This window comes from Litchfieldella rifensis, assembly GCF_042646605.1.
Classification (GTDB): domain Bacteria; phylum Pseudomonadota; class Gammaproteobacteria; order Pseudomonadales; family Halomonadaceae; genus Litchfieldella; species Litchfieldella rifensis.
Map to the genome: position 1 here is coordinate 36757 of NZ_JBHRUG010000016.1, position 56591 is coordinate 93347.

Below are 56591 nucleotides of genomic sequence, written 5' to 3' on the forward strand. Positions count from 1 at the left end.
ACACTGACGTTGAGGTCGTCCTTCTTGAAGTCGCCCCAGGACTCCAGCGCCGGGTCCTTCTTCACGCCTTCCACCGCCGGGAATTCGTAGTTGCCGGAGGCGAAGACTTCCTGCGCCTCGTCGGAGGCGAGGAACTCCAGGAAGCGGATGGCGTTCTCGCGGTTGGGGGCGCCCTCGACCACGCCGGCGCCGCCGATATTGACATGAGCGCCACGGCCGTCCTGGTTGGGGAAGATGATGCCGACCTTGCTGGCCGCCTCACGATCCGCCTCGTTATCGGACTTGAGTAGGCGCACATAGTAATAGTGGTTGGCCACGGCGAGGTCGCACTCGCCGCTGGCGACGCCGAGGATCTGGTCGGTGTCACCGCCCTCGGGTTGACGAGCGAAATTGTTGACCACGCCCTGGGCCCACTCCTCGGCACCTTCCGCGCCGTGGTGATGAATGAGGGAAGCAAGCAGCGACTGGTTGTAGATGTTGTTCGAGGAGCGGATGCAGATGGCGCCCTCGAAGCGCGGGTCGGCCAGGTCCTCGTAGCTGGTGATCTCACTCGGGTCGACGTTCTCGCGGTTGTAGAAGATCGCCCGCACGCGCTGGCTGAAGCCGAACCACTTGCCCTCAGGGTGGCGCATTCCCTCGGGGAGACGCTCGGCAAGCACCTCGGACTCGATGCCCTCGAAGATGTCCTCCTGCTCGGCGCGCCACAGACGCCCGGCGTCCACGGTCATCATGATGTCGGCGGGGCTCGCCTCGCCTTCGCGCAGGATGCGCTCGACGAGTTGATCGGCATCGCCTTCGAGGACGTTGACTTCGATGCCGGTGTTCGCGGTGAAGGCATCGTAGAGCGCCTGGTCGGAGTCGTAGTGACGCGCCGAATAGAGGTTGACCGCGTCGGCGGACGCGCCGGTGGCGAAAGCGGCACCCGCCAGAGCGGCGGTGAGCGGAACGGCGAGACGATAGCGGTGGATCATCGAGAACCTCTTTGGGCGTTGTGATTGCTTTTTGCCAGAATGATAATTCTTTGCATTTAAGGGCTCGACAATTGAACAGCTTTGTCTTGCCGTCGTCAACTGCCCGTTGGTGCCCGCGCGACGGGCGGCACAGCAAGGATGGCATCCTGCCGAGAACGAGATGAAAATTAAAAGCGATTTGCTAGTATTTCGCGTTACCATGCGAGAGTCATTTCTTCTTCGGCCGAAGCGTCCTTGAACCCATGATCAGCCAATTGAATCTGCCGGAAGCCACGGACACCGCGTCGCCTCAAGCCAGTGTGCTGGCGATGCAGAATGTACGCCATGCCTATGGTCCTCATGCCGCGGTGAAGGATGTCAGCCTGGAGATGCAGCCGGGCGAGGTCGTCTGTCTGCTGGGGCCCTCCGGCTGTGGCAAGACGACCCTGCTGCGCATTGCGGCGGGCCTGGAGGTCCTGCAGCAGGGAGCGGTGGCCATCAATGGCCGGAAGATCGCGGTGCCGGGAGGGCGTCATGTCCCTCCGGAGAAGCGCAACGTGGGTCTGGCGTTCCAGGACTCGGCATTGTTTCCCCATCTCACCGTGCTCGAGAACGTGACGTTCGGCCTCGAGACACAGCCCCCCCGGCAGCGGCGCCAGCGCGCCATGGAGTTGCTCGAGCAACTGGGCATGGCCGGTTACGCCAAGGCCTACCCGCATATCCTGTCGGGAGGCCAGCAGCAGCGTGTCGCCCTGGCACGGGCCTTGGCCCCGGCACCGCAATTGATGCTGCTGGACGAGCCCTTCTCCAGCCTCGATGCCCGCCTGCGCGACCGGATCCGCGACGACACCCTGCATGTACTCAAGAAGGTCGGCGCGGGCACGCTGCTGGTTACCCACGACCCCGAAGAGGCAATGTTCATGGCCGACCGCATCGCGCTGATGCGCGATGGGCGCATCATACAGATGGGCACGCCACAGGAACTCTACTGCGCTCCCTGCGACCCCTTCGTCGTCACCTTCTTCGGTGACGTGAACGAGCTCTATGGCGAGGTCCGGGGCGGGGTCGTGCAGACGCCGGTGGGACCGGTGCAAGGGGGAGGGCTGGCGGATGGCACCCAGGCGCAGGTGTTGGTGCGCCCGGAGGCGTTGCGCGTCATCGAGCTCGACGAGCCCCCGACCTCCCACCGCTACAGCCATGTGATCATGGCAAAACTGCTGGGGCGTACCAGCCTGCTGCATATCTGTGTGCATGGCGAGGACGGCCGAGAAGTCCATCTCCATGCCCGGGTGCCCGGGGTCTTTCTCCCGGCGGCGAACCAGCCGGTGGAGATTCGGCTGGACCCGTCACAGGTCTTCGTCTTTCCCGCCGACCTTGCCAGTGCCGGGACGTGAGCGACGAATGGCCAGGCTGAGCAGGATGACAGGAATGATGCCCACGGCGACGATGGCCAGAGACGAGGTGGAGGCCTCGGCGAGACGTTCGTCAGAAGCCAGGTTGTGTGCCCGCACGGCCAGGGTGTCGAAATTGAAGGGACGCAGGATGATGGTGGCGGGCAGCTCCTTCATGACGTCCACGAATACCAGGATGCCGGCGGCGAGCAGGCTACCGCGCATGATCGGGGTGTGCACGCGGCGCAGCGTACCCGCGGCCGTCTGCCCCAGGGTGCGGGCGGCGGCATCCATGGTGGGGGTCACCTTGCCGAGGCTGGCCTCCACGGTGTTGAAGGACACGGCGAGAAAGCGCACTACGTAGGCGTAGATGAGAATGAAGGCGGAGCCGCTGAAGATCAGGCCGGCGATGACGCCATAGTGCTCTTTCAGGAAGCCGTTGAGCTGATCGTCCAGCCAGGCGAAGGGAATCAGGATGCCCACGGCCACGACCGAACCGGGGATGGCGTAGCCCATGGCGGAGATGCGGGTGGCGGTACGCGTGAGCGGGCCGGGGTGGAGGCGTACGCCATAGCTCAGGATGACCGCCAGGCTTACGGCGACGACCGAGGCCAGCGTCGCCAGTGTCAGGCTGTTCCAGGCAAAGTCGAGGAAGCGCGTACCGAGCAGGGCGTCTCCCTGCTGGATGGCGAGGTGGGCGAGCAGTGCGCTGGGTAGCAGGAAACCGATCAGCACCGGGGTGGCGCAGGCCGCGAAGGCGCCTAGGCTGCTCCACGTCCCCAGGCGATACTCGGGGAGTTGCTGGTAGCGGCTGGAGGTGTGGAAATACTTGCGCCGCCCTCGCGACCAGCGCTCGAGTACCACGAAGACGATCACAAAGAGCAGCAGGCAGGCGGCGAGCTGTGCCGCGGCCACCTGTTCGCCCATCCCGAACCAGGTGCGATAGATGCCCGTGGTGAAGGTATCGACCCCGAAGAACTGCACTGCTCCGAATTCGTTGAGGGTCTCCATCAGCGCCAGCGAGACTCCACCGACGATGGCCGGTCGTGCCAGTGGTACCGCTACGTTGCCGAATAGCCGCCAAGGGCCACGCCCCAGGGTGCGACCGACATCCAGTACGCACACGGACTGTTCGAGAAAGGCCGCCCGCGCCAGCAGGTAGACATAGGGATAGAGCACCAGGGTGATCAATGTGGCGGCCCCTCCCAGGGAACGGATATCGGGAAAGTAGTAATCCCCCCGGCCCCAGTCGAACAGTTCGCGCAGCCAAGTCTGGAACGGGCCGGCGTACTGCAGGAAGTCGGTATAGGCGTAGGCAATGACATAAGTGGGGACAGCCAGCGGCAGCAGAAGCGCCCACTCGAAGATCCGGCGTCCCGGGAAGCGGCACATGGCCACCAGCCAGGCGGTGCCGGTGCCGATCACGGCGGTGCCGAGCCCGACCGCCACCACCAGAACGAACGTATTGGCGAGATACCGGCCCAGCACGGTGCTGGCGAGATGCGGCCAGACGCCGTCGGTGGGCATGAAGATGTGCGAGAGTACGACCAGCACCGGTAGCGCCACGACCAGGGCGACTACGACGGTCAGCACCGTCCAGGTGTTGAGGCGTAACGACAGCCGGCGAGGGATCGACGTCAGCCAGGTGCTGGCAAAACGGGACAAGCGGAATCTCCTTCCGGTGGCATTACCTGAAACCGGCTGAATGCGACATGATAACGGCCGCAAATGATATCAGTTGGCGCCATGCTCTGCAGCACTTCGGCATGTCCGCAGGCTTGCCGCCCGCCGTCCACGGAACGGCGGGAGGGCGATGGGAAAGCGGCGCTCGCTAGCCGAGCAGCGTGCTGGGGAGTCCGGTGACGAGTGCCGGGAACAGGTACATCAGTACGCAGGTCAGCACGATCAACAGACAGAACGGGATGACTGCCTTGTAGAGGTCCGGGGTCGACACATCGGGGGGGGCCACACCCTTGAGATAGAACAGCGCGTAGCCGAAGGGCGGCGTCAGGAACGAGGTCTGCAGGATAACCGCGGTCATCACCACGAACCACAAAGGGTCGTAGCCCAGCGTATCGGCGATGGGCAGCATGATCGGAAAGCTCAACAGCACGATCCCGGTCCAGTCCAGGAACATCCCCAGCAAGAACACCAGGAACAGCATCAGGGCCAGCACGCCGACCCCACCCCCCGGGACGTTGAGTAACACCTCCTGAATGAACTGCATGCCGCCGCCCCGGGAGAACACACCGGTGAAAGCGGTGGCGCCGACGATCACGAGCATGACCATGGTGGTGGTCTTGCTGGCCTCGATGAAGGTGACGAAACAGGTACGGATCGAACGATCGCCGAAGATCAGGAACAGCACGAAGGCCAGCAGAGCACCGATGGCCGAGGCTTCGGTGGCAGTGGCGATGCCGGTGAACAGAGCCCCCAGCACTCCCAGGATCAGTCCCAGTGGCGGGATGACGAACTTGGCGAGCATGCCGACGAGCTGCAGGCGGCTGGTTTCGGCACGTTCCTCGGCCTCGACCGGAGGGCCATAGTGGGGCTTGAAGAAGCACAGCACCAATACGTAGAGCGCATACATGGCGCCCAGTATCAGCCCCGGGACCAGCGCTCCGGCGAACAGGGCACCCACCGAGACCGGTGAGTAGCTGGCCATCAGGATCAGCATGATGCTGGGGGGGATCAGGATGCCGAGGCTGCCGCTGGCCATGATCACCCCGGCACTGAGCTCCTTGTTGTAGCCGTACTTGAGCATCGGCGCGAGGGCGATCATGCCCATCACCGCGATCGAGGCGCCAACGATGCCGGTGGTGGCGGCCAGCAGCACCGAGACGATGACCACCGTGAGCGCCAGGCCGCCACGTACCCGTGCCAGCATCAGGCGCAGCGCCCCGAACATGCGTTCGGTGACGCCGGAGTCGTTGAGAAAGCGTGCCATCAGGATGAACAGCGGGATGGCCACCAGCACGTAGTTGTCCATGGCGTTGCCATAGATATTGTTGATGATGGTGCCAAGCACCTGGGGCCCCGGCCCCAGGTAGGCGCCCATCACGGCAACACCGCCGAGCACGAATGGCAGAGGGTGGCCCATGAACAGGCCGACCAGCAGTCCGCCGAACATGAACAGGGTAAGCAGTTCGGGACCCATGACTTACTCCTCGCGCAACTGCCGGGTGGCACGGATGACGATGGCGATGGCTTGCAGCAATATGGCCACGCCGGCGATGACCAGTACGGTCTTGATCGGGTAGACGGGGAGCGCCACGATCCCGTAAGTGGTTTCACCACGGCTCCACGAGCGCATGGCGAAACTCCAGCTGTAGGTCAGGAACATCCACATGAAGGGCACGAAGAAGATCACATAACCGAGGATGTCCAGCACGGCCTGCTTCCTGCGAGAGAGCAGGCGCTTGAGGATATCGACCTCGACATGGGCATGGTGGCGCAGGCCATAGGCCGCCAGCAGCATGAAGTGGGCACCGAACAGCATCTTGGTGATATCGAAGGCCCAGTCGCTGGGGCGGCCGATGAAGAAGCGCATGGCGATGTCATAGAGCACCACGAGGGTCATGACGGCAATCAGCGGTGCGAGAATTCTCCCGAACCACTCGTTGAACGTATCGATCGCCTTGGCGATGGCATTCATGGTTGAAGATCTCCCGGGTCAGGGACACTGACACATCTGCCAACACGGGGCCCGCCAGGGCCCCGTTCGGTCAGTCTTGCGGCAGACGTTGGCCGCCTTGACGCGACCGTTCTCCACCCTTACATGCAGGCTTCGATCTCCTCGAGAGAGGGCAGGTTGTCGATGCTGCGGCTCATATTGTAGGGCACCGAGACATCGCGCCAGTTGGCGTACTGCTGCATGTAGCTGATCATGGAGTGATAGACCTTGGCGTGCATCGGATCCTCGCAGGCCCCTTCCACGATCACTTCGTTGGTCACTTTCTGGATGCGTGCCATGTCCTCCGCCCCGTACGTGGAGATTTCCACGCCGGCTTCCTTGAACGCCTGGGTGCCCTCCGTGGACGTGCGCTCGGACCAGGCCAGCGACCAGGCCAGGGTGGCCTCGGCGGCGACCTTCAGCTTTTCCTGGGTGGTTTCGGACAGCGCGTCCCAGGCATCCTTGTTGATCATCACGCCAAAGACACTGGCGGACTGGTGCCAGCCGGGCGTCGCCCAGTAGTCGACGACTTCGGCGAAGCCGGCCTCATAGTCGACACCGGGGGTCGAGAACTCGGCGCCATCCACCACGCCGCGCTCCACCGCCTGATAGATCTCGCCGCCCGACAGCGTGACCTGGGAGCCGCCCAGCCGTTCGAGAACACGACCCTGATCGCGACCCGACAGGCGCAGGCGTTTGCCTTCCAGGTCGGCCAGGCTCTCGATCGGGGTGCGGCCCATGAAGCCAGACTCGTTGTTGGTGATGCCGTATGGCAGGTAGACCATATTGAACTCACCGTAGACCTCCTGGTAGAGCTCGAAGCCGCCCCATTCCAGGATCCAGTTCAGGTAATCGACGCCGTTGAACAGGCTGGGGGTCGCGGCCAACGGCGAGAATGCCGAGGAATTGCCCGCCCAGTAACCGGGCCAGTCGCCGGAAGCCTCGATGCTGCCGGTCTCGGTGGCGTCGAAGACTTCAGTGGCGGGCATCAGGGTACCGCCGGCGCGGAAGTTGATCTCGATCTCGTCGCCGGCGATGCGATTGACGGTCTCGACCCAGTGCCGGTCGATCTCGATCAACGCCAGACTATCCGGCCAAGTGGTGGTCATGGTCCAACTGGCTTTATCCTGGCTGTACGTCGGAGCGGAGAAGATGGCCAGGGCAATGCTGGTGGCCAGACTGCTGAGGGTGAACCTGGTGATATTTTTCATGTCATGCTCCCTGGTCGGGTTCTTGTGCATGTGGCGGCTAGACCAAATATCCTTGGCTCCTTCGGGTAGACGAACGAACCATACGCTTGAGTAAATTAGCACGCGCAGGGTGAAGTCGCTGCGCCGTCGAGCGGATGCCCGAAGGCGACGGGGTACCGCCAATGCCCCTTGGAAAGTAATGATTTCTATATAAATCAGTTTGTTATGAGCGCCTCTTTTTCATTGTTATGGCAAGGAGACAGGGGAGAAGCGTTGAATGCCCCCAGTTTTTAGACTAAAGGTGGACTTTTTGGCGGGAGCCCGCGCATGACCCACGGCCCCATACCCTGTGACCCCCCGAAGGAACCGCTTGGCGAGTTGCTGGCGCGGCGCGCCGCACTCGCCGCCCGCCAGTGGAGAGGTCTGGTGTGGTTGACGGGAGAGCCCGGTGCCTGCCGGCGCTGTGCGTTGGCCCTGTGGCAGGCGGGCCGGTGGCAGGCGCCGCTGTGGCTGACCGGTTCGCGCCCTACCGACATTGCCCCGGCGGATTGGCTGCCAGCCGCCAAGGCACGCACCCGCCTGGGCGGCGAGCAGGATCTGGTGATCTTCGATGCCGTCTCCCGCGACAGCGGTTTCGACCCCGAAGCCTTCGGTGTCCTCTCGGGTACCCTGCGAGCGGGAGGCTTGCTGGTGCTGATGACATCACCCGACTGGGGGCGGCAACCGGACGCCGACTATGAGCGCCTGGCCGAGTACCCTTTCCGGTCGGAACAGCTCAGCACCCGCTACCTGCGACGCCTGGCGAGGTTGTTGGCTCGGTCCAGCGAGGTCATCCACTGGCAGGCGGATGGCACCATCGCCTTGCCGGCCTTGCCTGGCCATGTACCTTCGGCGCCAGCGGTGGGGGACCCGGACTGCGCCACCCGAGATCAGGCCCGCGCCGTGGCCCTGCTGACCCGCCTGCGTCGCCGCCGGCCCCTGGTGCTGACCGCCGATCGGGGCCGCGGCAAGAGCGCGGCCCTGGGGATCGCCTGTGCCCGCTGGCTGGCAGCGGGCGAGCGCGACATCTGGGTCACGGCACCGCAACCGTCGGCCGTCGAGGCCCTGTTTGCCCGGCTGGAGGCGATGTGTCCACAGGGTCACCGCCATGCCAACGCCTTCACATGGGACGTCGGGAGTGGCGTGCGTCGCGTGCAGTTCCTGGCGCCGGATGCGCTGTCGGCCAGGGTCGCTGCACGAGACGTGGGCGGTGCGGGTAGCCTGCTGCTGGTCGACGAGGCCGCGGCCATTCCCTCCCCGGCACTGGGGTTGTGGCTGCGGCATTTCCCACGCCTGGCCTTTGCCACCACGGTGCACGGCTATGAAGGTTCCGGACGGGGGTTCGCGGTGCGTTTTCGCGCCCATCTCGAGCGTGAGACGCCGGACTGGCGGAGTTGCCATCTCGAGACACCGATCCGCTTCGCTTCCGGTGACCCGTTGGAGCGCCTGACCTCACGCCTGTTGCTGCTGGATGCGGAACCGGCACCAGCCGGCGAGGTGCCTTCGCCACAAGCCGACGAGCGAATCCATTGCCGCCGTGAGGAGTTGGCCACCGACGAGCCGCGCTTGCGCGAGCTGTTCGGTCTGCTGGTGCAGGCCCATTATCGCACTCGTCCCAGTGACCTGCGCCGTCTGCTGGATGGTCCGCGTACCCGGATCACCACCCTGGAGGCGGCACATCATGTCCAGGCCGTAGTGGCTTGTGTCGACGAAGGGGGCTTTCCCGGCGAGCTGGCCGAGCGTGTGGCGCGTGGCGAAAGGCGCCCACGCGGCCATCTGCTGGCCCAGTCGCTGGCGGCGCATGCCGGGAGTCGTCGGGCACTCACCTCACGTTTGCGACGGATCATGCGTATCGCCGTGCACGAGGCATGCCGCCGGCAGGGGCTGGGACGGCGTCTGTTCGAGGCGGAGCTTGCCCGAGCCCATGCCGATGGCATCGATCTGCTGGGAGCAAGCTTCGGTGCCGAGCCTGGCCTGATCACCTTCTGGCAACATAATGGCTGCGTGGCGGTACGCCTGGGGCTGACCCGTGAGGCGTCCAGTGGCGAGCATGCCCTCATGGTGGTACGCGGTGTCAGCGACGCCGGCCAGGAGCTGGTGCGGGAGCTGCAGAGGCGTTTCCAGTCCCTGCTTCCGACCTTGCTGGCCTTCGAATTGAAGACGCTCGACCCGGGGGTGGCAGCGTCGCTGCTGACGGAAAGCCCGGTCGAGGAACTCACGCCCGCGGAACTCCGCGACATCGACGACGTGGCGCTGGGACATCGCGAACCGGCGCTGGTGCGCCCGGCCTTGCAGGCGCTGGTGCGCCGGGGACTCGCGGCGGGGGGCTCCCGTGATCCGGATGCCTGGCTGCTGGTGGCGGCGCTCTTCCAAGGGCGCGAACCGGCCTGGCTGGCCACACAACTGGGCCTGCCCGGCCGGCGCCAGGTACAGCAACGGCTGCGCGACGCCCTGGCTCGCTGGCAGCGATGGCAGGCCTGATGGCGGGCAGGCTCTTTTTCCGCGGCGGGGCTGGCGGTAAGGTAAAATACCTTTCCTTCACACAGAATCGCCATGAACGCACATCTCGAACAGCTTGCGCCGCAACCGGTGTGGCGGCATTTCCGTACCCTGTGCAACACGCCACGGCCTTCCGGCCACGAAGCGGCACTGGTGGCGGTGCTGGAACGCTGGGCCGATGAGCACGGCCTGTCCCACGATCGCGATTATTTCGGCAACCTGCGGATCCGCAAGCCGGCCAGTCCCGGCCATGAACGATCGCCGGGAGTCATCCTGCAGGGGCATCTGGACATGGTGGTCCAGGCCAATGCCGATCACCCGCATGATTTCACCCGCGATCCGATCGATACCTATGTCGCCGACGGCTGGCTGCATGCCCGCCACACCACGCTCGGCGCCGATAACGGCCTTGGCGTGGCGGCAGCGCTGGCGGTTCTCGCTGACGAGAGCTTGGCCCATGGCCCGCTGGAAGCCCTATTCACCCTGGAAGAGGAGTCCTCCATGGGCGGGGCGTTGAACCTGGCCGAAGACTGGCTAGAGGGGCAAGTGCTGCTCAACCTGGACTCCGAGGACCGCGGCCAGGTGTATATCGGTTGTGCCGGTGGCGCCGATGTGGTGGTCGAGGCACAGTTCCCGACCCGCCCTCTGGATGATGACGAGCAGGCCTGGCGCCTGTCACTGACGGGACTGGTCGGTGGCCATTCAGGTATCGACATCCACAAGGGACGCGGCAATGCCAATCGTTTGCTGGTGCGGGTGTTGCGGGCTCTGGAAGCTTCCGGGACGAGGCTGGTCGACTATCATGGCGGCACCCTGCGCAATGCCTTGCCACGCGAGGCCTTCGCCACCCTGGCCTTGCCGCGTGCCGAAGTCGAGGCGGTCACGGTGCGACTCGCCGCCTTGCAGGACGAGCTGCGCCGTGAACTGGCCGGGGTCGACGCGGGGCTGACGCTGGCGCTGACGCCCCTCGAAGCGCACCCTGCGGAGGCCCTCACCGAGACCGCCAGCCATCTGCTGGTGAATGCGCTGCATGCTGCCCCTTGTGGCGTGGAACGGATGAGTGTCGAAGTCCCCGGCGTGGTGGAGACCTCCAACAATCTCGGCGTCGTGAGCCTGGAGAGTGGCCGCTTTTACCTATGTGCCCTGGTGCGTTCGCTGCGGGATAGTGCGACAGCGGATATCGCGGACCGTTTTACGGCGCTGTTCGCCCTGATCGGTGCCCGGACCCGGGTCGAGAATGCCTATCCGGGCTGGACGCCCAACCCGGAAAGTGCGCTGCTGGCTCGCTTTTGCCGCCTGCATCGGCAATGCCTGGGTAGCGATCCTGAGGTCAAGGTAATTCACGCCGGCCTGGAATGCGGCATTCTGGGGGGCAAGTATCCCCATCTGGAGATGGTCTCTTTCGGACCGCAGATTCGCGGTGCCCACTCGCCGGACGAGCGGGCCGAAATCGCCTCGGTAGAAGAGTTCTGGCTGCTGCTGCGGGCCTTGATCGAGGACCTGGCCAGTGATCGGGCAGCCTGAGCGGTTCAGTCGACGCGTATGGTGACCACCGGATAGCCACCCACCGTCACCAGCGGCACGCTGGAAGAGCGGTGGTAATAGTGATGATCCCCATGGCGGGGCGGTAGGTAACGTGGCTGCTCGTGGATGATCACATGCTTCTCGATGATCCGCGACGGCCGATGGTGGTGTCGGTAGTGCCTGGCATAGTGCGGCGCCCGGTAATGCCTGCCGCCCTTGTGGTGGTGGCCGTGATAGTGATGGTGGCTAGGCTGGTGGTAGCCACTGCGTCGCTCATGGTCGGCGAGTGCCGGGGTGGCGAAGGCCAGTGCCATGCCCAGCAGCAAGCCTGTCAACAGTGTCGTGTATCGCATGGGGTGTCCTCCGCTCTGCGACTGTTCGAACCACCCCCGCAGCTCCCTAACATACAGTATATTGGCTTTCCACATGCCGGCGAACGGTGTTTTCTAATATTCTGGCGCTTTCCTCGCTCTCTCCCTATTTGGCGGTCCGCACATGCAAGCGCCGTCCCGAGCGGTTCGGGACGGCGCGAGTTTGCCTATCGTGGCAGATGATTCACCCCAGGTAGGCGTTGAGCATCCACACGGTCTTTTCCTGTTCGCGGATATAGTCGCTGACCTGGGCGGCAGTCCCTTCGTCGTCGGCATCCGAGGCCAGCGACAGGATCTCGCGCTGCAGCTCGATCAGGGTCTGGTATCCCTTGAGGATGCCTCGTACGCAGGCTTCGCCGTCGTGTACGTCCTTGTCCTCGCGGATCGAGGCGATCTCTACATAGTCGCTGTAGGCGTGGACGGGCTGGTGACCCAGCGTCAGGATCCGTTCGGCAACCTCGTCGACCTTCGTCAACAGATCGGTGTAGAACTCCTCGAACTTGGTATGCAGTTCGAAGAAGCGTGGCCCCTTGACGTTCCAATGGTAGCCGCGCACGTTCATGTAGAAGATCTGGTAATTGGCCAGCAAGGCGTTGAGCTTCTCGGCGAGCTGGCTGGCGCTGGCCTGGTGTAGGCCGATGGAATTGGTGTCGGACATCTAGCTACCTCCTTGATCCGATTGCCGGAATTGGCTACCAGTCTAAGGCGAAGTGGTGACTGTCGGTTAACGAATTGTTGCCATTGCCTCTATAGCCAATGTCAATGACATGCGGGCGATGCTCGGCAATCTCAAGTTCGTGCCACGAACAGCCTGACGACCTCCTCGGCACGCTCCTCGAGCAGTTCGGCGCAGCGCGACAGCGCCTCATCCAGTGCCATGGGGCCATCGGCCAGTGCGAAGGCGGCGCTGATGCCCTCGGTATGGGCCGCTTGCCAACCCTGTCCCAACCGTCCGACCAGCGCCACGCACGGTACCTGCCTGGCCTGTGCGGCACGGGCGATGCCGATGGGGGTCTTGCCGGCCAGGCTCTGGCCATCGAGCTGCCCTTCGCCAGTGATCACCAGGTCCGCGTTCGCGAGCAGGCGAGGGAAATCCACCTGTTCCATCACCAGTTCGATGCCCGGGCGTAGGCTGGCACCCAGGAAGGCGCGCGCGGCGAAGCCCATGCCGCCCGCAGCGCCGGCGCCGGGAAGATCGCGGTGATCCGTTCCCATCGCCTTGGCGGTGAGGTCGGCAAAGCGGCTCAAGGCCGCATCCAGGGCCTCGACCTCGGCTTGGCTGGCCCCCTTCTGCGGGCCGAATACGGCGCTGGCGCCACGGCTGCCCAGCAAAGGGTTGTCGACGTCCACGGCGGCCTCGATCTCGAGTGTCGCGAGCCGCGAGTCGAGGCCCGACAGGTCGAGCTCGGCCAGGTTCGCCAGCGCCGCACCGCCCGGCGGCAGGAGATGGCCGTCGCTATCCAGCAGGCGGCCGCCGAGAGCGCTCAGCATGCCGGCGCCGGCATCGTTGGTGGCGCTGCCGCCCAGGGTCAACAGCAGGCGTTCGGCACCGGCATCCAACGCCTCGCGAATCAACTCGCCGACCCCGAAGGTGGTGCTGTGCAGAGCCGTGCGTTCTTCGCGTGCGAGTTGCTGCAGGCCGCTGGCCTCGGCCAGTTCGACGAAGGCCGTCCGTGTCCCGGGTTGCCAACCCCAGGCCGCGGTCAAGGGACGCCCCAGGGCATCCTGTACCCGTGCCTCACGGCGTTCGGCGCCGGTGGCGGCGAGCAGAGCGTCGAGGGTGCCTTCCCCGCCGTCGCCCATCGGGCACTCGTGCGCGATGACATCGGGGCGTGCCCGGCGCGCCCCTGCGGCAATCGCCGCTGCGGCGTCACGGGCGGATAGGGCGTCCTTGAAGCTGTCCGGGGCGATCAGGAGGTTCATGTGTCGGGTTCCGTGGCGGTAGGGGGCGAACCTTGACAATGCCGATACCGGTTCGATTCGCCTAAGCTTGACGATATCGGGAAGGCGCTTCAACCCTGCGCATCTCTCCTCACAGGGCGCGATGGCGCATACACTGATGACAAGAACACCAGTGGAGAACGCCCATGCGAGTCTGGGTCTTGTCGATGGCGGTGTGGCTTGCCGGGTGTGCCAGCGGTCCGGCGACATTGCCCGAGGATATGTCGCCGCCAGCCGCCGAGTGTCGCTGGGAACAGCAACTGGCGGGAGCCGAGGCCAACGAGCCTGTGGTCGCGGCGCTCGAGGCCCAAGGCTTTACGATACGCGATACCAATAGCGACCTGGGGCTGGTCAGTGCCGAGCGCACTCGTGTGATCTATGGCTATCACCGGTATTATGACCCCTGGCCATATGGCGGCTGGTATGGTTTCTATGGCCTCGGCTCCCGACACTACATGGGGGGCGGCATCGGGCTCGGCTTCGGCACGAGCGTGGGCGGCAGTGCCCAGCGCCAGGAACGGGTTTCGGTGGTTGCCGACGGTGAGTGGGTGCAAGTGTCCCGCGATGTGAGGGTCGTCGACATCGACGGCGTGACGCGCGAGAGCTACACCGCCAGCGACGCCGATTTCTGTCGCGAGTTGCGTACCACCATCGATGCCGAGAGAGCGAGGGAGTCACCATGATCCTGCGTGGCTTGCTACTGTTCGGTATCGTGCTGACCCTCGCGGCCTGCGCCACCACGCCTGCCCCGGTCGAGCCGCGCGCGATGACGCTGGCCGCCAGCCAGCAACGGGTACTCGAGGAGGGGGTTGCCATGCTGGCCGAGCGTGGCTACGTGATTCGCCATGCTGATACCGACCTGGGGCGCGCCGAGGCCGTTTCGGCCACCTGGCCAGGCTACCAGATTACCCTTCAGGTCGACGCCGTGGGCGAAGACAGCAGCCGAGTGGCGTTCAGTGGGCAGCGTGGCCAGCGGCCGCTGGAACCCTATAGTCTCGACCGCTTGTTGGTCGATCTGCAGGCCCGGCTGGGCCTGGCGCCATGAGCGTCGCGGGGACAGGCGACGAGTGGCGAGCGCGGCTACGATGGTGGGGGCCGACCTGTGCGGCTGTCGTGATTCTGGGCCTGCTGTGGTGGGTGTGGCATTGGCAGTTCGATCAGGCCACTCGCGAGGCTGAACGTTACGCCGACAACCGCCTGGCGCTGTATACCAGCAGCTTGCAGGGAGCCCTCGAACGCTTCACCTACCTGCCGGAACTGCTGGCTCGCCAGCCGCTGGTCCAGGCGGCGTTGGTCGATGAGGTGGGGGTGTTCACTGAACAGGTCAACGCCTACCTGGCCCTGGTGGCCGAGCGTTCCGGGGCCGAGGCGATCTTCCTGATGAATGCCGAGGGCCTGACCCTGGCGGCCAGCAATCATGGCGATGACCAGAGCTTCATCGGCCACAACTATCTCTTCCGCCCCTATTTCATCGAGGCCATGGCGGGTGGGCGCGGCGAGTTCTTCGCCATCGGCAGCACCACCGGACGCGCCGGGTATTTCGTCTCGACCGCGGTGGGGGGTGCCCGGCACGACGGCGATACCCCGGCCGGAGTGCTGGCGCTCAAGGTCTCGCTGGAGTCGCTGCAGGAGGACTGGCGCCGTGCCGGCGAGAAGGTGCTGCTGTCGGACGCCAATGGGGTGGTGCTCCTCTCCAGCCGCCCCGACTGGCGCTACCGTCGGCTGGGGGAGATCGACGCCAAGGCGCTGGCCGGCATCCGCGAGCAGCGCCAGTTCATGGGCGCGGCGTTGGAGCCCCTGGGCCAGCGCCTGCGGGACGGCTCTCTGCTGATCGGCGGCGGTGGCGTCGGCGCGCGCTTCCTGGATGCATCCCGTGGTTTGTCGACCCTGGGGTGGACCATGCACTACCTGGTGCCGGTGCGCCCGCTGTATACCCGCGCGCGCAATACCCTGCTGGCGGCCACGGCGGTGGTGGTGGCGTTGCTGCTGCTGGGGCTGTGGTTGCGCGAACGCCAGAAGCGTCTGCGCCTGCGGGAGCGTGAGACGCGGATCATGCGCGAGGCCAACGAGCGTCTGGAGAGCCGCGTCACTGAGCGCACCCGGGAGTTGCAGTCGGCCCAGGCCGAACTGGTGCAGGCCGGCAAGCTGGCGGCACTGGGCACCATGGCCGCCGGCATCGCCCACGAGCTGAATCAGCCGCTGGCGGGTATCCGCACCTACGCGGCCAGCGGCGAGCGGCTGCTCGAGCGCGGTCGTCACGACGCTGCGGGCGACAACTTCCGGCGCATCCAGGTGCTCTCCGAGCGCCTGGCCACCCTGATCCGCCAGCTCAAGCTGTTCGCCCGCAAGGGCGGGGCGCGCGAACCGGTGGATCTGTCGGCGCGGATCGACTTCGTCGTCGAGCTGCTCGAGGAGCGCCTGCGGCGCCAGGACGTGGTCCTGCACATCGAGAGGAGCGGTGGCGTCTCCGCCGAGCCAGCGTGGATCGCCGGTGACGAGGTGCGCCTCGAGCAACTGATCACCAACCTGCTGCGCAACGCCCTCGATGCCGTGCGCGGGGTCGAGGCGCCGCGACTGGATATCGCCATCGAAGCCGATGAACAACGGGTCCGATTGTGGGTCGCCGACAATGGCCCGGGCATCGACGAGGCGGCGCTGGAGCATCTCTTCGATCCCTTCTTCACCACCAAGACGGTGGGAGACGGCCTGGGCCTGGGGCTATTCATCGTCTATGGCATCGTGCAGGATCTTGAGGGCCGCATTCGCGCCGAGAATCGTCCCCGGGAAGCGGGGGGCGGTGCCTGTTTCTGCGTCGAGCTGCCCCGAGCGTATCCTGCCACCTCCACCCCCAAGACTGCCAGGGAACCGCTGTCATGAGCGCCGCGTCCGCAAGTACGATCTTCTTGGAGACGACCGAGTTGCCGATCTGGCTGGTCGATGACGACCCCGATGTCCGCGAGTCCCTAAGCCAGTGGCTGGAACTCTCAGAGCTCACGGTGCGTACCTTCAGTCGTGCCCAGTCGGCGCTCGAGGCGTTGCGGGACGAAGCCCCCTGTGGGGTGCTGGTCAGCGATGTCAAGATGCCGGGGCTCGATGGTCTTGCACTGCTGCGCGCCGTACAGGAGCTCGATGAGGCGCTGCCGGTGGTGTTGATCACCGGTCATGGCGATGTGCCCATGGCGGTGGCGGCCATGCGCGAGGGCGCCTGGGACTTCGTCGAAAAGCCCTTCGAGCCCGAGCAGCTCGAGGAGCGCGTGCGCCGAGCCCTGGAGCGCCGCCGCTTGGCCCTCGACAATCGACGCCTGCGAGTCGCGCTGAAGCAGGGCGGGTTGGCGAGCCGTCTGCTCGGTGCGGCACCGGCCATGACCCGGCTGCGCGAGCAGTTGATGAATCTGGCACCGACCCGTGCCAATATCCTGGTGCATGGCGAGACCGGCAGTGGCAAGGAGGTGGTAGCGCGTTGCCTGCATGACTACGGCCCCGGTGAGGGTGCCCCCTTCGTGGCGCTCAACTGCGGTGCCATCGCCCCGGAGCTGATCGAATCCGAGCTGTTCGGCCACGAGAAGGGCGCCTTTACCGGGGCCATCGAGCGGCGTATCGGCAAGCTGGAGCATGCCAGCGGCGGCACCCTGTTTCTCGACGAGATCGAGTCGCTGCCGCTGGCCGCCCAGGTCAAGCTGCTGCGCGCCCTGCAGGAGGGCGAGATCGGCCGCCTGGGCAGTAATGCGATGATCGCACTCGACCTGCGGGTGGTCGCCGCGACCAAGACCGATCTGCTGGTCCTGGCGGCGCGTGGCGAGTTTCGCGAGGATCTCTACTACCGGCTGGCCATCGCCGAACTGAGCATCCCGCCGTTGCGTGAGCGGCGCGAGGATATCGGGCTGCTGTTTCGTCACTTCTGCCAGCAGGCGGCCGAGGTGCACGACCGCCCTCCGTGCCATCCCGGTACGGAACTTCTCGCGGCCCTGGGGCATCATCAGTGGCCGGGAAACCTGCGCGAGCTGCGCAATGCCGCGACCCGCTTTATCCTGGGCCTGGAGATTCCCCAACTGAGCGAGGAAAACGGCGAGCAGCGGATCTCCCTGGCGGCCCAACTGGCGGCCTTCGAGTCGGTGTTGCTGCGGGCGGCCCTGAGCCGGCACGAAGGCAATATCCAGGCGGTACTCGAGGAACTGGAGCTGCCGCGGCGCACGCTCAACCAGAAGATGCAGAAATATGGGCTGCGCCGCGAGGCCTTCCTCGTGGCGCCTGACGAATGACGCCTGATCACGACGACTGGGGATGTTCCCGAATGCTGAAGCCTTACCTTATCGGCAAGTGGAGGGCCATGGGCCTGGGCTTGCTGTTGCTGATACCGGGGATGGCGAGCGCCCACCCTCACGGCTGGATCGATCTGAGCGTGCGCGTGATCCTCGATGACCAGGGGCGCGTCGCGGCTCTGCACCAGCGCTGGCGGATGGATCCCTTCTATAGCCTGGTCATCCTCGAGGAACTGGGAGCGGCCGAGGGCGAGGCCAGCATGGAGGCGCGCCTCGACCAGCTGGGTCTGGAGATCCGCGATACCCTGGCGCCGCAGCACTACTTCACCGAAATGACGTACGACGGCAAGCCGGTCGCCGCGGGAGACGTCAGCGAATACACCGTGATGGAGCGGGACGGGCGCGTGGAATTCTCCTTCCGGCTGCCGCTGGAGAGTCCTCTCGAGCTGGGAGAGGAGGCCCTCCGCTACCAGGTCTTCGACCCGAGCTACTACATCGAGGTCGTGCATGAGGCGGACCATGACGAGGTGCCGCTGGACGAGGCCCTGGTCGTGGTCGGTGGCGATCGTGTCTGCACGTCGCGTATCGCAGCGGCCGACCCCGATCCGGTCAAGGTGGCACAGGCCGCGCGACTGGATGTGACCGATGAAGCCCCCGGGGGGCTGGGCCGGTACTTTGCGGAAACCGGGGAGGTGGCATGCGCCGATTGAGTCCGGCCGCCAAGGCCGCGTGCGCGCTGCTGCCGATCCTGGTCGGCGCCTTGTTGTTGTATTGGCTGTACCAGGGCGGGGGCCAGGGGCTGGGGCTACAGATCGTGGCCTGGCAACGTGACCTGCATCGTGCCTTGACCCTGGCCATCACCGAGCTGTCCGGTTCGCCATCGCCGGCGGCCTGGGCGACACTGCTGGCCGTCAGCTTCGGTTACGGGGTCTTCCACGCCGCCGGGCCGGGGCATGGCAAGGCGGTATTGACCACCTACCTGTTGTCCCAGGGCGGTGCCCTGCGCCGTGCCCTGGCGCTGTCCTGCGCCGCCTCGCTGCTGCAGGCCCTGGTGGCCATCTCGCTGGTGGCGGTGCTGGTGCATGGGCTCGGCTGGCTGACCCGTCAGGCCATGGGCTCGGTGATGTGGGTCGAGCAGGCCAGTTTCCTGATGGTCACATTGCTGGGGCTGTGGCTGTGCGCTCGTGCCCTGCGCCAGTTGCGCCGCCGACCGGCTGCCGTCTCAGCCGCCGGCGAGCACCGTCAGGTCCATGATCCCGCGCCCCATCGGCATGACCATCACTGCGGTTGCGGCAGTGCCCACCACGTCGATCCGCTCAAAACCGGCGACTGGCGCACCGCCGTGGCCACGGTGGTGGCCATCGGCATCCGTCCCTGCAGCGGTGGCGTGCTGTTGCTGGGAGCGGCGTCGCTGCTCGGCCAGTTCTGGGTCGGGGTGGCGGCGGTGCTGGTGATGGCGGTGGGCACGTCGCTGGCGGTATCGGCCCTGGCCCTGGCCAGTGTCGTGGCACGCGGGTGGGCGGAACGCCGCCTGGTCCGCCACCACGGCGGCCGCCGTGTCCAGCGTGCGTTGGGCTGGGCGGCCTTGGGCGGGGGCATGGCCATCGTCATGCTGGGGGTCTCGCTGTCCGTGGCCGGTGCCGCCAGCCCCGGCGGTGCTCCCTTGCTCGGTGAGCCACCGGCGCACGATGGCGGGGCCGCCGTCCCACGCAGCCCCTTCGGCCCGGGGGACTGAGCCTCAGTCCAGCGCCAGCCCGGCGATCTGGGCCAGGACCTGGTCACGCATCGCCGCCTGGGCGTCGGGAGCGTAAGGCCGGGCCTGGCCGTGTCCCCAGACCGGCGCCGGCCAGGCGTCGTCGTCGTGGTTCCTGATGATCACGTGCAGGTGCAACTGAGCGACCACATTGCCCAGGGTCGCCAGGTTGAGCTTGTCACCCTCAAGGGCTTCCTTCATGGTCCGGCCCAGGGCCGTGGCCTCCTTCCATAGCTGGGCTTGATCCGCCTCGCTCAGCTCGAATACCTCGCTGACCGCGGGGCGGCGCGGAATCAGCACCAGCCAGGGAAAGCGCGAGTCGTTCATCAGGCGCACCTGGCATAACGGCAGCTCCGCGACCGGCAAGGTGTCGGCCTCCAGGCGTGGGTCCAGCGTCGGTTCAGTCATGCGAGTTTCCTTCGTGTCGGAAAGGTGATCGGCCATTTCTTGCCGATTGCCGGTGTTGGCATCGGCAAAAAATCGCCGATGGGGACGGTCGGGAGCGGCTCTGGCCAAGGAATTTTTGCGTAACTTGCTGAAAAAGAACGGATTGAAGAGTGTTGGCAGCCTTTTCGCTATAAGTCTGGGGCACAAGCATAACAAGTCCTCACCGACAGGAGATACGCCAATGCACAAGCGCCAGTTCCTCAAATCCGCCCTCGCCCTGGCCACCGCCGCGACCCTCGGCCTGACCGGCGTCACCGCCGTGGCCCAGGACGATGCCAGCGAGGGTGGGCAGTACATCATGGGTACCGCCACCACCGGCGGCACCTTCTACCCGGTGGGCGTCGCGCTATCCACCCTGGTGCGAGTCAAGCTCGAGCCCACCCACGGCATCGCGGTGTCGGCGATCAGTTCCGCCGGTTCCGCCGAGAACCTGCGCCTGATGGACGATGACCAGGCCCAGTTCGGCATCCTGCAAGCCCTCTACGGCGCCTGGGCCTGGAACGGTTCCGGTCCGGTGCCCAAGGCCTACGACAACCTTCGTTCGGTGTCGATGCTGTGGCAGAACGTCGAGCACTTCGTGATGCGCAGCAGCCGGGTCGAGACCGGCACCATCGACGACCTGACCCAGCTCTATGGCCGCGGCTTCTCCATCGGGGCGCGCAATTCCGGCACCGAGGGCTCCGGTCGGCAGATTCTTGCCGGTCTGGAGATCGACCCCGAGCAGATGGACCTGGCCTATCTGGGCTATGGCCCCAGCGCCGACTCCATGCAGAACGGCAATATCGATGGCATGAACATCCCGGCCGGGGTGCCGGCCTCGGCGGTGACCAGCGCCTACGCCAATATGGGCGATGACATTACCACCCTGAATATCACCGCGGAGCAGCTCGCGCGGATCAATGGCGAGTATCCGGTGTGGACGCCCTACGAGATCCCCGCCGACACCTATCCGAGCCAGGCAGAGCCGATCCACACCATCGCCCAGCCCAATATCCTGGTGGTCAACGCCGACGTGCCGGAAGAACACGTCTACCAGATCACCAAGGCGATGTTCGAGAACCTGCCGTTCCTCAATAACATCCATCCGGCGACCCGTGACATGGCGCTGGAGAAGGCCCTCGATGGCCTCCCGGTGCCGCTGCACCCGGGCGCCGCACGCTACTTCCAGGAACAGGGACTGGAGATTCCCGAGCACCTGCTCGAGGGGTGAGACTCGCCCATCCCCCTGCTGACCAGGCGGTCGCGACCTCGGTTGTGGCCGCTTCCCGGATCTGTCGCTGAGGTAAATCCCCATGAGTCAAATGCCCTCCGAGCCGGTGCGTGACGAAGCCGCCGGCGAGGCCCAAGAGCGTCTCGACACGCCCTGGCTGGGTCGCGTGCTGTTCGCCTTTGCCATCGTCGTGGCGTTATCGCACCTGTACTTCAATACCCTGGGCACGCTCTCCGAGGTGTGGGTCAGTGCCTTGCATTTCGGCATGTTCGGCCTGCTGTGCGCGCTCTCCGTGCCCATGCTGAGGACCGGCTCGGCGGGCGGTCGGCGCCTGGTGCTGGGTGTGGATATCCTGCTCGGCCTGGCTGCGGTGGGCTGCGCCTTCTACCTGATCGGCTTCGAGGATGCGCTCTATGCTCGTGGCGTGCGCTTCTCGAGCGCCGACTGGGTGGTGTCCATCGTCGCCCTCGGCCTGGTGCTCGAGTTCGCCCGGCGCACCACCGGTTGGTTCATCCCCCTGCTGTGTCTGGTGGCGCTGACCTACGTGGCCTGGTGGGGGCGCTATGTCGGCGGGGTATTCGGCTTCCCGGGGCTCAGCTGGGAGACGGTGCTCTATCGCAGCTACATGGGCGGCGACGGCATGCTGGGCTCGATCGCTCGGATCTCCTGGTCCTATGTGTTCATGTTCATCCTGTTCGGCGCCTTCCTGGTCAAGTCCGGTGCCGGCGATTTCATCATCGAGCTGGCGCGCTGTGCCGCCGGGCGCTTTGTCGGTGGTCCCGGCTTCGTGGCGGTGTTCGCTTCCGGCTTGATGGGCTCGGTATCCGGCTCCAGCGTGGCCAATACCGTGTCCACCGGGGTCATCACCATTCCGCTGATGCGCAAGGCCGGCTTCCCGGCACGCTTCGCCGCCGGGGTCGAGGCCGCGGCCTCCACCGGTGGGCAATTGATGCCGCCGGTGATGGGCGCCGGGGCCTTCATCATGGCTTCCTATACCCAGGTTTCCTATCTGACCATCATCGGCGTGGCGGCGCTGCCGGCATTGCTGTACTTCCTGTCGGTGGCAATGTTCGTGCGCATCGAGGCCAAGCGAAGCAATGCCCAGCCCGTCGAGACAGCAGAGGCGCCGCGGCTGCTCGAAGTGCTCAAGGGCGGCTGGCACTTCCTGCTGCCGCTGGTGGTGCTGGTGGCGGCACTGATCCATGGCTTCACGCCGACCTATGCCGCCGGCATCGCCATCCTCTCGGTGGTGGCGGCCTCCTGGCTGTCGAAGGCGCCGATGACGCCTCGCACCATCCTCGAGGCCTTGGCACTGGGGACGCGCAACATGACCACCACGGCGATCCTGCTGCTCACCGTGGGGCTGATCGTCAATGTGGTCTCGACCACCGGCATCGGCAATACCTTCTCGCTGATGATCACTGACTGGGCCGGTGGCAGCCTACTGATCACCATGGTGCTGATCGCCATCGCCTCGCTGGTGTTGGGCATGGGGCTGCCGGTCACCGCCGCCTATATCGTGCTGGGCACCCTGTCGGCACCGGCCCTTTATGGCCTGATGGCCCACAGCCAGTTGCTCGAGCTGCTCATGGCCGGCGATCTGCCGCAGCAGGCCCAGGCGATCTTCATGCTGGCCGCGCCGGACCACCTGGAGGCACTCAATGCGCCCATGGATGCTGCCAGTGCTCGCGAACTGTTGGCCGTGGTGCCGGACGACTTCCGTAACCAGCTCTATGAGCAGGCGCTGTCGCCGCATACCCTGACCATGGCGCTGGTGGCAGCACATATGGTCATCTTCTGGTTGTCCCAGGACTCCAATGTCACCCCGCCGGTATGCCTGACCGCCTTCGCCGCCGCGGCCATCGCCAAGACGCCGCCGATGCGCACCGGTTTCACTGCCTGGAAGATCGCCAAGGGACTCTATATCATCCCGCTGTTGTTCGTCTGGTCGCCGCTGATCGGCGGTACCCCCGTGGAGATGCTGACGGTATTCGCCTTCGCACTGTTCGGCATCTATGCCATCATCGCCGGGCTGGAAGGCTTCCTCGAGCACGAGTTGTCCTGGTGGCTGCGCCTGGCGATGTTTCCCATCGGCGCCTTGATGCTGTGGCCCCATGGCGAGTTGGCGCTGGACTGCCTGGGGCTGGGGATCTTCCTGGCGATACTGGTATGGAGTTCGCGCGCAGGACGCGCGCCACAACAGGCAATGGCATGACGCTAGTCGAAGCCCTGGCCCTGATCGCGATCGGGGCCGTGGCCGGTTTCATCAATGTACTCTCGGCCGGCGGCTCGATGCTGACGCTGCCGCTGCTGATGTTCCTGGGCCTGCCGCCCCAGACGGCCAACGGCACCAACCGTGTATCCATCGTGCTGCAAAGCGTAGCGGCGGTGGGCAGCTTTCGACGGGCCGGTGCGAGTCATATCGGTTTGAGTGCGCGCTTGTCGGTACCGGCAGTGGTGGGGGCCCTGCTCGGTGCCTGGCTGGCCATGCAGGTCAGCGATGCCATGTTCGAGGCGATACTGATCGCGGTCATGGTCGGCTGTTCGGTGGCGATGCTGCTACCTCGACCGCATGTCGATACCCGTCCCCTCACCCCCGAGCGCCTGACGCCTACGCTCTACCTGGCAATGTTCGCTATCGGAGTGTATGGCGGCTTCCTTCAGGTAGGCGTCGGCATCCTGTTCATGGTGGTGCTCTATCGCATGCTCAAGATCGACCTCGCTCAGGTCAATGTCTTCAAGGTCTTCATCATCCTGGTCTATACGCTGCCGGCCCTGGCGCTGTTCGTGTATCACGACCAGGTACGCTGGGGCTATGGTCTGTTATTGGCGCTCGGCAGCATGGCCGGTGCCTGGTTGGCAGTAAAGGTCAACATGGGGCCACGTGGGGCGGCCTGGATCAAGGGGCTGACCATCGCCGTGATCGTGGCGATTATCTTGCGGTTGGCGCTGGGGTAGGGCGGGTAAACGGTGCTAGTTTATTAAAAGAAAGTGGCCTTTCGTTGCCAGTTGGGCCAAGGCGCGAGGAAACGACGATGAAACGATTAGCCTCCCTGCTGCTGGTATCGCTGTTCACCCTGTCGCTGCTGAGTGGCTGCAATACCATTCGCGGCATGGGGCAGGATATCGAGCGTGGCGGTGAAGCCGTGCAGGATGCCGCCAATGATAATGGTAGCGGTGGCAACAACGGTGGCGGTGGTTACTGAACGGCCACCGTGCCGGCGGTTTGCTGCCATGATGTCGCCTGGAGCCGGCGGTGGGATGTGGCCAGCAAGGGCAATCACTGTGCGAGCGTGGCGCTTGCCTGCTAGGCTGAATTGGGGCGCCCTTTCAGGGTGAAAGTGGAGATTCCGTTTGTTAAGGAGGACCCCATGAAGAAAGTCATGTCCCTGCTGTTCGTTCTGCTGATGAGCGCCAGCGTGTTGAGTGGCTGCAATACCCTCGAAGGCGCTGGTGAAGATATCGAGCAAGGTGGCGAAGCCATACAGGACGAGGCTGAATGACATCGGGCCCACGCGTAGGCGATGGAGGTAGGCCCACGAACCCTTTGCCTACTTCTATCGCTTGACGCGGCCACCACGCAAAGGATCTGCCCATGCTGTCGACCCTTCTCAAGCGACTCCCCTCGTGGGGTGCCGTGTTAGCCATGGCTGCGTGCAGCGCCAGCCCCCAGCAATCGATCAGCCGCGAGGAAGCGCCTCCCCCACCGAGGGTCGATAGCGGAAACGATCGTTGTGGTGCCCAGTCGGTTCAGGATCGCGTCGGCCGCGAATTCAGCGATGCCCTGCGAGAAGCCATCGCTGAAGAAAGCCGTGCCGAGCGCATGCGGGTGCTGCGCCCGGGGGACATGGCCACCATGGACCACCGCCCCGACCGGTTGAACATTCATCTGGATGACGACAACGTCATTGTCCGAATCGAATGTGGCTGACCGGGAATTCACCAGACCAGGCGGAGCTAGCCGAGGATAAAGATCACGCAGGCGGCGGTCATGGCGCCCATCAGGCCATTGAATACTCGCCAGGCACGAGCGCTCTTCAGCAAACGGCCGATGGCCAACCCGAAACCGGCCCACAAGGCGATGCAGGGTAGTGCCACCAGTTCGGCGAAGGCCGCCAGCAGCAAGGCATTGACCAGAGTGTCACCGCCTTGTGGCAGAAAGCCCGCCATCAGTGCCAGACCCATGACCCAGGCCTTGGGGTTGGCGAACTGAAAGGCCGCCGCCTGCCAGAAGGTCAGCGGACGCCCCTCGCCCTGCACTCGCAGGTTCGGTGGCGGGGCAGTGGCGATCTTCCAGGCCAGGTAGAGCAGATAGGCGCTACCGACGATACGCAGCAGCATCTGCACCGCCGGGTAGCGCTCGAACAGCAGCCCAAGTCCCAGAGCGATGCCGGCGAACAGTACGAAGCAGCCGCCGAGAATCCCGAGAATGTGCGGCACGGTCCGCCGGAAGCCGTAGTTGGCACCCGAGGCGGTGAGCATGACATTGTTGGGTCCGGGCGTGATGGTCATGGAGATCATGTACAGCGTTGCCGGTCCCAGGAAAGCCAATCCTTCGATCATGATTGCACCCATACAATCTTGCCTGATTCGTTTCCCTTTCGTGCAATTTTGAGCATAATGGGTACAATTTCGGCGTCAATGGATTTATTGTCACCATGACAATCTGGGTGCCCGAACTGTCCACACAGGGGCCGCGCTATCGCGCCATCGTCAATGCCATTACCGAGGCCATCCAGCGGGAGCGGCTGAAACCGGGGGAACGGCTGCCGCCCCAGCGTCGTCTGGCCGATGCCCTGGGCGTCACGGTGGGTACGGTGACCCGGGCCTATGCCGAGGCCGAGCGCCAGGGGCTGGTCGAGGCACGCGTGGGTAGCGGTACCTATGTGCAGGGCGGTGATACATCGACCGCTGTCTTCCGCCAGATCACTCTCCATGGGGACGAGGAACTCGTCGATCTCAGTCTCAGCCTACCCCCGCCACATCCGGATCGCCCCCAAGGGTTGGGCGAAGCGCTCGGCGCCATCGCGCGCGATCCGCTGGCGTTACGGCAGGTCGTGGATTACCAGCACGAGCAGGGCATGACGCGACACCGTGAGGTGTTGGCCGCCTGGATGATGCGCCTCGGCATCGCCGTCGATGCCGAGGAACTGATCATCACCCAGGGTGGGCAGCACGGTATTTTCCTGGCGCTGCAGGCATTGGCACAGCCGGGTGAGCGTATCGCCGCCAGCGCGCTCACCTATCCCGGGCTGATCTGCGCGGCCCAGCAGCTGCACCTGAAGGCCTTGCGCGTCCCCTTGGACGATGAGGGTATGGATGTCGAGGCGCTGGCTCGGCTGTGTAGCCAGCAGCCGCCGCGGCTGGTCTATGTCACGCCGGACCAGAACAACCCCACGGGCGTGTGCCTGTCGGAGTCGCGCCGGGAGCGCTTGGCCGAGCTGGCTCGCGAACATGATTTCTGGATCGTCGAGGATGGCGTGCAATACCTGCCTCCCGATGAGCGGGGCACGCCGTTGTACCGACTGGCACCGGAGCGAACGCTGTACTTGTTCAGTACCTCGAAGGTGATCGCCGGCGGGATGCGCATCGGTACCCTGCGCGTGCCGCACACGATGCGCGAGAGATTGGCCACCCTGCAACGAGCCCAGAGCTGGATGGTCCCCCCGTTGATGGCGGAGGCCGTATGCCGCTGGATCGACAGCGGCGCGGCCGAGCGCCTGCTGGCTTGGCAACTGGAGGAGATCGCCGCTCGCCAACGGCTGGCAAAGGATCGGCTGGCGACCTTCAGGCCCGGCGGTCGGCCTCACGGCTTTCATCTGTGGCTGGAACTGCCGGCAGGGCAGCGTGCCGCGGCCCTGATCGAGCAGCTCGAGCGTCAGCATGTGCGGGTCACCAGTGCCGAGCCGTTCTGTGTCGGCAGCGAGCCGGCCCCCCAGGCGATCCGCCTGTGTGTCAGCGCCGCTGCCAGCCGCGAGGCGCTGACAAGGGCTCTGGAGACGCTGGCCTCGTTGCTGGAGGCACCACCGGCCAGCCCTTGGCGAACCCTGTGACTTGCATGTGTGGTGAAGGACCCCCAGTTTAGGGGTAACCCACCTGCGAGGAGATACGCATGATCCGGGCTAACGTCTTGCACCATGGAACCCTTCACTGCTTTCCCGCCGGGCTGCGTGACGAACGCGGCCGACTGGTCAATGCCGAGGTCTCGGCGGTGGTCTACGACGGACATCGCCTGATTCTCGCCAGCGACAAGCCGATTCCGGGACCCGACCGCTCGGCGGTGTTCGCCGTGGATATCACCGAACGCGGGGTGCCCGACGATGCGACTCTCGAGTATTTCACTGCCGAGGCCATCGTGCGGGCCACCAAATACGAGGATTTCGCCCTGACCGCCGATGGTCGCCATGTGCTGGCGACCACGGGCTTCGATCGCATCGATGACGCGAGTCATGACCTCAATGCCTACAATCACCTGCTGATCTGGCCGCTGGGCGAGCCGAACCAGGTTCAGGTGGTGGATCCCGACCCGCGTGACGGCGTCGAAGGTTCGCTGGAACTGCGTGCCAAGCTCGATGGGGCGATCGGTGCCCCCTACTACAAGATCGAGGGGCTGGCAGCGATTCCCGGCGACCGGGGTGACGGCCTGTTGCTGTTCGGCGTACGCGAGCAGGGTGCCGCCCATGACGATTTCGATTACGTCTGCCGCGTGGTGGGCGCCCACTACCGGGTCAATGCCTCCGGTAACGTGGAGTTCGTCGATGAGCTGCGCAGCCTCTATCGTTTCGATCCGCAAGCATGCGAGGGGGTGCGATACGTCTGCGGGCTATCGAGCCTGGAATACGATCCCTTCAATGAGCGTCTCTACCTGCTGACCAGTTTCGAGACCGAAGACGCTGGCACCGAACATATCGGTGGCTATCTGTGGCAGGTGTCGCTGGCCGATTTCGCCGCGGGCAGGGCGCCACAGTTGGTGGCTGACGAGCGGGGGATACCGCTGGAGTTCGAGCACAAGGCCGAGGGCCTGGCGGTGCTGAGCCCCTCCCGGCTGTTCGTCGCCTACGATAACGATCGTCACCTGGGCTTGGGGGCGATCGACGAACGCGACGAACGCCATGCCTGCGAGGCCCCCTATACCCTGCTCGACATGCGTGGCTGAACGCGACGACGCTGCACCCCACGTGTGGCGCCCGTTGCCGATGGCAACCGTCATTTGTATCTGTCGCGCCACTCTTTGACGGCGACTTTTGCCTTGAGCATCTCGAGCATGTCGATCAACACCTGTTCGGTAACCCGATCGGTATGCTTGTCGACCTTGAGCCAGGCATCGAAGCCGCTATCGGCGAGACGTTCCACCAGGGCGCTGAACTCGGGTGAGCGCAGGCCCTCGACGGCTTCATGGACCAGCCGGCAGGCGATATCGCTGAGCGAGGCATCCAGGGTGTTGGCAAGCTGGTTACCCATGGGCAGGCGCTTGAGGCGCTGGATCTCGCGGCTCTCGGCCAGGGTGCGGCCGACCAGGGCACTGACATAGCGCATCAGGTCGGCACGGTTATGGGCATAGGCGCTCCCCGCCATGTCTTCCAGGCGGCGGGTGATCTCGTGGATCAATTGCTGCTTGCGCGGCATGACGACGTTGTCGGTGAGGCGCCTGGATAGTGAGTCGCTGGCACGCACCTGGTCCTGGACGCTGTCCAGCAGGCGCAGCGCGATGCGATCGGAGAGCTCCTCCATGAGGATGTCATAGTACTTGGCGTAGATGGCGTAGAGCCGCCAGCGGCGGATGTCGATCAGGCCCAGGCGCTGCAGTCGATGCAGCAGCGAGACGAGGCGCAGTACGCGCAGCAGGCGGAAGCCACCCGTGGGAATGCAGCCCAGCACATCGTACCAGTGCACGAAGGGGTAGAAGAACCAGCGGTGGTAGCGGTGTTCGGCGATGGCAATCGCCCAGCCCAGCAGGACATCGAGCACGAAGATCGCCACGAAGGTCAGGTCGATGGCGACGAAGTTGGCGTGGACATAGCGGTCATAGATACCGTGCAGACGTGGTGTCAACGCCTCGAAAGCGGCATTCAAGGGAGGAAGCAGGAACAGGCTGTCGAACAACAGCAGCGCCAGGTTGGCCACGACCAGCACGATGATCAACAGATCCCAGGCCAGGTGGACGCGCTCCAGGACCAGGCTGATCGGGCGTGGTGTCGAAGATGGCATGGCGCCTCCTTGTGCCGTCTGTCTCTAGCCTAGAGGGCGACCACCCGTTTGCCCAGGTTGTCACCCTCGAACAGCCCGATCAGGGCGCTGGGGATCGCCTCGAGGCCACCTTGCACCATATCGAGTCGCCAGTGTATCCGGCCACTGGCCACGCGCGGTGACATATCACGCAGAAACGCCTCGAAGCGGTCGCCGTAGTCGGGGGCCACGAAAGGAATCACCGCCACGCCGCGTTCACCGAGCCACGCCAGGTTGGCGGGTGCCTGACGCGGCCGTGGGGATTGGTACTGGCTGATCAACCCACAGACGATAACGCGTCCGCCCGAGCGCATGGCATCGATGGCGGCGGCGAAGGCACGCCCGCCGACATTCTCGAAGTCGAGCGTCAGGCCCTCGGGTGCGACCCTTTGCAGGTGTTCGCCGAAGTCGGGGGCACGGTGATCGAGTACCGTGTCGAAGCCGAGCCCGCGCAGCCAGGCGCGCTTGTCCTCGCGCCCGGCGCTGACGATCACCCGTGCGCCAGCCTCGCGGGCCAACTGGGCAGCGATGGAGCCCACGGCACCCGCCGCGGCGGAGACCAGCACGCAGTCCTGAGGTCGGGGCTGGCCCAGCAGTGACATACCCAGCCAGGCGGTGAAGCCGGTCATGCCCAGCGGGTGCAGCCAGGCCAGCGGCGGTTCGCCGCTGGGAGCATGGCGCAAGCCATTGCCGTCGTGGGCGAGGAGTTCCTGCATCGGCAGGTGCCCTATCGCCCAGTCGCCGGCGGCCCAGTCGGGATGACGGCTCGCCACGACCTCGGCCGCGGTGTAGCCCGACAGCACACTGCCAGGTTCCCAGCGCCGGATATAGCCGTAGCCCTGCGCTTGCATGCGCGTGCGCATGTAAGGGTCGACACTGATGAAGCGTGGACGCAACAGCAGGGCGGCGTCCGCCGCAGTCGGCGAAGCGACTTCCTCTATGGCGAAGTGCTCCGTGGTCAGGCTTCCATGCGGTCGACTGGCTAGCGTCAGGCGCTGCATGGCAGCCCGCGGGGCGTTGGCTCAGGTCGGCTCGGCGTAGTGGTGCTCGGCATAATGATGCTCGTGAGTGCGCCGGGCTTCGTCTTCGGCCTGCTTGCGCAGTTTCTTGCGCAGCGCGGCTTTCTCGAAGCGCAGTTTCTGCAGTGGCGTCTTCAGGCGCAGCGGGGGCACTTCGGCCGGATTGCCATCCGGGTCGACGGCGACCATGGTCAGGTAGCAGCTGTTGGTATGGCGAATGACCTTTTCCTGGATCGATTCGGCGATCACCTTGATGCCGATCTCCATCGACGAGCGTCCCACATGGTTCACCGAGGCGAGAAAGGTCACCAACTCGCCGACATGTATCGGTTGCTTGAACAATACTTGGTCCACCGACAGGGTGACCACGTAGCTGCCCGAATAGCGGCTGGCGCAGGCATAGGCGACTTCGTCGAGCTTCTTGAGAATGGCGCCACCATGGACCTTGCCACTGAAATTAGCCATATCGGGGGTCATCAGCACGGTCATCGTCAGTTCGTGCTGGCGGGGGAGGTCGTCGTAGGTCACGGCAGGCGTGCTCCTGAGGTGGGAAATCTTCGATCAGCATAGCGCGTTGCCCCGGGCCATGCATGGCCCGGGGCGACATTCCTGGTCAGTCACCGACCTTTAGCAGTGTCTTCAGAAATAGGTCAGGCCCAAGGCAATAATCACGCCGGTCGTGAATAGCTGGACCAGGCAGAAGCCCATGATGTCCTTGGCGTTGAGGCCGGCGATGGCCAGCACCGGCAGCGCCCAGAACGGCTGCAACAGGTTGGTCCAGGCGTCACCCCAGGCCACTGACATGGCCACGCGTGTGATGTCGACCCCCAGCGCCTCGGCGGCCGGCAGCATCACCGGCGCCTGCACCGCCCATTGGCCGCCCCCGGAGGGTACGAACAGATTGACCACCCCGGCACTGATGAACGACCAGAACGGCAGGGTTTCGGTCGAGGCAAAGGACACCAAGCCTTGCGACAGCGTCTGGGCCAGCCCCGACTCGCTCATGATCGCCATGATGCCGGCATAGAAGGGAAACTGGATGACGATGCCGGCACCGCCCTTGATGGCTTCATGCAGGCTGTCCAGTAGCCGCTGCGGGGTGCGGTGCAGCACGACGGCCAGGAACAGGAACAGGAAATTGACGATGTTCAGGTTCAGCCCCCCGGCGCGCAGCAGAAAATAGTCGAGCAGGAACACCAGGCCCGGGATGCCGACCAGCCAGGCCAGTACGTGGCTGTTTTCCAGGCGTTCGGCCGGGCGCGAGATGCCTGACGCCGGTGCCGGGGTGTCATCGAGCACCTTGGGGTCGACATACACGCTTTCCGCCTCGTCCGGCAGCATCAGGCGGTTGACCAGCGGCACGGCGACGAACAGGCATGCCACGATGGCCAGATTGAAGAACGAGAAGATGGTCGACCCGGTGCCAATCACGCCGATCTGGTCGACGGTGAAATGGCCATCGGTGGCAATGGTCAGCGGTATCGAACCGGCCATTCCGCCATGCCAGACGATGAAACCCGAGTAGGCACTGGCTATCAGCAGCCGATAGTCGACGCGAATCTGGCGTGCCAACTCCTTGGCAAACAGGGCGCCGATCACCAGGCCGAAGCCCCAGTTGATCCAGCTTGCCGCTAGGGAGACCAGGGTCACCAGCACGATGGCGCCGCCGGCGTTCTTTGCCAGCGCCGCCAGGCGTTGCAGGAGGCGTTTCACCGGCGGGGTGTTGGCGAGCATGAAGCCGGTGATCAGCACCAGCAGCATCTGCATGGAGAAGGTCAGCAGGTTCCAGAAGCCATCGCCCCAGTAGCGCATCACCGCCAACGGTGTCTGGCGTTCCACGGCGATCGCCGCCGCCGCGGCGATGACCGTGAGCAAGAGCACGAAGATATAAGGATCGGGCAAATAACGCTCGACCAATTTCACGGCGGGCCGTGACAGGAACTTGAGCATGACATTGTCGCTTTCATTGATTTAGATAGCACCAAACTAGCGCAATTACCTTGCCTTGTGCGTATCACGCCGGTCAACGTTGGGCGGTCGACAGCCAGCGGGTACGGCGATAGCGAAGATAATAGCCGCCCAGGGTCGTCGAGCGCACCAGGGTGAAGGTGGTGAAGGCCAGCCACAAACCATGGTTGCCGAGCGGCAGGGTGAGCCACCATACCGGCAGGTAGGTCGCCAGGCCGACGAAGATGCTGTTGCGCATCTCGCGAGTGGCGGTGGCACCGATGAAGACGCCATCCAGCAGGTAGCTCCATACCGCAATCAAAGGCATTGCGACCATCCACGGCAAGTAGCTGGCGGCGGTAGCGCGCACCTCGGGCAGGTCGGTCAGCAACGCGATCAGGGCATTGCCGCCGAGGGCGAAGACCAGGGCAGCGGCACCCGCGGTCAGCAGCGAGAAGCGTGTCGCGGCACCCACCGCGGTGGCGAACTCGTCCCACTGGCGACGTCCCACACAGCGGCCCGTCAACGCCTCGGCGGCATGGGCGAAGCCGTCCAGGGCATAGGATGTCAGCATGATGAACTGCAGCAGCACGGCATTGGCGGCCAATACGGTATCGCCCAGGCTGGCGCCTTGGGCGGTGAAGAAGGCCATGGCGAACAACAGCCCCAGGGTGCGTGTGAAGAGATGTGCATTGACCTGGAAGAGTTCGCCATAGGCGGCGACCTTGAGAATCCGCTCGCGCAGGAAGCGGCCTTCCAGCTGTTTGAGTTGGCGGACTACCAACCATAGCCCGAAGGCCAGTGCCGTGTAATCGGCGATCACCGTGGCCCAGGCCACGCCGTCGCTGGTCATGCCCAGCCCGATCACGAAGATCAGGTCGAGAACGATATTGACACTGTTGGTGAGCACCAGGATGGCCAGCGTCACGCGTGAATTCTGCTGGCCGAGAAACCAGCCGAGAATGGTGTAGTTGGCCAGTACCGCGGGCGCCGAGAGGATGCGGATCCGTGCATATTCCCCCGCCAGTTGGGTGGCGATCTCGCTGCCGTCGAGCAGCCACAATCCGATGGCGATCAGTGGCCGCGAGAGCAGGATCAGCAGGGTACCGATGACGACAGCCATCAGCAGTGACTGGCCAAGCAGATTGCGCACTTCGGTGTCGTTCTCGCGGCCTACCGCCTGGGAGGTCAGCCCGGTAGTGCCCATGCGCAGGAAACCGAAGCCCCAGTAGAGGAAGCTGAACAGCGTCGCCCCCAGCGTCACCGCCGCCAGATAGCGTGAGTCCGGCAGATGGCCCACTACCGCGGTATCGACCAGCCCCAGCAACGGCACGGTGACGTTCGACAGGATGATCGGCCAGGCCAGCAGCCAGATACGGCGGTCAGCGGTAAGGGAGGGTGAAGACAAGCGACTTCCTTTGCGATCACGACAAAGTTGGTCGGGCAGAATACCGCTGTCAGAAGAAACAGGACAGCCCCGCTACGGCGAGGCTGTCCTGAGCATGCGGAAGGAGGGCTTAGAAAAGATAGCCAACGCTGGCCGAGAGCAGGTCGATCGTGAAATCTTCGCCGCTGTCGCTGAGGTCGTAGCGCTCATACTCGCCGCGGACCATCACTCGGCTGATCACGTATTCGGCGCCTACGCCATAGAAGGGATCGGTGCCATCGGCGTTTCCCCTGGCTTGAAAAGTTGTTGTCCCATTTTCTCTGACGGTACCTGAAACCTCGCCATCCCAGGCAAGCAGGCCCACCTTGGCATGGATGCCGAAGCCCGCCGCGATGGGCAACCGACCCAGCAGGGCAAAGCCAAAGCCATCTGCACTTGCATCGATGTTGGCAGTCACCGTGTCGCTACCGTCCATGACGGAGGCGTCGGCAGTGAAGTCGCCGAAGTCGAGATAGCTGGCTTCCAAGGCAAAATTGGGGCTGAAATCATAGCCGACAAATAGCTTGTAGCCGGTATCGCTATCATCGGTGTTGAAACCGATGTCACTCAACTCATCCAAAGTATCATTATCCAGCGTGGACTGCCCGATACCGGCACCCAGGTAGAGCCCCGTATTGGGGTCTTGCTGGTAGCCCTGGGCCAGAGCGGAAGTGCTGACCAGCGTGGTCAAAATGGCGGTGGTGGTGATAAGACGTTTCATCCTGCGCTCCCCTGCTGGGTAGGACGGTTTGGCCTGTGGAATCGAGTGGTCCGTTGGCCGAGCCTTCCCTTAGAGTAAATTAATGTAAAGAAATGTTTCAATTCATATTCTATGAGCTGATTTTACTGAGCGCCAGCAATTTGTCTGGGTGGTTCAGTGCAAGGGGGATGCAGTCATAAGGGTGTGAGGATGGTACAGAGGTAACAAAGAGGGAGAGTGTCAGTGTGAGAGCGGGATACCGCTCGAGGGAGGTGCCCAGAGAGGCCGGTGTCGATGCTGTTGTGCCGATCGGCTCGTGTCTGGCGAACTGGCTCGACGCGCTTCTGGCGCGTGAGTCGTCGTACTGGCAGGGGAGGAGTCGCTGTTATGTGGCGCCCCGCGCTCGGCAGGGCGTTCGATGTGGGATTTCGGGGTTGGCGCAGGCTCAGGCGACGGTGATGATGTGGTACTTCTCCATCAGCTGGTCGCGGGTTTCCTCATGCTCGGGATCTAGCGGAATGCAGTCCACCGGGCAGACCTGCTGGCACTGGGGCTCGTCATAGTGGCCGACACACTCGGTACACAGGTTGGGGTCGATCACGTAGATCTCTTCCCCGGGCGAAATGGCGCCGTTGGGGCATTCGGGTTCGCAGACGTCGCAGTTGATGCACTCGTCGGTGATCATCAGGGCCATAAGGCTACCTCAATGCTTCCTGAGCCTAATACTTTAGCGCGGCACTCAGGTATTGTAATGCCTGTCGAGCGCTTCGGCGACCTTGGGGTGCACGTGCTGAGAGATGTCTCCCCCCAGCCGGGCGATCTCGCGCACGATAGTGGAAGACACATAGGAGTTTTCGAGCGACGGGGTCAGGAAAAGGCTCTCCACATGTGGGGCCTGGGCACGGTTCATGTTGGCGAGCTGCAGCTCGTACTCGAAGTCGGAAACCGCGCGCAGGCCACGCAGGATAATGCGCGCCCCCTGCTGTTCGAGCAACTCGATGAGCAGACAGGAGAATCCGGTGACCTCGACATTATCCAGCGGCGCCACGACCTCGCGTGCCAATGCCACCCGAGTGTCGAGGCCCAGTGCCGGCTGCTTGCCGGGACTGGCGGCGATCGCCACCACGACCTTGTCGAACATCCGTGTCGCGCGCTCGATCAGGTCATAGTGACCATTGGTGATAGGGTCGAAAGTACCGGGATAGACCACGATGTTCATGAGGCTTCCTGTGTATCGTCAATCGTTGACGGAACCGAAAGGGTTGTCGACGGCCAGCGATACTGGCTGGGCATAGCCGGGAATCCGGATGCGTTCGGCACTGATCTCGAGCTCGGTGCCTTCCAGCACGCCTTCGCCGAAGCGATAGAGTGCCTGGAAATGCCCCTCGTCGGTCTGGCGCTCATAGGCGCTGGAGGCCTCGAGAGTTGCCGCTTGACGGGCTTTCCAGGCATCGATGGCCGCCTGGCCGTGTCGCTTGATCAGCAGCCGCTCGGTCACTTTCGGCGACAGTACCAGAGCGGTGGCGTTGTTGCCGCCGAACCCCTTGGCATTGATGAAGGCGGCATCGGCGTCGAAGGCTTCGGGAGTGCGCGAGAAATGCAGGCGCTCGGCATAAACGTCCTCAGCCACGGCGTCCAGGGTCGGGATGCCCGGTAGAAGACCATGAGCGAAGCTGCCCAGGGCGCTGGCCAGCTGATCGCCGGCGGCGCTGCCTTGCGAGTGGCCGACGAAAGCCTTGACCGCCACTACCGGCCAGGCTTCGATTCCGTAAGCGCGGGCGATCAGGTCGAAGACATGGGATTCCGTCACTCGGTTCTTGGGGGTGCTGGTGCCATGGGCATGAAGGAAGGTGCGTTGCCTGAGCGCCTCGTCACCGAGAATCTCGCGGGCCAATGCCACCGCCTTGCCGAGGGTGATGTAGTTGCCGATGCCGGGGGCCGAGATCGAGCGCTTCCAGCCGTCGGCATTGGTGAATACACCGGGAACGGCACCGAGGACCTGGGCCCCGGTTTCCAGTGCCAGGGCATCGTCCATCAACAGCAGGAACTGGCTGGCTTCGGCAATGGTGAAGCCGCAATTGCGCGCGAAGGGGCGGCAGGCGCGCTGGTAGTCGACATCGGTCAGCAGGGTCAGGGCATCCAGGACCTTGAGGCTTTCGTCATCGGCCAGTGCCCCCATGGCACGGAATCCCTCGATGATCTCGGGGGTGATCGGTGCATCGGAAGTCCCCACCATGACCACACGGCGGCGGCCGCTGGCAATGTCCTCGATAGCCAGGCGCAGGTTGTAGAGGAAAGTGGCACAGGCGCCCTGGACGGCGCCGGTGGCACCGACGCTGCCCAGTACATAGGCATTCAGAAAGTCGGCAGGCATCTGGCCGTAGCCAAGCGGCATCTGCTTGGAGGTGGCGCGATTGCCGGAAACGAAGCTCTTGAGCAGGCCGCCCCAGCCTTCGTCATCGAGCTGGCCGATCGAGTTGCCGGCATAGACGGCGATGGCATCCGGATCGAGACGATCACGCAGGGCACCCCAGTCGAGACCGCTCTGTCCCAGGCAGTCCGAGGCACCGAAGATGGCCATCGACAACCCGCGAGGATGATGCACGCTACGGTAGAACCGGCTGGGCTCGAAGCCACTGGGAAGCTGACCGGCGGCACGCACCAGGGCCGGACGGCGTTCGGGCAGCATGACCTCGAATGAGCCCGCCGGCACCGTCACTTCCAGGGTGTTGCGGTCGATTTCGCGAACTTGCCAGGTCTCGGGCAGGTCATCGGGAAGCTGGCGGCGACGTACTCGAAAGGTATGCGGCGAATCGAACGACAGCTGTGCCTGGCGGTTGGCGGGGATGCCGTCGGCGTTGAAGCGAGGATCTTCAATGCGGCGGATCAGGGTGTGGTCGAGCACTTGCTGGCGGTAGCGTGCCGCGAGTTCCGCGGCATCGAGAATCGTCCCGCTGGCGTCTCGCCAGTGGCCATCGTCATGGTGCCTGGCCAGGCGCATCATCGCTGCCAGCCCGACCACGGTGCGAGTCTGGTCGTCCTTGTGCAAGGCATCGAGTACCGTACGACGATACGCTTGATGGCCCGAGGTTCTGCCGGCGGCATTGACCCCGCCCATGCCGACAATCACCGGTAACTGTGACAAGCCGCGTTCCTCGTTGTGCTGTTGACGAGTCATAATTTCCATTGAGTGTCGCGATGATAGCACCGGCGCTAGTGTGGCGTCATGCGAGCCTTACCGAACAGTGGGCGTCGAAATGTGGAAAACTTCGTCAAACGAATGTTTGATGAGCGCTAGTGTTGAAGGTATGATGAAACGGCTGTTTGAGTCATACGAGTTGGTATTGGCGCATCCTCCCGGATGCGCCATTTTTTTGAAGCGCGCTCCACTTTTTTCAGGCCAGCGGGCCTCCCGGCCGATAGGGACTGGTAACATGGGTGTTTTCGCCAATCCGGATGACTGCGTTTTCGCCCATGCAAGCTGTTTCCCGCGCCATTGCCACCAACCAGGCCGGTCCTCATGAAGATCTGGCGCGGCGTGTCAGTCGTGCGCTGCAGCACCCTTTGCGCAAGCCGATCGCCGACCATACCCATCAGGCCTTCGAGGTGGCCCACCGTTGGCTGGAGGGTCGGGCGGCGCCCTTGATTCTTGATGCCGGTTGTGGGGTGGGCTTGTCGACGCGTGCCTTGGCGCGGCGTCATCCCGGCCATGCGGTCATCGGCGTCGATCGCAGTGCCGATCGCTTGTCCCGCGATCATGGCGCGTTGCCTGACAATGCCCTGCTGGTGCGAGCCGATCTGGTGGACTTCTGGCGCCTGGCGTTGCGGGCCGGCTGGCGGCCCGCGCAGCATTACCTGCTTTATCCCAATCCCTATCCCAAGGCGGCACATCTCAAGATGCGTTGGCACGGCCATCCGGTGTTTCCGGCGATCCTGGCCTTGGGAGGCGGGATCGAGTTGCGCTCCAATTGGCGACTGTACGTCGAGGAGTTCTGCCTGGCCCTGGGCCAGGTCTCCGGCATCGCTGCCGAGGTGGAGCGCCATGTACCCGAGGGTGACTATCTGACACCCTTCGAGCGCAAGTATCATCTGAGCGGCCAGGCGCTATGGCGATGTCACGCCAGCTTGCCTTATGCTCCCGACCTGTTGCCGCTCTCCTGAGCGCGTGTCGCCTGACATTCGACGGTCAAAGGATATCTTCATGGTCTATCTCTACCTGGGGCTGGCGATCGTCGCCGAAGTGATCGCTACCAGTGCCCTCAAGGCTTCCCACGAGTTCACCCGGTTGTGGCCCAGCGTGCTAGTGGTTGTCGGCTATGCCACGGCGTTCTACATGCTCACGCTGGCGTTGCGCACGCTGCCGGTGGGGATCGCCTACGCTTTCTGGGCGGGGCTGGGCATCGTATTGATCACGCTCATCGGGATGCTGGTCTATGGCGAGACGCCTGACTTGCCTGCCATTGTGGGGCTGGCCATGATCATTGGCGGTGTGGTCGTGATCCAGGTGTTTTCCAAGGTTTCCGCGCATTAGGATGTCGGGGTCGCCACCTTATTTACCTCGTCTTGTGTTTCAGGGATGACATATGTTGCGTTTGTTGACCTTCCTGTTTTGTCTGTTACCTCTCGGTGCCTTGGGTGCCGGTTTCTCCCAGCTGTCCCGTCTCGCCGACCAGGGCTTTGTCATCGGTGCCCAGGCGCGTCTGCTGGATGACGGCGAGGTACTGGGAGAGATCGGCCCCGACCGTCAGCTATCGCCGGCTTCCGTGTCCAAGCTGTATGTCGCGGCCGCGGCCCTCAAGCGTTGGGGGCCGCAGCATACCTTTACCACGCGGCTGGTGTCGGTCGGTGAGGTCGACAGTGCTGGCATTCTGCAGGGTGATCTGGTGATGGAGGGGGGCGGCGATCCGGCGCTGGCCTCGGAGGATCTGTGGCGCCTGGTTCAGGAGCTGCGCCAACGCGGCATACAAGGCATCAACGGCCAACTGGTGGTCAGCCAATGGCGCTTCGGACCGGTGGAGTGCATTACCACCGATCGTTGCGAGTCACTCTCTCGTTCAGCGAATACCTATAGTGCGCAGCTCTCCTCGGCGGGGGTCAACTTCGGCAGTTGGTGCATGAATGTGGCGCCCGGGTCAGAGCCGGGAGAAGCTGCACACCTGTCGAGCTGTGATACCGTGGAGCCTATCACCGAGGTCGAGAATGGTGTGTCGACTGTCGCTGCCGGTGGGAGCACCGCCCTCGATGCCGAGCGAGTGACCAACGGTCATGGCGATGTCATGGTATTTCGTGGCGCGATCGCACAAGAGACGTCGCTTCGCACAGTCTATCGCTCGAGCTCCGACCCGGCGATCCAGAGCGCCCGGATTCTGTTGTCGCTGCTCGAGCAGGCGGGTGTCAGCGTAAGCGGCGGCTATACCACCAGCATCACTCAACCGCCGCCGAGCGCCCGCCAATTGGCTGCCGTGGACAGCAAGCCCTTGCAGGAGCTGCTGCTGCGCACCCTCAACTATTCCAATAACTTCATGGCCGATGTGCTGAGCCTCGATCTGGTGGAAACGCCGAGGGCATCGCTGAGCGAAGCCGGAGCGGTGCTCGAGAGCGTCGCCCAGGAACTGCCGGGCCATGGTCCCCTGCGCTTGCTCAGTGGCAGTGGCCTGACCACCGAGAACCGGACTTCCGCGCTTGGAGTCAATGCCTTGCTGGAGCACATGTATCACCAGCCGTCATTGTTTCCCAGCTTCGTTGCCGGCCTGCAATCGCCGTCCAATGGCGTGATGCGTTTCATCCGCCGTGGGGGCCGCATCTTCCAGGATCATGTCATGCTCAAGACCGGCACCCTCAACCAGCCGATCTCGGTGCGTTCGGTGGGCGGCTATTTCCGCACCCAGAGCGGTCGCTGGGGGGTGTTCTCGGTGCTGGTCAATGGCAACGGCAGCACGCCCTATCTGAGTTGGTCGCAGGTACTGGATCCCTTGGCGGAGGATCTCGAGGCGATGATCGTGTCGCGCTGAGTGGACTAGCGGCGCGGGTCGATCAACACCCGCCCATGCAGTTTGCCGGTGAGCATCGTCTCGGCCCGTTCCTCGATCTGCGCGAGGCTGATCTCGTCGACCGCCATGCGCTCGAACAAGCCGTTCGGCAGGGCGGACAATCGTTGCCAGGCGGCCCGTCGGCGGTCGAAAGGGATCATCACGCTATCGGTACCGAGCAGCGACACGCCGCGCAGGATAAAGGGCATGACCGTGGTGGACAGAGCGGTGCCGCCGGCCAGGCCCACGGCAGCGACACGGCCATCGTAGTCCATCTGCGCCAGGACGTTGGCCAGGGTGCGTCCCCCCACGGTGTCGATGGCACCAGCCCAGCGGCCCTTCTCCAGGGGCCGCGGTTCTGCCTCGTAATCGGCCCGGTCGTGTATTGCATGGGCACCCAAGGCCTTGAGCCAGGCGCGTTGTTCCGTCTTGCCGGTCACTGCGTGCACCTCATAGCCAAGATGATGCAGGATCGATACCGCCCAGCTTCCCACGCCCCCGCTGGCGCCGGTCACCAGCACCCTGGCACCGGGCGCTATCCTGGCCTCTTCCAGACGGACCACGCACAGCATGGCGGTGAGGCCGGCGGTGCCCAGCAGCATTGCCTTGCGAGTCGAGAGCGGCCCGGGGCAGGGGACCAGCCACTCGGCATCGACGTTCATGGTCTCGGCATAGCCGCCCCAGTAGCGCTCGCCGACACCCCAGCCGGTGAGGATGACCCTGTCGCCGGAGGCGTACTGTTCATGATGGGATTCGCGCACGGTGCCGGCGAAATCGATGCCCGGCACGAAGGGGTAGTCGCGTACGATCTTGCCCTTGCCGGTGACGGCCAGGGCGTCCTTGTAGTTGAGGTCGGAATAGTCGATATCGACACTCACCGCGCGGTGCGGCAGGTCGCTGGGAGCGAGATCGGCGATACGGCAGCGTGGCGCCTCGTCATGCAGCATGAGAGCACGGGGCATGATGAAATCCTCCTGACGGTATCGTTATGCAACCCTAGCCCTCTCGGCGTGGCCTCGCCAACGTAACGTGCCTCCCGGCCAGGGGTTTTTTGGTAATATCGGCCACTTGGCGAGGCCAATAACCGATAAGGGCAACGTGATGAAACCTGGTCATACCGGATGGCGCCATCTGGTGCATGCGGCACATTACTCCTTCAAGGGCCTGCGTGCGGCTTACCGCAACGAATCGGCGTTTCGACAGGAAGTCGGGGTATGCCTGGTATTGTTGCCCCTCGCCATCTGGCTTGGCCGGACCCCGGTGGAATGGATCCTGCTGGTCGGCAGCTGCCTGCTGGTGCTGATCGTCGAACTGCTCAACAGCGCCATCGAGAACGTGGTCGATCGTATCGGCTCCGAGCATCACGAGCTCTCGGGACGGGCCAAGGACATCGGCTCGGCGGCGGTGATGCTGGCCTTGCTGATTCCCGGGATCACCTGGGGGGTGTTGGCTTGGCAGCGCTTCTTCGCCTGAGGTCGGTCACCGGGGTGCCGAACCTCGCCCCCCTTCGCTATGCTGGTGCCATGACCGTTGTTTTTGACTGCCCTGTCAGCCACGTGAGATGCCCATGGTCCTATCCGATGATTTTCTGCCGTTGACCGACATCCCCGAGCCGCTGCGAGCGTCACTGGGCAAGACCCAGCAGCGCCTGTGGGAGGCCTTGGACCAGGCCGATAACCTGGCATCGCTGCAGGAGCTCGACCCACCCAGCGAAAGCTGGGCGGCCTTGTCACCGGCACGTCGGGAGCAGCTTGCTCGAGTCCTGGCGATTTCCGAGTTCGCCGCCGAGACGCTGGTGCGGTATCCCGCTTGGCTGCCGCGCCTGGATGCCAACGGTGAGCTGGACGCCGCGCCGGATGCCGAAACGCTCGACCAGTGGCTCGCCGAGGCGCTGGAAAACGCCGATGACGAGGCCGCCATGCAGGCGGTCATTCGTCGCTTCCGGCGGGCACGGATGCTGGGCATCGTGTGGCGCGACCTGACCCGGCCCGAGGAAACCGACATGTGGCAGACCGCTGCCAGCGTCTCGCGTCTGGCCGAGGTGTGTCTGGAAGGCGCGCTGAGCTGGCTGGAAGCGCATTTCGCTCCACGTTGGGGATGGCCGGCCCCATGTGCGGATGGTAACCCCCAGCGTCTGGTGGTATTGGGAATGGGCAAGCTGGGCGCCGGGGAGCTCAATCTGTCGTCGGACATCGACCTCATCTTCGCCTTCCCCGAGAAGGGCGTGACCCAGGGTGGCAAACGCGAGTTCGATCATCACGAGTACTTCACCAAGCTCGGCCAGAAACTGATCAGCGCGCTCGATGCGATGACCGCCGACGGCTTCGTGTTCCGTGTCGACATGCGCCTGCGTCCGCTGGGGGATGGCGGCCCGCTGGTGGGCAGCTTCGCCATGCTGTCGAGCTACTATCAGGACCAGGGCCGTGAGTGGGAACGCTATGCCATGCTCAAGGCCAGGCCCGTCGCCGGCGATCAGGAAGGCGGGGCCGAGCTGCTGGCCAGCCTGCGTCCCTTCGTCTACCGCAAGTACCTGGATTTCGGCGCCATCGAATCGCTGCGCGAGATGAAGGGCCTGATCAATCGCGAAGTGAAGCGCAAGGGCATGGACGACAACATCAAGCTGGGCAGCGGCGGGATCCGCGAAGTGGAATTCGTGGTCCAGGCCTTCCAGTTGATTCGCGGTGGGCGCGATACCGAGCTGCAGGTCACCTCGCTGAAGACCGCGCTCGAACGCCTGCCGGCGCTGGCGCTGCTACCCCAGGAAGTGGTCGACGAGCTGTTGCCGGATTACGTCTTCCTGCGCGACCTGGAACATGCCCTGCAGGCGCTGGAGGACCGCCAGACCCAGACGCTGCCCGTAAACGCCCTCGACCGCGAGCGAGTGGCCCTGGCACTGAACATGGAGGACTGGCCGGCGGTGATGGCGCGTCTGGAAGAAGTGCGTGAGCGGGTACGCGACCATTTCGATGCGGTCATCGCCGACCCGGAAGACGAGCTCGATGCCTCGGAGGACGGCACGGCCAACCAGACCGGTGGCGACACTGTCTCTCTCGATGAGTGGCGTGCACTGTGGCGTGGTGAACTGGAGCACGGAGAGCAGGAGGATGAAGCCTGCGACCTGCTGGCGAACGCCGGTTTCGCCATGCCCGACACGTCGGCCCGGCGGCTGCATGGGCTGCGCCAGTCGCGTCAGGTCCAGAGCATGCAGCGGATCGGCTACGAGCGGCTGGATGCGCTGATGCCCATGCTGCTGGCCGCCGTCGCCGATAGCGAAGCCCCGGATACTGTACTCGAACGGGTCTTGCCGCTGATCGAGTCGGTACTGCGACGTACCGCCTATCTGGCCCTGCTACGCGAGAATCCCGATGCGCTCGAGCACCTGATGCGGCTATGTGGCGCCAGCCCCTGGATCGCCGAACAACTGGCGCGCTATCCGATCCTGCTCGATGAACTGCTGACGCCGGCCTCTCTGTATTCACCGGCCGACAAGGCGCGACTGGCCGACGAGCTGCGCCAAGCGCTGGGGCGCATCCCCGAGGATGACGAAGAAGCCCAACTCGAGACGCTACGGGTGTTCAAGCATGCCCAGGTACTGCATGTGGCGGCCTCCGATATCGCCGGGGCCCGTCCCTTGATGAAGGTCAGCGACTACCTGACCTTCATTGCCGAGGTGGTGCTCGAGCAGGTGCTGGCCATGGCCTGGAAGCACCTGGTACGCAAGCACGGCTATCCCCAGCGTCGCGACGACGAGACGGAGAACACGCATTTCATCGTCGTCGGTTACGGCAAGCTGGGCGGCATCGAGCTGGGCTATGGCTCGGACCTGGACCTGGTATTCATTCACGATGCCGACTCCCAAGGCACGACCGATGGCGAGCGTCCCATCGACAATGCGGTGTTCTTCACCCGCCTGGGGCAGCGCATCATCCACCTGCTGACCGCGGTGACCCCGGCCGGGGCGTTGTACGAAGTCGACATGCGCCTGCGGCCCTCGGGGAATTCGGGGCTGTTGGTCACTACCCTGGAAGCCTTCGCCGACTACCAGCGTCACCAGGCCTGGACGTGGGAGCATCAGGCGTTGGTGAGGGCGCGCGTGGTCGCCGGTGACCCGGGGCTCGCCGAGCGCTTTGCCGAGGTCCGGCGCGAGATACTGGGCTGTGCGCGCGATCGCGATGCACTACGCGACGAGGTGGTCAAGATGCGTCACAAGATGCGCGAGCATCTGGGCAGCAGCCCGGCGGCGCAGAAGCAAGGCCGCTTCGATATCAAGCAGGATGCCGGCGGCATGGTCGATATCGAGTTCCTGTGCCAGTATGCGGTGCTTGCCATGGGCCATGAGGCTCCCGAGCTATTGGCGTGGAGCGACAATATTCGTATTCTGGAGACATTGGAGTCCAGCGAGCGTTTGCCCGCCAGTGATTGCCGCCGTTTGCGCGAGGCCTATCTGGCCTACCGCGATGCCACCCACCGTGCGGCATTGACCAAGCAGGAAGCCCACAGTGAAGACGACGCCTTCGAGGAGCATCGGCGTCATGTGCGTGAGCTGTGGATGCGGCTACTGGAACCCTCGGCCTGAGAGGCGAGGCGCTTGCCAGGCTTCGAGATTCTTTCCTGTCACCGCCAGCGACCCGGCGTGCGGCAACACAACATATGCATGATCGTTAAGTAAAGAAGGAAGACCCTTATGTCGATGGCTGACCGCGACGGCCTCATCTGGTTCGATGGCGAACTGCTTCCCTGGCGTGACGCCAAGGTCCATGTCCTGACCCATACCCTGCACTACGGCATGGGCTGTTTCGAGGGCGTGCGCGCCTACGATACCGCGCGGGGCACGGCGATCTTCCGCCTCAAGGAGCATACCGACCGACTGTTCGATTCGGCCAAGATCCTGGGCATGCCGATGCCCTTCAGCAAGGCGCAGATCAATGACGCCTGCTGTGCCGCGGTGCGCGAAAACGACCTCGACGAGGCCTATCTGCGCCCGATGGTGTTCTTCGGCAGTGAAGGCATGGGCCTGCGCGCCGACAACCTCCAGACCCATGTGATCGTCGCCGCCTGGGAGTGGCCGTCGTACATGTCGCCGGAAGCCCGTGAACTGGGGATCAAGGTGCAGACCTCGTCGTTCACCCGCCATCACGTCAACATCGCCGTGACCCGCGCCAAGGCCAACGGCCAGTACATCAACTCGATGATGGCGCTGGCCGAGGCCCAGCGGGGCGGTTACGACGAGGCGCTGCTGCTCGATCCACAGGGCTACGCCGCGGAAGGCTCCGGCGAGAACCTGTTCGTGGTCAAGGACGGTATCATCTATACCCCGATGCTGACCTCGTGCCTCAACGGCATCACCCGCAACACCGTCCTGCACATGGCCGACCACCTGGGGCTGGAACTGCGTGAGAAGCTGATCACCCGTGACGAGATCTACGTCGCCGACGAGGCTTTCTTCACCGGTACCGCCGCCGAGGTCCTGCCGATCCGCGAACTCGACGGTCGCACCATCGGCGAAGGGCGTCGCGGCCCGCTCACCGAGAAGGTCCAGTCGCTGTACTTCGACCTGGTGCGCGGCAAGCAGGTGTTGAATGCCGAATGGCTGACACCGGTGGCGTGAGGTAGTCCACCAAAAAGGCTGCAGAAAACATCAAGCGCCCTGCCTGTGATCAACAGGCGGGGCGCTTTGCATATGTCTGCTGTATGGCAATTTTCCGCGTGGAATATCGACATGCTGGTCTCACATCATGTCTTTTTTCAATGGCTTGCATGGCCTTTAAAACTCATGAATGCGATCTGCCGGTTCGGCTACAGGACAGATAAAAAGGAAAATAGCCACATTGGTCATTTCTCCTCTATGGGCGCGTTGCGAGGTATCGAGGGCTGGCACTAAGCTCCGTATACCCTGACATGCCAAGTGGCAGATCAGAAAAGGCAACTACTAAAACAAAGCGGGTGACAATATGTTCTACAAAACAGCGCTAGCGACCAGTGTCATGATGCTTACTGCCGGCCTTTCCCAGGCAGAAGAGACCTATCGAATCGGCATAACCCAGAACAATGTCGGCGTCGACAGCTACCAGACGACCTATGAAAGTGCCTTCAAAAATGCCGCGGATGAAATAGAAAATGTCGACGTCATTGTGCTCGATGCTGGCGGTGACGTGGCACGCCAGATCGGTCAGGTTCGCAACCTTGTCCAGCAGAAGGTCGATGCCATCATCATCTGGCCAACCAATGGTCAGGCAGTCATTCCCGCCATTCGCCAGGCTCACAAAGCGGGCATTCCTGTCGTGGTAACCAACTCTAAGATCGCCGAAGCCGGGCTGGATTTCATCGCGGCCTTCTCGGGTCCCGACAATGTGCAGCAGGGGGCTTCCTCGGCCGAGATGATGTGCGATGCTCTGGGTGGTGAAGGACAGATCGTCCAGATCGCTGGCCAACCTGGCTATACCACGGCCATGGAGCGTGCCCAGGGCTTCGAGGAACAGTTGGCAGCAACATGTCCGGGGGTTGCGATCGTGGAAACCCAGCCCGCTGACTGGAATCGTGAAAAAGCCCAACGGGTCATGGAGAATTTCCTGACTAAGTATAACGATATCGATGGTGTCTATTCGGGTGATGACAACATGGGTGTTGGCGCTTTGAATGCGGCCAAGAGTGCTGGAAGGGCAAGTGACATTATCTTCATCGGTGCAACAAATTTTGCTGTGGGCTACGAAGCAATTCAGCGTGGAGAGTACTATGGCTCCATCTACCAGTCCCCCGTAGATGACGCCGAGGCGGCACTACAGACGGCACTCGATGTCCTGGCTGGGGAAGATGTGCCAAAGATGAATTTCTTCGAAACGCCGAAGATCACTGCAGAAAACCTGGATAAGTTTGAAAAGCCAGTCTTTTGATACTGTGAAATGCACGTCATTCAAGGTGGTATCAACTAAGTTTTATGTGGCTTTCATTGCCTCCGAGTCAGATGAATTGAAATCCAATTGTCCGGTGCGGAGGCGGCTACCTCGACAGACCTAGAATCATGACTCATGGCAGTGCAACAACAGTTGTAAGTCCTGAGCTCGATAGATCAGGAAGAATAACCGTTCGTTGTGCCGACAGCATAATGACCTTCAGAGAAAGGTGACACCCATACAGGTGAGTAACATGGCCTCTGTAGAACAAAGCAAACAAGGTTTCATGTTGGGCAGGATAAAAAAGTCGGATCTTCTGGGATTTCTTTCAGCCCAAGGTATTCTGATCTTTTTTCTGCTGTGCATGATTGCATTCTCATTCTTTTCCGAACAGTTTCTTTCGCAGTCGAATATTATGACGGTAGTTCGACAGGCATCGATCATCGGTATCATTGCTGTCGGTGTTAGCGTAGTGATCATCGGCGGTAATCTGGACCTATCGGTAGGGTCGATGCTTTCCTTTTCTACCGTGCTGGTCGTCGATCTGCATGACAAGATCGGACCAACGAATGCGATCATCCTGATGTTCGTCCTGACGCTGCTGCTCGGGGCCGTCAATGGCCTCCTGATCGGCTTCATGAAACTGAATTCCCTGATCGTCACCTTGGCCATGCTGTCGGCCATTCAAGGCATCATCTTGATCTACAGCGGCGGACAGAATGTCGATATTTCCAATCAGGATGCGACTTGGTTTTCCTTCTTCGGTCGAGGCTATGTGGCAGGTATCGCCTTCCCGGTGATCCTCTTCGGCCTGCTGGCCATCGTGGTGCAGGTCGTCATGTCTTTTACCGGCTACGGAAGGCGCATCTTCGCCATCGGCGGCAATCCCGTGGCGGCGGTCTATTCGGGGATCCGCAAGAATTGGTGCGTGTTCAGCACCTATCTGATCTCGGCCTTCTGCGTTGCCTGCGCCGCCCTGGTACTCGGCTCGCGCGTCATGGGCTCCCAGAACAATGTCGGCCAGGGCTACGAGCTGCTCGTGCTGGCCGGCATCATCCTCGGTGGCACGAGTCTGCTGGGCGGCGCCGGGAGCATCTGGAAGACAGTCATCGGGGTGCTGATCCTCGGCTTCATCCAGAATGGCCTGCTACTGCTCGGCTACCCCTACTACACCCAGTGGCTGGTGACCTGGGTGATCATCATCCTGGCGGTCTGGCTGGACCTGGCCAACAAGCGCAAGCGCCTGTTCACTAGCCACTCCTGACAATGGTGGACACCATGATTAATATGCAGAAATTCCTGAGGAGTGGTGCCGTCATCCAGCCGATCTGGCTGTTTGTCATCGCCATCACCATCTTCTTCAGCTTCATGTCGGAATACTTCCTGTCGCTCGGCAACCTCACCGATATCCTGGTTCAGACCTCGACCATCGGGCTGATTGCGCTGGGCATGACCTATGTGATGATCAACGGCAATATCGATCTTTCCGTGGGGGCGACGCTGGGACTGGCGGCTTCCCTGTCGGTGGGCCTGCAACCTCATGGGCTGACCATCGCCATTCTCGCCGCGCTTGCCGCCGGTCTGGTGCTGGGGGCGATCAACGGCTTGCTCGTCTGGAAGACCGGGGTCAACGCTTTCATCGTCACCCTGGGGGCCATGATCGGCGTGCGGGGACTCCTCTTCGTCTACACCGAAGAGCAGTCCTTCTACGCCAGCAATTTCGCGTTCTCGGACTTCGGCGCCAGCACCATCGGCCCGATTCCGGTGCTGGCCATCATCTTCCTGCTCTGTACGCTGGTGATGCACTTGGTGTTGAAGAAGACGGGCCATGGTCGCAACACCTTCGCCGTGGGTGGTAATCCCGAGGCGGCGGTGGATGCCGGGATCCGGATCGGTCGCCACATGATGATCAATTTCATCATCGTGGGCTTCTTCGCGGCGCTTGCCGGTGTTCTGCTGGCCACCCAGATGGGCGCGGCGACGCCGAACCTGGGCCGGGATTATGAGCTCTGGACCATCACTGCCGTGGTGCTCGGTGGCACCAAGCTGACCGGTGGCTACGGCAGCATCACCGGGACCTTGGGCGGAGTGCTGGCGATCGGCATCCTCCGCAACGGCATGAACATGATGCAGGTGCCGGCCTTCTATGTGCTGGTGATCCTGGGCGTGATCCTGATCTCCGTTCTGATCATCGATCAGCAGATCACGCTCAAGTCTTCCAAGGGGGTCCGGGTATGAACGCTTTCGATTTGAAATCGCCCATTCTTTCCCTGGTGGAAATCACCAAGAAGTTTCCGGGCGTGATTGCTCTCAACAAGGTCAACTTCGATGTCCGGGCTGGTGAAGTGCATGCCCTGCTGGGCGAGAACGGCGCGGGAAAATCCACGCTGATGAAGGTGCTCGCCGGCAAGCACCAGCCCAACGGCGGCAAGATCATCCTGGGTGGGGAGGAGCAGGTCTTCGAGAATCCCAAGCAGGCGAAGAAGAGCGGCATCGTGCTGATCCACCAGGAGCAGTCTCTGGTGCCGGGGTTGTCGGTTGCCGAGAACATCTTCCTAGGAAGCCTACCGAAGAAATGGGGCAACCGTGTCGATTGGAAGACGCTTCATGCAGAGAGTACGAAGATTCTGCAGCGGCTGAAGTGCAGCTTCTCTTCCCGCGACTTGGTGAGCGGTCTCTCCATCGCCAAGAAGCAGATGGTCGAAATCGCCCGGGCCCTGGTCTTTACCCCCAAGGTGGTAGTCTTCGACGAGCCGACGGCTTCGCTGACCGATCATGAGAAACCAGTGCTCTACGACATCATCAACACCCTGCGCGAGCAGGGCGTGGCCATTGTCTACATCTCGCATCGCATGGACGAGATATTCCACCTCTCGCAGCGCATCTCGGTGCTGCGGGACGGTGAGTACAACGGCACGCTGGACACCGTCGACACCAACGAGGACGAAGTCACAAGGCTGATGATCGGTCGTAGTCTCGAGCTCGATCACGCCAGCAAGCCGAAGGAGTTCGGCGAGAACATGCTCGAGGTGCGCCATCTTACCGTCGATGGCGTGTTCGAGGATGTCAGCTTCCATGTCCGCAAGGGCGAGATCGTCGGCATGTATGGTCTGGTCGGGGCGGGTCGATCCGAGGTGGCGGAGACGCTGTTCGGTCTCAGGCGTCCCTCGGCCGGAGACATTCTTCTGGAAGGCAAGGTTGAGCACATCACCTCGTCACACGAGGCGGTCGCCCGGGGAATCGCATTGGTGCCGGAGGACCGCAAGGATCAGGGCCTGATCCTGGGAATGAACTGTCGCGACAACATGACGCTGGCGGGTCTAAGAACCGTCTCGTCCATGGGCTTCATGAGGGCCGGCACCGAGAAGGCCGTCTATGACAAATACCAGCAGGCGATGAAGATCAAGACGCCTGGCTGGCGCCAGAAGGTCGGCAACCTCAGTGGCGGCAACCAGCAGAAGATCGTCATCGGCAAGTGGCTGCACACCCATCCCAAGCTACTGATCCTGGACGAACCGACCCGCGGCATCGATGTGGGCTCCAAGGCCGAGATCCATGCGCTGATCAAGGAGCTGGCCAGGTCCGGCTATGCGGTGCTGGTGATCTCCTCGGATATGCCGGAAGTACTGGGCGTCAGCAACCGCATCATCGCGATGTATGACGGCAAGGTGACAGCCGAGTTCGACGGCGATTCGGTGACCGAGGACGCCCTGGTCCAGGCCATCACCGGCCAGTATGTCAGCGGTTCCAGCGAGCCCGAGCACCAGGCCACGGCTTGACATCGCGGTGCGGCGTGCCTGGCGAGTCACCGCTCGCCGGCCCCGTCGCCCCCACCCCCTCACGCAATCATGAGGACACTACCATGATGCCATTTGTCTACAATGGCCTGCCGTCGCGCGTCATCTTCGGCTCGGGAACCCTGTCGCGTCTTGCCGACGAGGTGCGCGAACTGGGCTGCCGGCGCGCCATCGTGCTGGCCACACCTCAGCAGGCGACGCAAGGGCGCAAGGTGCTCGAGCAGCTCGGCGAGCTCGGTGCGGGACTGTTCGCCGAGGCCCGGATGCACACCCCGGTGGAGATCACCGACCGGGCGATGCGTCAGGTCGAGGCGCTGGGTGCCGACTGTACGGTGGCCATCGGCGGTGGGTCCACCATCGGCCTGGGCAAGGCCATCTCCCTGCGTGCCGACCTACCCCAGGTGGCGATCCCTACCACCTATGCCGGCTCGGAGATGACGCCGATCCTCGGCGAGACCCAGGACGGCCTTAAGACCACCCAGCGCACGCTCAGGGTGCTCCCCGAGACGGTCATCTACGACGTCGACCTGACCCTCGGACTGCCGACCGCCATGTCCGGCACCAGCGGGATCAATGCCATCGCCCACGCGGTGGAGGCCCTGTATGCCAGGGACCGCAACCCGATCGTCTCGCTGATGGCGGAAGAGGGCATCGCGGCGCTGGCCCGCAGCCTGCCGGTGATCGCCCATGACCCCGAGAATGCGACCGCCCGCTCCGATGCCCTCTATGGCGCCTGGCTGTGCGGTGTCTGCCTCGGCTCGGTGGGGATGGCGCTGCATCACAAGCTGTGCCACACCCTGGGCGGTTCCTTCGACCTGCCCCACGCCGAGACCCACACCATCGTGCTGCCCCATGCGGTGGCCTACAACGCCGCTGCCGCCCCCGAAGCGATGTCGCACATCGCTCGTGCGCTGGGCGCCAGCGATGCCGCCGACGGACTCTTCGACCTGGCGTGTGCCGTGGGAGCGCCTCTCGCCCTGGCCGACATCGGCCTGAAGGAGGCCGACATCGTCCGAGCAACGGAGATCGCCACGGCCAATCCCTACTGGAACCCCCGCGAGATCGAGGCGGACGGCATCCGGCGGCTGCTGGAGAACGCCTGCGCTGGACGTCGCCCGGAATCCACGACGAGGACTGATTCATGAAGACGCTGCTGATCAACGCCACCGTCCTGACCTTGGATGCCGGAATCGGCGACCTGACCGACGGCCAAGTGCTGGTGGAAGACAGCCGGATCCTGGCCGTTGGCCACGACCTGGCGGCCGAGGGCGCCGAGGTCGTTGACTGCCGGGGCGGCATCCTGATCCCCGGACTGGTCAATGCCCATATGCACACCTGGCAGACGGCCCTGCGCGGTGTAGCCGCCAACTGGACGCTGCTCGAGTATTTCCGCCATGTGCATCGCGGTCTGGCCACCCTGTTCACTCCCGACGACATCCACATCGCTACCCGCATGGGGGCCCTCAACCAGCTCAACTGCGGCACCACCACGCTGGGTGACTGGTGCCACAACAACCCGACGCCGGCGCATACCGATGCGGCCATCAGAGGACTGCGGGAGTCGGGCATCCGGGCGGTGTTCTTCCATGGTTCACCCAAGCCGGATCCCAAGCCGGGTCAACCCCACTTCAGCGAGATTCCGCACCCCCGCAGCGAGGTCGAACGCTTGATCTCGGGGCCACTGGGCGCCCCTTCCGGCCACGTCAGCCTGGGGCTGGCCATCCTGGGGCCGCATTACTCGACCCTCGAGGTCACGCTGCACGATTTTGCGCTGGCCAAGGAATTCGGCCTGGTCGCCTCGATGCACCAGGGCGGCGGTCCCGCTGTCAGTCCCGGTGGTTGGGATGTGATCGAGGAGCAACTGGGACCGGACATCAACATCGTGCACGGGCATGGCCTGAGCGAAGACCAGCTGGCCCGCTTCTGCGACCAGGGCGTGACCTTTTCCATCGCGCCCGAGAACGAGATGACCCAGGGGCATGGCTTCCCGGTCACCGGCCTGGTACACCGCCATGGCGGCGTCGTCTCGCTAGGGGTGGATCTCGAGTCGGTGATTTCCGGTGACATGTTCTCGGTGGCGCGCATGGCACTGGGCATGCAGCGTGCCCTTGACAACGATGCCTCGCGACGCGCGCAGGGCAAGATTCCGGAGACCTCCACCATCACCACCCGGGAGGCCCTCGAGTGGATCACGCTGGGCGGTGCCCGGGCCTTGGGCCTCGAGGAGCGCATCGGCAGCCTGACCCCCGGCAAGCAGGCCGACCTGGTGCTGCTGGACACCCGACCGCTGAACATGCAGCCGCTCAGTGACCCCGTGTCGGCCGTGATCATGCAGGCGAGCCTGGCCAACGTCGACAGCGTCATGGTCGCCGGCGAGTTCCACAAGCGCAACGGACGCCTGCTGGCCGAGGTGGCCGACGGCATTGAGGTGCTCCAGGCCTCGGGCCACCGCATTTACAGCGAGCTCAAGGCACGCGAACACGAGTCACACGCACAACAGGAGACAGCCCAATGACAATCCATCACCAGGTGGCCTGGGTGGGCCTGGGCAAGCTCGGCCTGCCCATGGCGCAGCGCATCGCCCAGGAGGGCGTGGCCGTTCAGGGCTACGATCTGAGCGACGAGCGGCTCTCGCTGGCCGAGCAGGCTGGGATCCAGGCGCATCGCGACCTGACTGACGCCGTCGATGGCTGCCGGCTGGTGTTCGTCTCGATCCCCGACGATCGGGCGCTGGTCGCGCTCTGCCTCGGGCAAGGCGCGTTGATCCGGCACATGGCCCCGGGCAGCGTACTGGTGGAAACCAGCACTGTCAGCGTCGAGGCCTCCTCCCAAGTGGCAGAGGCCGCCGAGGCGCGGGGCATCGACTACCTGCGTTGCCCGGTCTCGGGCAATCCCGTGGCCGCCGAGGCCGGCACCCTCTCCGCCATGGTCTCCGGCTCGCGAGATGCCCTGGGCGATGCCCTGCCGGTCCTTCGGCACTTCACCAAGGCGCAATACTGGCTGGGCGAGGACGAGCAGGCGCGCTTCGCCAAGCTGGCCATCAACCTGATGATCGCAGTCAGCGCCGGCATGCTGGGGGAGGCCCTGGCCATGGCCCGCAAGGGCAATATCGCCTGGGAGGCAATGCTCGAGCTGGTCGCCGACAGCGCGGTGGGCTCGCCGATGGTGCAGTACAAGGTGCCGCCGCTGCGCGAGCGGGACTTCACCTCCACCTTCTCGGCCACCCAGATGGCCAAGGATCTCGACCTGATCCTCGGCTGCGCCCACGATGCCGGCGTCCCAGTGCCGCTGGCCGCCCAGATGCGCGAGGCCTACACCTCGCTGATTGCCACCGGCCACGGCGAGGACGACTACATCGCCACGATCCATCACACCGAACGCCTGGCGGGGCTTGCGGCCCTTGAGCCGGCTACCGACCCCCAGGGGATGACGTCATGAGAAACCTCAATGCCGACAACATCACCGATGCCGTGATCACGCAGTTCGCCGGCTGTGATGATGCGCGCCTCAAGTGCGTGCTCGACAGCCTGGTGTACCACCTGCACGCCTTCATCCGTGATGTCGAACCCACCGAACAGGAGTGGACCCAGGCTATCGATTTTCTGACCCGTACGGGGCAGATGTGCGACGACAAGCGCCAGGAATTCATCCTGCTCTCCGACACTCTGGGCGTGACGATGCTCGTCGATGCCATCAACCATCAGACCTCGGACCCGATGGTCACCGAAAGCACCGTGCTGGGCCCCTTCTACGTCGCTGACCCGCCTGCCGCCAACCAGGGCGAGGCGATCGATTGGGGCGTGGAAGGCGAGCCCCTGTTCGTGGAGGGCAGAGTACATGATGAACGTGGTGAACCGCTCGCTAACGTCGTCATCGACGTCTGGCAGTCCGACGGCGATGGCTTCTACGACGTCCAGAAAGAGCTCGACAGTGCCTCGCTGCGCGCGCGATTCACCACCGATGAACGGGGGCGCTACGCCTTCTGGACGGTGACGCCCTCGCCCTATCCGATTCCCACAGACGGGCCGGTCGGCAAGATGCTCGAGGTTACTGGGCGCCATCCCTACCGGCCGGCCCATGTGCATTTCATGCTGATGGCCGAGGGTCACGACAGCCTGGTGACTCAGGTGTTCGCCGAGAACGATCCCTACCTCGATTCCGATGCTGTCTTCGGCGTCAAGGACTCGTTGGTCATGGTTTACGCGCTGCTGCCACCAGGCAAGGCACCGGATGGTCGGTCCATGCAAACCCCTTACCGCTACCTGAAATATGACTTCGGCTTGCAGGCAAGCTGAAGGTCGCAAAGCAAGCCATTAACCGTAAAGAAGAGGAATGACACATGACTGCCATTGATCAGAATGCTCGTGAAACGCTTTTTATCGAAGCACGGACTCATAATGTCTGGCAAGACAGGAGTGTCAGTGAAGAGACCCTGCGTGAGCTCTATCACCTGATGCACTTCGGTCCGACCTCCATGAACTGCCAGCCGCTGCGCATTCTCTTCCTGAAGACGCAGGAAGCCAAGGAGCGGATTCGTCCGGCTCTTATGCCTGGCAACCAGGAAAAGACCATGCAATCCCCGGTGGTCGCTGTCCTGGGATACGACACGAATTTCTACGAGCATCTACCGCGGATGTTTTCGCATAACAAGGATGCCAAGTCGCTGTTCGAGGGCAAGACGGACTTCATCAATACCACCGCTTTCCGCAACAGCTCGATCCAGGGGGGGTACCTGATTCTGGCAGCACGCTCTCTTGGCCTGGATGTCGGACCGATGTCCGGTTTCAATAATGCGGTGGTGGATGAAGAGTTCTGGCCGGAAGGCAATGTAAAAAGTAATTTTCTGTGCAATCTCGGTTACGGGGATCATTCAACCTTATTTCCGCGTCAGGAGCGGTTCGAGTTCGACGAGGTGTGCGAGTTCCTGTGACGCGGGTGGCCAGGAGGCACTCACGACGCCCTGCAGCGGGGTGATCACGGGATGAACAGCAAGGATTCCTCCATTGGGTCGTGGTCGACACGGCCCTTTTTTCTTCTTGAAAGGCTGAGAGGCGTGCATGGGGTACGAATGGCAGTTGGTGGCATTGATGATCGTGGCGGTGCTGATAACCGGCATCTCGAAGTCGGGGTTCGCCGGCGGTGTTGGGGTGGTGGCAGTGCCATTGATCTCGCTGAAGGCGAGCCCGGCCTTCGCCGCGGCCATCATGCTGCCCCTGTTGATCATCATGGATGTCTTCAGTCTCAGGGCCTGGTGGCGCCAGAGCGTCGGCCGTGTCCTGTGGCTGATGCTGCCTCCGGCGGCGCTGGGAG

Annotated in this window: 53 protein-coding genes (1 of these 53 running past the window's edge); 33 read left to right on the top strand and 20 right to left on the bottom strand. The window is 63.7% G+C overall.

The features are described from left to right. Positions 1-971 (bottom strand): Fe(3+) ABC transporter substrate-binding protein (locus ACFOEV_RS06590; RefSeq protein ID WP_386772344.1); only part of this gene is annotated, 971 nt, incomplete at its 3' end. Between the two features lie 308 nt (positions 972-1279). Between ACFOEV_RS06590 and ACFOEV_RS06595 the strand changes: the two genes are divergently transcribed. After that, positions 1280-2344: an ABC transporter ATP-binding protein gene (locus ACFOEV_RS06595; protein WP_386772433.1), complete on the top strand. Its 1065-nt coding sequence runs from the start codon at positions 1280-1282 to the stop codon at positions 2342-2344. On the opposite strand, the gene ACFOEV_RS06600 is transcribed toward ACFOEV_RS06595, so the two are convergent. From ACFOEV_RS06600 to dctP, 4 genes are all read right to left on the bottom strand, one after another. After that, the gene (locus tag ACFOEV_RS06600) at positions 2297-3973 is read right to left on the bottom strand and encodes an ABC transporter permease (protein ID WP_386772434.1); all 1677 of its coding nucleotides are present in this window, start codon (positions 3971-3973) and stop codon (positions 2297-2299) included. The genes ACFOEV_RS06595 and ACFOEV_RS06600 overlap by 48 nt on opposite strands. A gap of 199 nt (positions 3974-4172) precedes the next feature. Further along, on the bottom strand, positions 4173-5498 hold the full coding sequence (locus ACFOEV_RS06605; protein ID WP_386772345.1) for a TRAP transporter large permease: 1326 nt from the start codon (positions 5496-5498) through the stop codon (positions 4173-4175). Positions 5499-5501: 3 nt separating this feature from the next. Beyond that, positions 5502-5996 carry a TRAP transporter small permease subunit gene (locus ACFOEV_RS06610; RefSeq protein WP_386772346.1) on the bottom strand — a complete coding sequence of 165 codons (495 nt, stop codon included), beginning with the start codon at positions 5994-5996 and terminating at the stop codon, positions 5502-5504. A gap of 119 nt (positions 5997-6115) precedes the next feature. After that, a complete protein-coding gene (gene dctP, locus ACFOEV_RS06615) occupies positions 6116-7225 on the bottom strand; it encodes a TRAP transporter substrate-binding protein DctP (RefSeq protein ID WP_386772347.1) in 1110 nt (369 codons plus the stop codon). Between the two features lie 306 nt (positions 7226-7531). Here dctP and ACFOEV_RS06620 point away from each other — a divergent pair, with 306 nt between their 5' ends. Beyond that, positions 7532-9724 carry a tRNA(Met) cytidine acetyltransferase TmcA gene (locus tag ACFOEV_RS06620; protein WP_386772348.1) on the top strand — a complete coding sequence of 731 codons (2193 nt, stop codon included), beginning with the start codon at positions 7532-7534 and terminating at the stop codon, positions 9722-9724. A 72-nt stretch (positions 9725-9796) separates the two neighbouring features. Further along, entirely contained in the window at positions 9797-11266 is a 1470-nt protein-coding gene (locus ACFOEV_RS06625; RefSeq protein WP_386772349.1) for an aminoacyl-histidine dipeptidase, read from the top strand. 5 nt (positions 11267-11271) lie between these two features. Here ACFOEV_RS06625 and ACFOEV_RS06630 read toward each other — a convergent pair whose 3' ends face one another. The 3 genes from ACFOEV_RS06630 to ACFOEV_RS06640 all read right to left on the bottom strand — a co-directional run bounded on the left by ACFOEV_RS06630 (position 11272) and on the right by ACFOEV_RS06640 (position 13560). Beyond that, a complete protein-coding gene (locus tag ACFOEV_RS06630) occupies positions 11272-11619 on the bottom strand; it encodes a hypothetical protein (RefSeq protein WP_386772350.1) in 348 nt (115 codons plus the stop codon). A 202-nt stretch (positions 11620-11821) separates the two neighbouring features. Continuing rightward, positions 11822-12295, bottom strand: a complete 474-nt coding sequence (locus ACFOEV_RS06635; protein ID WP_386772351.1) for a Dps family protein — start codon at positions 12293-12295, stop codon at positions 11822-11824. Between the two features lie 131 nt (positions 12296-12426). Further along, complete coding sequence (locus ACFOEV_RS06640; protein ID WP_386772352.1) at positions 12427-13560, bottom strand: glycerate kinase; 1134 nt, start codon at positions 13558-13560, stop codon at positions 12427-12429. A gap of 164 nt (positions 13561-13724) precedes the next feature. On the opposite strand from ACFOEV_RS06640, the gene ACFOEV_RS06645 reads away from it, so the two are divergent. From ACFOEV_RS06645 to ACFOEV_RS06670, 6 genes are read left to right on the top strand one after another with little or no spacing between them, the layout of a single operon-like run. Beyond that, positions 13725-14261, top strand: coding sequence for a hypothetical protein (locus tag ACFOEV_RS06645; protein WP_386772353.1), 537 nt, complete (start codon positions 13725-13727; stop codon positions 14259-14261). Beyond that, positions 14258-14623: a hypothetical protein gene (locus ACFOEV_RS06650; protein ID WP_386772354.1), complete on the top strand. Its 366-nt coding sequence runs from the start codon at positions 14258-14260 to the stop codon at positions 14621-14623. Before ACFOEV_RS06645 ends, ACFOEV_RS06650 begins: the two co-directional genes overlap by 4 nt. Then, positions 14620-16455, top strand: a complete 1836-nt coding sequence (locus ACFOEV_RS06655) for a sensor histidine kinase (protein WP_386772355.1) — start codon at positions 14620-14622, stop codon at positions 16453-16455. Before ACFOEV_RS06650 ends, ACFOEV_RS06655 begins: the two co-directional genes overlap by 4 nt. Further along, positions 16452-17837, top strand: coding sequence for a sigma-54-dependent transcriptional regulator (locus ACFOEV_RS06660; protein ID WP_386772356.1), 1386 nt, complete (start codon positions 16452-16454; stop codon positions 17835-17837). The genes ACFOEV_RS06655 and ACFOEV_RS06660 overlap by 4 nt, the downstream gene beginning before the upstream one ends. 32 nt (positions 17838-17869) lie before the next feature. Then, entirely contained in the window at positions 17870-18547 is a 678-nt protein-coding gene (locus tag ACFOEV_RS06665) for a DUF1007 family protein (RefSeq protein WP_386772357.1), read from the top strand. Further along, positions 18535-19572, top strand: a complete 1038-nt coding sequence (locus ACFOEV_RS06670; protein WP_386772358.1) for a nickel/cobalt transporter — start codon at positions 18535-18537, stop codon at positions 19570-19572. Before ACFOEV_RS06665 ends, ACFOEV_RS06670 begins: the two co-directional genes overlap by 13 nt. Before the next feature lie 3 nt (positions 19573-19575). Here ACFOEV_RS06670 and ACFOEV_RS06675 read toward each other — a convergent pair whose 3' ends face one another. Beyond that, entirely contained in the window at positions 19576-19998 is a 423-nt protein-coding gene (locus ACFOEV_RS06675; RefSeq protein WP_386772359.1) for an HIT domain-containing protein, read from the bottom strand. A 220-nt stretch (positions 19999-20218) separates the two neighbouring features. On the opposite strand from ACFOEV_RS06675, the gene ACFOEV_RS06680 reads away from it, so the two are divergent. The 6 genes from ACFOEV_RS06680 (at position 20219) to ACFOEV_RS06705 (ending at position 25178) form a co-directional block, all read left to right on the top strand. Next, positions 20219-21247 (top strand): TAXI family TRAP transporter solute-binding subunit, encoded by a 1029-nt coding sequence (locus ACFOEV_RS06680; RefSeq protein ID WP_386772360.1) that lies wholly within the window; start codon positions 20219-20221, stop codon positions 21245-21247. 82 nt (positions 21248-21329) lie between these two features. After that, complete coding sequence (locus ACFOEV_RS06685) at positions 21330-23462, top strand: TRAP transporter permease (protein ID WP_386772361.1); 2133 nt, start codon at positions 21330-21332, stop codon at positions 23460-23462. Further along, on the top strand, positions 23459-24205 hold the full coding sequence (locus ACFOEV_RS06690; RefSeq protein ID WP_386772362.1) for a sulfite exporter TauE/SafE family protein: 747 nt from the start codon (positions 23459-23461) through the stop codon (positions 24203-24205). Before ACFOEV_RS06685 ends, ACFOEV_RS06690 begins: the two co-directional genes overlap by 4 nt. 77 nt (positions 24206-24282) lie before the next feature. After that, on the top strand, positions 24283-24453 hold the full coding sequence (locus ACFOEV_RS06695) for an entericidin A/B family lipoprotein (RefSeq protein WP_386772363.1): 171 nt from the start codon (positions 24283-24285) through the stop codon (positions 24451-24453). A 165-nt stretch (positions 24454-24618) separates the two neighbouring features. Continuing rightward, the gene (locus ACFOEV_RS06700) at positions 24619-24750 is read left to right on the top strand and encodes an entericidin A/B family lipoprotein (RefSeq protein WP_386772364.1); all 132 of its coding nucleotides are present in this window, start codon (positions 24619-24621) and stop codon (positions 24748-24750) included. A 92-nt stretch (positions 24751-24842) separates the two neighbouring features. Further along, positions 24843-25178: an I78 family peptidase inhibitor gene (locus ACFOEV_RS06705; RefSeq protein ID WP_386772365.1), complete on the top strand. Its 336-nt coding sequence runs from the start codon at positions 24843-24845 to the stop codon at positions 25176-25178. Positions 25179-25204: 26 nt separating this feature from the next. Here ACFOEV_RS06705 and ACFOEV_RS06710 read toward each other — a convergent pair whose 3' ends face one another. Further along, positions 25205-25810 carry a LysE family translocator gene (locus ACFOEV_RS06710; RefSeq protein WP_386772366.1) on the bottom strand — a complete coding sequence of 202 codons (606 nt, stop codon included), beginning with the start codon at positions 25808-25810 and terminating at the stop codon, positions 25205-25207. 95 nt (positions 25811-25905) lie between these two features. Between ACFOEV_RS06710 and ACFOEV_RS06715 the strand changes: the two genes are divergently transcribed. Both ACFOEV_RS06715 and ACFOEV_RS06720 read left to right on the top strand, forming a co-directional pair. After that, positions 25906-27300, top strand: a complete 1395-nt coding sequence (locus tag ACFOEV_RS06715; protein ID WP_386772367.1) for an aminotransferase-like domain-containing protein — start codon at positions 25906-25908, stop codon at positions 27298-27300. Between the two features lie 59 nt (positions 27301-27359). Beyond that, positions 27360-28403, top strand: coding sequence for a hypothetical protein (locus ACFOEV_RS06720; RefSeq protein WP_386772368.1), 1044 nt, complete (start codon positions 27360-27362; stop codon positions 28401-28403). Between the two features lie 50 nt (positions 28404-28453). Here the strand turns inward: ACFOEV_RS06720 and ACFOEV_RS06725 are convergent, their stop codons facing one another. From ACFOEV_RS06725 to ACFOEV_RS06765, 9 genes are all read right to left on the bottom strand, one after another. Beyond that, positions 28454-29455, bottom strand: coding sequence for an ion transporter (locus ACFOEV_RS06725; protein WP_386772369.1), 1002 nt, complete (start codon positions 29453-29455; stop codon positions 28454-28456). Between the two features lie 29 nt (positions 29456-29484). Then, the gene (locus ACFOEV_RS06730) at positions 29485-30474 is read right to left on the bottom strand and encodes a zinc-binding dehydrogenase (RefSeq protein ID WP_386772370.1); all 990 of its coding nucleotides are present in this window, start codon (positions 30472-30474) and stop codon (positions 29485-29487) included. Positions 30475-30495: 21 nt separating this feature from the next. Further along, entirely contained in the window at positions 30496-30981 is a 486-nt protein-coding gene (locus ACFOEV_RS06735; protein ID WP_386772435.1) for an acyl-CoA thioesterase, read from the bottom strand. Positions 30982-31131: 150 nt separating this feature from the next. Next, complete coding sequence (locus ACFOEV_RS06740; RefSeq protein ID WP_386772371.1) at positions 31132-32442, bottom strand: short-chain fatty acid transporter; 1311 nt, start codon at positions 32440-32442, stop codon at positions 31132-31134. A 73-nt stretch (positions 32443-32515) separates the two neighbouring features. Then, the gene (locus ACFOEV_RS06745) at positions 32516-33847 is read right to left on the bottom strand and encodes an MATE family efflux transporter (RefSeq protein WP_386772372.1); all 1332 of its coding nucleotides are present in this window, start codon (positions 33845-33847) and stop codon (positions 32516-32518) included. Between the two features lie 109 nt (positions 33848-33956). Continuing rightward, the gene (locus tag ACFOEV_RS06750) at positions 33957-34586 is read right to left on the bottom strand and encodes an outer membrane beta-barrel protein (RefSeq protein ID WP_386772373.1); all 630 of its coding nucleotides are present in this window, start codon (positions 34584-34586) and stop codon (positions 33957-33959) included. A 424-nt stretch (positions 34587-35010) separates the two neighbouring features. After that, positions 35011-35259, bottom strand: a complete 249-nt coding sequence (locus ACFOEV_RS06755) for a YfhL family 4Fe-4S dicluster ferredoxin (protein ID WP_386772374.1) — start codon at positions 35257-35259, stop codon at positions 35011-35013. Between the two features lie 45 nt (positions 35260-35304). Beyond that, entirely contained in the window at positions 35305-35784 is a 480-nt protein-coding gene (gene coaD / locus ACFOEV_RS06760; RefSeq protein WP_386772375.1) for a pantetheine-phosphate adenylyltransferase, read from the bottom strand. An 18-nt stretch (positions 35785-35802) separates the two neighbouring features. Then, positions 35803-37683, bottom strand: a complete 1881-nt coding sequence (locus ACFOEV_RS06765; protein WP_386772436.1) for a beta-ketoacyl synthase — start codon at positions 37681-37683, stop codon at positions 35803-35805. 356 nt (positions 37684-38039) lie between these two features. Between ACFOEV_RS06765 and trmB the strand changes: the two genes are divergently transcribed. The 3 genes from trmB to dacB are packed head-to-tail and all read left to right on the top strand — an operon-like array spanning position 38040 to position 40576. After that, complete coding sequence (trmB, locus tag ACFOEV_RS06770; protein ID WP_386772376.1) at positions 38040-38726, top strand: tRNA (guanine(46)-N(7))-methyltransferase TrmB; 687 nt, start codon at positions 38040-38042, stop codon at positions 38724-38726. A 40-nt stretch (positions 38727-38766) separates the two neighbouring features. Then, the gene (locus ACFOEV_RS06775; RefSeq protein ID WP_386772377.1) at positions 38767-39096 is read left to right on the top strand and encodes a DMT family transporter; all 330 of its coding nucleotides are present in this window, start codon (positions 38767-38769) and stop codon (positions 39094-39096) included. Positions 39097-39148: 52 nt separating this feature from the next. Next, a complete protein-coding gene (dacB, locus tag ACFOEV_RS06780) occupies positions 39149-40576 on the top strand; it encodes a D-alanyl-D-alanine carboxypeptidase/D-alanyl-D-alanine endopeptidase (RefSeq protein WP_386772378.1) in 1428 nt (475 codons plus the stop codon). A gap of 5 nt (positions 40577-40581) precedes the next feature. Here the strand turns inward: dacB and ACFOEV_RS06785 are convergent, their stop codons facing one another. Beyond that, complete coding sequence (locus ACFOEV_RS06785; RefSeq protein ID WP_386772379.1) at positions 40582-41556, bottom strand: MDR family oxidoreductase; 975 nt, start codon at positions 41554-41556, stop codon at positions 40582-40584. A gap of 139 nt (positions 41557-41695) precedes the next feature. Between ACFOEV_RS06785 and ACFOEV_RS06790 the strand changes: the two genes are divergently transcribed. From ACFOEV_RS06790 to ACFOEV_RS06850, 13 genes are all read left to right on the top strand, one after another. Then, complete coding sequence (locus tag ACFOEV_RS06790) at positions 41696-42067, top strand: diacylglycerol kinase (RefSeq protein ID WP_386772380.1); 372 nt, start codon at positions 41696-41698, stop codon at positions 42065-42067. A 94-nt stretch (positions 42068-42161) separates the two neighbouring features. Further along, positions 42162-45170 (top strand): bifunctional [glutamate--ammonia ligase]-adenylyl-L-tyrosine phosphorylase/[glutamate--ammonia-ligase] adenylyltransferase, encoded by a 3009-nt coding sequence (gene glnE / locus ACFOEV_RS06795; protein WP_386772381.1) that lies wholly within the window; start codon positions 42162-42164, stop codon positions 45168-45170. A gap of 108 nt (positions 45171-45278) precedes the next feature. Then, positions 45279-46202 carry a branched-chain amino acid transaminase gene (locus ACFOEV_RS06800; protein ID WP_386772382.1) on the top strand — a complete coding sequence of 308 codons (924 nt, stop codon included), beginning with the start codon at positions 45279-45281 and terminating at the stop codon, positions 46200-46202. Between the two features lie 343 nt (positions 46203-46545). Further along, the gene (locus ACFOEV_RS06805; protein ID WP_386772383.1) at positions 46546-47484 is read left to right on the top strand and encodes a sugar ABC transporter substrate-binding protein; all 939 of its coding nucleotides are present in this window, start codon (positions 46546-46548) and stop codon (positions 47482-47484) included. A 253-nt stretch (positions 47485-47737) separates the two neighbouring features. Continuing rightward, positions 47738-48748 carry an ABC transporter permease gene (locus ACFOEV_RS06810; protein ID WP_386772437.1) on the top strand — a complete coding sequence of 337 codons (1011 nt, stop codon included), beginning with the start codon at positions 47738-47740 and terminating at the stop codon, positions 48746-48748. Between the two features lie 14 nt (positions 48749-48762). Next, entirely contained in the window at positions 48763-49722 is a 960-nt protein-coding gene (locus tag ACFOEV_RS06815; protein WP_386772384.1) for an ABC transporter permease, read from the top strand. Further along, a complete protein-coding gene (locus ACFOEV_RS06820; protein WP_386772385.1) occupies positions 49719-51263 on the top strand; it encodes a sugar ABC transporter ATP-binding protein in 1545 nt (514 codons plus the stop codon). Before ACFOEV_RS06815 ends, ACFOEV_RS06820 begins: the two co-directional genes overlap by 4 nt. Positions 51264-51346: 83 nt before the next feature. After that, positions 51347-52426, top strand: a complete 1080-nt coding sequence (locus ACFOEV_RS06825; RefSeq protein ID WP_449280237.1) for a maleylacetate reductase — start codon at positions 51347-51349, stop codon at positions 52424-52426. Next, positions 52423-53796, top strand: coding sequence for an amidohydrolase family protein (locus ACFOEV_RS06830; RefSeq protein WP_386772386.1), 1374 nt, complete (start codon positions 52423-52425; stop codon positions 53794-53796). The genes ACFOEV_RS06825 and ACFOEV_RS06830 overlap by 4 nt, the downstream gene beginning before the upstream one ends. Then, entirely contained in the window at positions 53793-54719 is a 927-nt protein-coding gene (locus tag ACFOEV_RS06835) for an NAD(P)-dependent oxidoreductase (RefSeq protein ID WP_386772387.1), read from the top strand. The genes ACFOEV_RS06830 and ACFOEV_RS06835 overlap by 4 nt, the downstream gene beginning before the upstream one ends. Beyond that, positions 54716-55576 carry an intradiol ring-cleavage dioxygenase gene (locus ACFOEV_RS06840; RefSeq protein ID WP_386772388.1) on the top strand — a complete coding sequence of 287 codons (861 nt, stop codon included), beginning with the start codon at positions 54716-54718 and terminating at the stop codon, positions 55574-55576. Before ACFOEV_RS06835 ends, ACFOEV_RS06840 begins: the two co-directional genes overlap by 4 nt. Positions 55577-55620: 44 nt before the next feature. Further along, positions 55621-56211 (top strand): malonic semialdehyde reductase, encoded by a 591-nt coding sequence (locus ACFOEV_RS06845; protein ID WP_386772389.1) that lies wholly within the window; start codon positions 55621-55623, stop codon positions 56209-56211. A gap of 127 nt (positions 56212-56338) precedes the next feature. Continuing rightward, positions 56339-56591, top strand: partial view of a sulfite exporter TauE/SafE family protein gene (locus ACFOEV_RS06850; protein WP_386772390.1) — the beginning only. Its footprint extends 485 nt past the window's final position; only the first 253 of its 738 coding nucleotides appear in the window; its start codon is at positions 56339-56341; the stop codon falls past the right edge of the window.

Excerpts from the sequence above, each read along its gene's own strand:
- ACFOEV_RS06765 (WP_386772436.1), bottom strand. The coding sequence starts at position 37,683 with ATGGGCGGGGTCAATGCCGCCGGCAGAACCTCGGGCCATCAAGCGTAT.
- ACFOEV_RS06825 (WP_449280237.1), top strand. The coding sequence starts at position 51,347 with ATGATGCCATTTGTCTACAATGGCCTGCCGTCGCGCGTCATCTTCGGC.
- ACFOEV_RS06690 (WP_386772362.1), top strand. The coding sequence starts at position 23,459 with ATGACGCTAGTCGAAGCCCTGGCCCTGATCGCGATCGGGGCCGTGGCC.
- ACFOEV_RS06700 (WP_386772364.1), top strand. The coding sequence starts at position 24,619 with ATGAAGAAAGTCATGTCCCTGCTGTTCGTTCTGCTGATGAGCGCCAGC.
- ACFOEV_RS06805 (WP_386772383.1), top strand. The coding sequence starts at position 46,546 with ATGTTCTACAAAACAGCGCTAGCGACCAGTGTCATGATGCTTACTGCC.
- ACFOEV_RS06650 (WP_386772354.1), top strand. The coding sequence starts at position 14,258 with ATGATCCTGCGTGGCTTGCTACTGTTCGGTATCGTGCTGACCCTCGCG.
- ACFOEV_RS06845 (WP_386772389.1), top strand. The coding sequence starts at position 55,621 with ATGACTGCCATTGATCAGAATGCTCGTGAAACGCTTTTTATCGAAGCA.
- ACFOEV_RS06815 (WP_386772384.1), top strand. The coding sequence starts at position 48,763 with ATGATTAATATGCAGAAATTCCTGAGGAGTGGTGCCGTCATCCAGCCG.
- ACFOEV_RS06620 (WP_386772348.1), top strand. The coding sequence starts at position 7,532 with ATGACCCACGGCCCCATACCCTGTGACCCCCCGAAGGAACCGCTTGGC.
- ACFOEV_RS06635 (WP_386772351.1), bottom strand. The coding sequence starts at position 12,295 with ATGTCCGACACCAATTCCATCGGCCTACACCAGGCCAGCGCCAGCCAG.
- ACFOEV_RS06775 (WP_386772377.1), top strand. The coding sequence starts at position 38,767 with ATGGTCTATCTCTACCTGGGGCTGGCGATCGTCGCCGAAGTGATCGCT.
- ACFOEV_RS06785 (WP_386772379.1), bottom strand. The coding sequence starts at position 41,556 with ATGCCCCGTGCTCTCATGCTGCATGACGAGGCGCCACGCTGCCGTATC.
- ACFOEV_RS06645 (WP_386772353.1), top strand. The coding sequence starts at position 13,725 with ATGCGAGTCTGGGTCTTGTCGATGGCGGTGTGGCTTGCCGGGTGTGCC.
- ACFOEV_RS06800 (WP_386772382.1), top strand. The coding sequence starts at position 45,279 with ATGTCGATGGCTGACCGCGACGGCCTCATCTGGTTCGATGGCGAACTG.
- ACFOEV_RS06740 (WP_386772371.1), bottom strand. The coding sequence starts at position 32,442 with ATGCTCAAGTTCCTGTCACGGCCCGCCGTGAAATTGGTCGAGCGTTAT.
- ACFOEV_RS06660 (WP_386772356.1), top strand. The coding sequence starts at position 16,452 with ATGAGCGCCGCGTCCGCAAGTACGATCTTCTTGGAGACGACCGAGTTG.
- dacB (WP_386772378.1), top strand. The coding sequence starts at position 39,149 with ATGTTGCGTTTGTTGACCTTCCTGTTTTGTCTGTTACCTCTCGGTGCC.
- trmB (WP_386772376.1), top strand. The coding sequence starts at position 38,040 with ATGCAAGCTGTTTCCCGCGCCATTGCCACCAACCAGGCCGGTCCTCAT.
- ACFOEV_RS06835 (WP_386772387.1), top strand. The coding sequence starts at position 53,793 with ATGACAATCCATCACCAGGTGGCCTGGGTGGGCCTGGGCAAGCTCGGC.
- ACFOEV_RS06710 (WP_386772366.1), bottom strand. The coding sequence starts at position 25,810 with ATGATCGAAGGATTGGCTTTCCTGGGACCGGCAACGCTGTACATGATC.
- ACFOEV_RS06610 (WP_386772346.1), bottom strand. The coding sequence starts at position 5,996 with ATGAATGCCATCGCCAAGGCGATCGATACGTTCAACGAGTGGTTCGGG.
- ACFOEV_RS06820 (WP_386772385.1), top strand. The coding sequence starts at position 49,719 with ATGAACGCTTTCGATTTGAAATCGCCCATTCTTTCCCTGGTGGAAATC.
- ACFOEV_RS06790 (WP_386772380.1), top strand. The coding sequence starts at position 41,696 with ATGAAACCTGGTCATACCGGATGGCGCCATCTGGTGCATGCGGCACAT.
- ACFOEV_RS06665 (WP_386772357.1), top strand. The coding sequence starts at position 17,870 with ATGCTGAAGCCTTACCTTATCGGCAAGTGGAGGGCCATGGGCCTGGGC.
- ACFOEV_RS06680 (WP_386772360.1), top strand. The coding sequence starts at position 20,219 with ATGCACAAGCGCCAGTTCCTCAAATCCGCCCTCGCCCTGGCCACCGCC.
- ACFOEV_RS06840 (WP_386772388.1), top strand. The coding sequence starts at position 54,716 with ATGAGAAACCTCAATGCCGACAACATCACCGATGCCGTGATCACGCAG.
- ACFOEV_RS06750 (WP_386772373.1), bottom strand. The coding sequence starts at position 34,586 with ATGAAACGTCTTATCACCACCACCGCCATTTTGACCACGCTGGTCAGC.
- ACFOEV_RS06810 (WP_386772437.1), top strand. The coding sequence starts at position 47,738 with ATGGCCTCTGTAGAACAAAGCAAACAAGGTTTCATGTTGGGCAGGATA.
- ACFOEV_RS06695 (WP_386772363.1), top strand. The coding sequence starts at position 24,283 with ATGAAACGATTAGCCTCCCTGCTGCTGGTATCGCTGTTCACCCTGTCG.
- ACFOEV_RS06640 (WP_386772352.1), bottom strand. The coding sequence starts at position 13,560 with ATGAACCTCCTGATCGCCCCGGACAGCTTCAAGGACGCCCTATCCGCC.
- ACFOEV_RS06830 (WP_386772386.1), top strand. The coding sequence starts at position 52,423 with ATGAAGACGCTGCTGATCAACGCCACCGTCCTGACCTTGGATGCCGGA.
- ACFOEV_RS06735 (WP_386772435.1), bottom strand. The coding sequence starts at position 30,981 with ATGACCGTGCTGATGACCCCCGATATGGCTAATTTCAGTGGCAAGGTC.
- ACFOEV_RS06630 (WP_386772350.1), bottom strand. The coding sequence starts at position 11,619 with ATGCGATACACGACACTGTTGACAGGCTTGCTGCTGGGCATGGCACTG.
- dctP (WP_386772347.1), bottom strand. The coding sequence starts at position 7,225 with ATGAAAAATATCACCAGGTTCACCCTCAGCAGTCTGGCCACCAGCATT.
- ACFOEV_RS06755 (WP_386772374.1), bottom strand. The coding sequence starts at position 35,259 with ATGGCCCTGATGATCACCGACGAGTGCATCAACTGCGACGTCTGCGAA.
- ACFOEV_RS06655 (WP_386772355.1), top strand. The coding sequence starts at position 14,620 with ATGAGCGTCGCGGGGACAGGCGACGAGTGGCGAGCGCGGCTACGATGG.
- ACFOEV_RS06725 (WP_386772369.1), bottom strand. The coding sequence starts at position 29,455 with ATGCCATCTTCGACACCACGCCCGATCAGCCTGGTCCTGGAGCGCGTC.
- coaD (WP_386772375.1), bottom strand. The coding sequence starts at position 35,784 with ATGAACATCGTGGTCTATCCCGGTACTTTCGACCCTATCACCAATGGT.
- ACFOEV_RS06730 (WP_386772370.1), bottom strand. The coding sequence starts at position 30,474 with ATGCAGCGCCTGACGCTAGCCAGTCGACCGCATGGAAGCCTGACCACG.
- ACFOEV_RS06625 (WP_386772349.1), top strand. The coding sequence starts at position 9,797 with ATGAACGCACATCTCGAACAGCTTGCGCCGCAACCGGTGTGGCGGCAT.
- glnE (WP_386772381.1), top strand. The coding sequence starts at position 42,162 with ATGGTCCTATCCGATGATTTTCTGCCGTTGACCGACATCCCCGAGCCG.
- ACFOEV_RS06685 (WP_386772361.1), top strand. The coding sequence starts at position 21,330 with ATGAGTCAAATGCCCTCCGAGCCGGTGCGTGACGAAGCCGCCGGCGAG.
- ACFOEV_RS06595 (WP_386772433.1), top strand. The coding sequence starts at position 1,280 with ATGCAGAATGTACGCCATGCCTATGGTCCTCATGCCGCGGTGAAGGAT.
- ACFOEV_RS06715 (WP_386772367.1), top strand. The coding sequence starts at position 25,906 with ATGACAATCTGGGTGCCCGAACTGTCCACACAGGGGCCGCGCTATCGC.
- ACFOEV_RS06670 (WP_386772358.1), top strand. The coding sequence starts at position 18,535 with ATGCGCCGATTGAGTCCGGCCGCCAAGGCCGCGTGCGCGCTGCTGCCG.
- ACFOEV_RS06675 (WP_386772359.1), bottom strand. The coding sequence starts at position 19,998 with ATGACTGAACCGACGCTGGACCCACGCCTGGAGGCCGACACCTTGCCG.
- ACFOEV_RS06705 (WP_386772365.1), top strand. The coding sequence starts at position 24,843 with ATGCTGTCGACCCTTCTCAAGCGACTCCCCTCGTGGGGTGCCGTGTTA.
- ACFOEV_RS06605 (WP_386772345.1), bottom strand. The coding sequence starts at position 5,498 with ATGGGTCCCGAACTGCTTACCCTGTTCATGTTCGGCGGACTGCTGGTC.
- ACFOEV_RS06720 (WP_386772368.1), top strand. The coding sequence starts at position 27,360 with ATGATCCGGGCTAACGTCTTGCACCATGGAACCCTTCACTGCTTTCCC.